Genomic DNA, 57,671 nt, shown 5'->3' with positions numbered 1-57,671 from the left:
CCGCGCTCGGCGCGGTGTGCGACCTGACGCCGCCGCCCGTCCTCGACGACTTCACCACCGACCGGGCGCGCGCCACGCTGGCGGACGTGGAACTGCTCGTCACCGGCTGGGGCTGCCCGCCCCTCGACGCGGCCGTCCTGGACGCGGCGCCGCGGCTGCGCGCCGTCGTCCACACCGCGGGGACGATCCGCGGTCATGTCACCGAGGCCTGCTGGGAACGGGGCATCGAGGTGTCCTCGGCCGCCGCCGCCAACGCCCTGCCGGTCGCGGAGTACACCGTCGCGATGATCCTGCTCACCGGCAAGCGGGTGCTGGAACGGGCCCGCGACCTCCGTGCCACCCGCCGCCGCGACGACTGGCTGCGTACCGCCGCCGACGTGGGCAACTACGGCCGTACGGTGGGCATTCTGTCCGCCTCCCTGATCGGCCGGCGCGTCATCGAACTGCTGCGCCCGTACGACCTGCGGGTACTGCTGCACGACCCCTATGTCTCCGACGACGAGGCGGCGGCGCTCGGGGTCCGGCCGGTCGGGCTCCGTGAACTGTTCGAGCGCAGCGACACGGTGAGTGTCCACACTCCGCTGCTGCCCGCCACCACCGGACTCGTCAGCCGCGAACTGCTCACCTCGATGCGGCCGGACAGCGTGTTCATCAACACCTCGCGCGGCGCCGTCGTCGACCAGGACGCGCTCACCGACGTCCTGCGCGAGGACCGGATCCGGGCGGTCCTCGACGTCACCGATCCCGACATCCTGCCGCCCGGACATCCGCTCTGGGAGTGCGAGAACGCGACCATCACCCCGCATCTCGCGGGCTCCCAGGGCAATGAGTTCAGGCGGCTGACCGATCTGGCGGTCGGCGAGGCCGCCCGCTGGGCCGGGGGCGACGGCTTCGCTCATCCCGTACGACGCGAAAGGCTGGCCTTCCTCGCATGACCTCATCCACCGAACGCCCCGCTCCGGGACACCCCGCGCTCGGGCATCCGGCGCTCGAACTCCCTCCGGAGGACCGGACGCTGAGCCCGCACACCGGCTACACCCGGGCACACTGGGAGGCCGCAGCCGACGGCCTGCTGCGCGCCGCCTGGCGGTGGTCCACCCCCGGCCGTGCCCTGCTCGACCTGCCGGGACGGCCGTCCGGCTCGGGGGTGCGCTCGGACGGCCTGGAGGGTTACGCCCGTACGTTCCTCGCCGCCGCCTTCCGGGTGGCGGGCGCGGGCGGCGCGGACCCGCACGGCTGGCTCGACCGGTACGCGGACGGGCTCGCGGCCGGCACCCGTACGCCGGGACGGGACGACACCGAGTCCTGGCCGCTGATCCTCGACCACCACGTACAGGGCCAGCCCATGGTCGAGTCCGCGTCCGTCGCCATCGGACTGCGGCTGACCAGGCCCTGGCTCTGGGACCGGCTGGACCCAGGGGTGCGGGACCGCACCGAGGAGTGGCTGCGGGGCGCGCTGCGGCACACCCCGGCGCCCAACAACTGGTACCTGTTCCCCTACTCCGTGGCCGGTTTCCTGGAATCAGTGGGCCGCGGCGACGCCGAGACGGCACGTGCGCGGGAGCGGGCGCTGGATCTGCTGGAGGGGTGGTACCGCGGCCAGGGCTGGTACGCCGACGGCGACAGCCGCGCCTTCGACCACTACAACGGCTGGGCTCTGCACCTCTATCCGGTACTCGACGCCCACCTGGCCGGCGGCGAAGAGACCGGTGGCAAAGAGGCCAGTGGCGAAGAGACCGGTCGTGAAGGACTGCCAACGCCCTACGGGGGGCGGCTGCGTGAGTATCTGGACGGGTTCTCGCTGCTGTTCGGGGGTGACGGAGCGCCGATCCACTTCGGCCGCTCGCTGAACTACCGTTTCGCGGCGGGCGCGGCGGTCGCGCTGGGCGCCGTCACCGGACACACCCCGCTCACGCCGGGCGTCTCGCGGCGGCTGGTGAACGGGGCGCTGCGCTACTTCCTCGACCGGGGCGCGACCGGCACGGACGGGCTGCTGAGCCTCGGCTGGCACGGCCCGCACGACGCGACGCTCCAGCACTACTCCGGTCCCGCCTCGCCATACTGGGCCTCCAAGGCCTTCGTCTCGCTGCTCGCCCCCGAGGACCATCCGCTGTGGACGGCCACCGAGGAACCCGCGCCCAGCGAGGGTCCCGACCGGGTGCTCGCCCTGCCCGCGCCGGGGCTGCTCGTGCAGTCCACCCGGGCGGACGGGATCGTACGGCTGCACAATCACGGCAGCGACCACATCCGCCCCCACGAGGGCGAGTCGGGCGTGCGGGACGACCCGCACTACAGCCGGCAGGCCTACTCCACCCGCACCGGTCCCACGGCGGTCGCGAACGTGGCGGACAATCACCTGGCGGTGGAGATCGCGGGGAAGGCCAGTGGCCGTCGCCGGATCCACCCGCTGGGCGCCGGACAGGGTGACGGCTGGGGCTGGGCGGCCTCCTGGCACCGGCCGGTCTTCCCCTCGGGCGCGCCCATGGTGCCGGGGCTGCGGGTCGAAAGCGTCACCGTGGTCCGGGGCAGGTACGAGTTGCGGGTGCACCGCGTGCTCGGCGCGCCCGCCGGGGCGCGCGTACGGCAGACGGGCTGGGCGACCGGCCCCGAGGAGAGTGTGCGCTCGGCTCTGCACGGCCTCCACGGCTGGGGCTCAGGGAGCGCTGGGGACTCCGGGGACTCCGGCGACTCCGGCGACTCGGGGGACTCGGGCGAGGAGCTACGGGCGCCGCAGGGTACGGCGTACACCCGCTGGGCGCTCGTCCCCCGGCTCTCCGGCGAGGCGGAGGGCACCGCGCTCTTCGCGGCTCTCGCCACGCTCACCGCCGAGCCCGGGAGCGCCCCGCTGTCGGGGGCGGTGAGCGAGGTGAGCGTGGACGGGGACACCGTCGAGGTGACTTGGGCGGACGACGGGTCGAGGACCCGTATCGCCTTCGAACCATTGGCGGTCGGCCACGGCTAGAAGAGGCGCGGAGTCAGAGAAGCGTGCCCTCCTGGGCTCGGCTCCCTGGCCGGGGCGGCCAGGCGGTCGCGGCGCGCAGCCATGCCTCCAGGGCGAGGGTGTTCTCCATCGCCGGCAGGCAGCTGCGGGCCGCGAGAGCGCTCAGGACCGTACGGCGCAGGATGCCCGGGTCGATCAGGCCCAGGCGGGCCAGCAGCGGTGAGTCGAGGAGTTCCGTCAACTCCGCCCGGTCGCGGTCGAGGCCGGAGTGCGGTTCGACGGTGACATCGTCCTTCGTACGCCGTCCGAGCAGCTCGTCGGGGACGATGCCGCGCATGGCCGCCGCTCTCAGCGGCTTGTGCGCGAACGGGCTGGTGCGTTCGTACGCGCGCACCGCCAGGCACGCTTCCAGTACCCGGTCGTCGAAGTACGGGTGGTGAACGGGAGTTCCGGCCTCCTCGGCGACACGGGCCAGATCGCGGCTCGCCATGGCGGCGGCGCGGATGGCGGCGAGCGTGCCGTGCCGGCCGCGGGTCGGCTCCGCCGGTACCGCCGTGGCGGCGGCCCCGGTCAGCAGGCGGCGTACGGTCGCGGTGGCGTCCGGGGTGACCCACTCGGGCAGGGACGGACGAAGCTGCCAGCCGAGGCCGGGCACCCGGTCCAGGGGTGAGTGCGGGGCCAGGTCCTTCGCCGTGTCGGCCAGCCAACGGCCGTACGAGCGGCGGTCGGTGACGGCCCGAGCCGTGGCGGCCGGGCGCCAGCGCAGCCGGGCGGCCGTGGCGCGGAGCTGCGGCCATGCCACGGACGGCCGGGACCGCAGCGCGTCGTGCAGATAGCCGTACGCCGCGAGCAGTACCTGGTCGCCGCCCTCGCCGGACAGATGGAGCCGGGAGCCCGCCGCGGCGAGTTCACGGGACGAGTGCCGGATCCGCGCCCGGTTCCGGATGCCGGACGTCGGTTCGTCCATGCCTTCACCGGCCCGGGACAGGCCGGTGAACCAGGCGGGCAGGCTCTCGGGGTCCACCGCGCGGTGCACGGTGCCGGGGCCCAGATGAGCGACGGCTCGGCGTGCCCAGTCCGCGTCGTCGTGTACGGAGTCCAGTCCTGAGGGGGTCACGGCGAGGACGCGCGCGGGGCCGCTGTCCGCGAGAAAGCACAAGAGGGCGGAGTCCATGCCTTCGGACAGATCCGCGCTGATCGTGCCGCCGCCTCGGGTACGCAGGGCGACCGCGTCCGAGAGAGCGCGCGCCAGCGCGGGCGCCCCCTCGGCCACGGTCAGCTCTCCCTCCGGCGCGAACCACCACTGCCGTGCGCGGGCGATCGCGTCGTGGCCCAGTTCGAGCCAGTGTCCCGGCGGCAGCGCCTCGACGCCCCGCCAGACGGAAAGCCCGTCCAAGGGGTGCGGCACCTCGACCGGGATCAGGCGCAGCGCCAGTACGTCCTCGTTCAGACCGGCGCCCACGACCGGGCCGAGGACATCGGAGCGGTCGGCGGCCACCACGGTGCCGCCGAGACGCGCGTGGAAGACCCTGCGCATCCCCGACGCCGTTCCCCGTACGCGTACTTGGCCGTGCAGAGAGGCCAGGAGGTGGTAACTGCCCGCCCAGGTACGGGCGGCGGTGTCCAGATCGCTCAGTGAGGCCAGTCCTTCGGCGGCTCCGCGCAGCGCGGGCGTGTCGGCCGAGCAGGTGCCGATCACCGCCAGGCGTACGGGCCCGGCGGACACCACCGTCAACTCGTCGTCGTCCCAGCTCCCCACGAGCCAGGGGCGGCCCGAGGCATGCCGGACGACGCGCACCCCGTCCTCACCTCGGTCACCGCCGTCCGCACCGGGCCCCGCACCGTGCCTCGTACCGGCACCGGAACGGCCGCCGTCGAAGGCGGCTGCCGCCGCGGTGCCGCTCTCGCAGTCGGCCAGGACCACGAACCAGCCCGCGGGACGACCACCGCTCTCTGCCCCCGTCATTCGCCGCCTTCCCCCGTTGTTCCCGCATTTCTTCCGCTTTCCTCCGCGCCGGCTCTCTCGCGCACGAACCTCCCAGTCGAATGCACCGCCGAACAGAACGGCCCATGGAACCGGCCCGCGCACACGCGACCTCTTCACCGCTGCGACGTCAGGTCACCGACGCGTCGTCCGACGCCTCACCCAGGTGTAGCCGGACCGCCGTTGTTCGGTCTCGGGGCGCCGGTGCTGAACAAACGGATACTGAACAAACGAGCGCTGGTCCGGGCGTCGAATCAGGCGCGACCGAGCGCCGATCAGGGGGAGGTGCTGGCGGGTGCCCCGTGGGGAACGGCCGTTGGAATCCGGAGACAGTCCGCTGCTCGCGTTCGCCGCCGAGTTGCGGAGACTGCGGCAGAAGTGCGGCAATCCGACGTACCGGGAACTCGCCGCGCGCGCCCACTATTCGATCGCGACCCTGTCCGGGGCGGCGGCCGGGCACCGGCTGCCGACGCTGGCGGTGACGCTGGCCTATGTGGCGGCCTGCGACGGGGACACGGCCGAGTGGGAACGTACCTGGTACGAGGTGTCCCAGTCGCTGGACAGCGGGACGGGTACGGGCGACGACGTCGCGGGCGCGGAGAGCGAGGCCCCGTACGTGGGGCTGGCCGCCTTCCAGGCCGACGACGCCGACCGGTTCTTCGGCCGGGAACGGCTGGTCGAGGAGCTGGCCGAGCGGCTGTCCGGCCGGCGGTTCCTGACCGTCGTGGGCGCCTCGGGGTCAGGCAAGTCGTCGCTGCTGCGGGCCGGGCTGCTGCCCCGGCTGCGTGCCGGGAACGGCGAACGCGGAGGCGTGGCCGTGGTGTTCACCCCGGGGCCGCATCCTTTGGAGGAGTGCGCGATCCAGCTGTCCGCGCTGTGGCCCGAGGGTTCTCTGCCCGACCTGTCGGCCGATCTCTCGGCCGGTCCGGAGGGCCTGCATCGCACCGTGCGGCGTGTGCTGGCCGCGCGCGGCGCGTCCGACGACGCCGAAGTCGTGCTGGTGGTGGACCAGTTCGAGGAAGTGTTCACACAGGGGGTGGGCCCCGGTGAGGCCACCGCCTTCGTCGCGGCGCTGGCCGCCGCCACCCGGGCGCCGAACAGCCGCTGCCGGGTGGTCATCGGGGTCCGCGCCGACTTCTACGCCCACTGCACCCGCCACGCGGAGCTGGTGGACGCGATGCGCGACGGGCAGGTGGTGGTCGGCCCGATGGACCTGGACGATCTGCGCCGCGCCGTCGTACAGCCTGCCGTACGGGCGGGGCTCACCGTGGAAGGCTCCCTGCTGGCCACGCTGATCGCGCACGCCCATGGCCAGGCCGGCGTGCTGCCCCTGTTGTCGCACGCCCTGCGGGAGACCTGGCGCCGCCGTCGCGGCAACGCGCTGACGCTGGAGGCGTTCCGGGCGACCGGCGGTATCGAGGGGGCGCTGGCGCGTACGGCGGAGTCCTTCCACGACAAGCTCAGCCCGGCCCAGCGCGGGACGGCCCGGCAGATCTTCCCGCGTCTGGCCGCGCTGGGGGACGGCACGGAGGACACCCGGCGCCGGATACCGCTGAGCGAGCTGGACCACGAGGAGGCGGACACCCGCGCCGTGCTGGAGGCCGCGGTCCGCGCCCGGCTGGTCTCACTGGACAGGGACCGGCTGGAGATCACGCACGAGGCGCTGATCCGCTGCTGGCCGCGCCTGCGCGACTGGCTGACCGAGGACCGGGACACGCTGCGCCTGCACCGGCAGCTCACCGACGCGACCCACGCCTGGGAGTCGGTGCACCGGGATCCCGGTGCTCTGTACCGGGGGACCCGGCTGACGACGGCCCGCGATCTGACCGGTCTCACCTCCCGGGAGCGGGCGTTCCTCGACGCGAGCCTGGCCGCCGAGAGCGCCGAGGCCGGCCGGCTGCGGCGCCGGGCGCGGCGGACGCGTCACCTCATGGGGCTGCTGGTCGTCCTGTTGGTGACGGCGGTGACGGCGGCCCTGTTCGCCTTTCGTACGGAGGCCGAGATGGCCCGGCAGCGGAACGCGGCCGTGTCCCGGCAGGCCGCCGCCGAGGCGGTCTCGCTCCGTCACACACGTCCTGCTCTGGCCGCTCAACTCAGCCTGGCCGCACACCGGTTACTGCCCGCGCGCGACACGCGTGACGCCGTGCTCAGCACCATGGCGGTGCAGTTGTCCGGGCACAGCCAGGCGGTGAGTTCGCTGGCGTTCCGGCCGGACGGGCGGGTGCTGGCGACCGGCAGCTTCGACTATTCCGTACGGCTGTGGGACGTGGCCGATCCGCTCCGGCCGGCCGCCCTGGCCACGGTCGCCGGCCATCCGGACACGGTCACCGCCGTCGCCTTCAGCCCGGACGGGCGGCTGCTGGCCACCGGCGGGCGCGACCGGAAGGTGCGGCTGTGGGACGCCCACGATCCGCGCCACCCGGCCCTGGTCAAGACCTTGACGGGGCACGAGGACATCGTGTTCTCCCTGGCGTTCGCCCCCGACGGGCGCACGCTCGCCTCCGGCAGCTACGACCACACCGTACGGCTGTGGAACGTCACGGCCCCGGCCTCGGCCGCCCCGCTGTCCGTCCTGCGCGCTCACACGCTCAACGTCAAACCGGTGGCGTTCAGTCCGGACGGCGGACTGCTGGCGTCCGGCAGCGACGACCGCACCATCCGGCTGTGGGACGTCCGCGATCCGCGCCGCCCGGCCGTCCGGGCCGTGCTCACCGGCCACCGGGACTTCGTGGACGCGGTGGCGTTCAGTCCCGACGGCGGGCTGCTGGCCTCCGGCAGCGACGACCGCACCATCCGGCTGTGGGATCTCCGCGATCCGCGGCACCCGGTCACCAGGAACGTGCTCACCGGATCCGCCGACGTGGTCTCGGCCCTGTCCTTCAGTTCGGACGGGCGGCTGCTCGCGTCGGGGAGTTACGACCGTACGGCCAGGGTGTGGGATCTGGCCGACACCCGCCGGCCGCGCCTGAGGTCCGTCCTCACCGGTCATCTCGGCGCCGTGAACGCGCTCGTGTTCCGGCCGGGCAAGCACCCGGGCGGGCACTGGATCGCGACCGGCAGCGCCGACCACACCACCCAGATCTGGCAGACGGACACGGCCGCTTCGATGCGGCTGGCCTGCGAACGGGCCGATCCGGTGATCACGGCCCGGGAGTGGAGCCGCTACTTCCCCCGACTGACGTACCGGCCGCCGTGCCCGGGGAGGGACGGCGCGTGAAGCTCCGCCGCACTGTCAAGCCGCGAGCCGCGGGGCTTCCGGTATGTGGCCGAGGGTGACCAGATGACGAGACGGTGTTGCACAGCGCGACGGTGAGGCGTTGCATCACGCCGTGCGATCCGAACAAGAGTCGACCGACGTCCCCACGCCCACCGCCCCCGAGACCACCGCGCCCGCGCCCGCCGCGCCGGACTCCGCCGACCGCGCGGCCCGACGCGCCGTCACGGTCTTTCCCGTACTGGTCCTCGTCGCGGGCGCCCTCGGGCTCGTGATCCCGGACACCTTCGCGGGCTGGACGGTCTCGGTGCCGTACCTCCTGGGCATCGTGATGTTCTGCATGGGCCTGACCATGACCCCGAAGGACTTCCAGGGTGTCGCCAAACGGCCGTGGGCGGTCGGGCTCGGTCTGGTCGCGCACTACGTGATCATGCCGGGGCTGGGCTGGCTGATCGCCAACGCGCTTGATCTGCCGCCGCAGCTGGCGGCGGGGGTGATCCTGGTCGGCTGCGCACCGAGTGGCACGGCCTCGAACGTGGTCACGTATCTGGCGCGCGGTGATGTGGCGCTGTCGGTCTCGGTCGCCACTGTCTCGACGGTCCTCGCGCCACTCGTGACTCCGCCGCTGACGCTGCTGCTGGCGGGCGAGTTCCTGCCGGTCGACGCGGGTTCGATGGTCTCCGACATCCTGAAGACCGTACTGCTCCCGGTCCTCGCCGGGCTGGCGGTCCGGCTGCTGGCGGGGCGCCACGTCGACCGCGTCCTGGGGGCGCTGCCCTGGTTGTCGGCCCTCACCATCGCGGTGATCGTCGCCGTCGTGGTGGCGGGCAGTGCGGCCGCGATCAAGTCGGCCGCCCTGCTCGTGTTCGTGGCCGTGGTGCTGCACAACGGCCTGGGTCTGGCGCTCGGTTACGGCGCCGGGAAGCTGGCCCGGCTCGGGCCGCCGGCGAGCCGGGCGATGGCCTTCGAGGTCGGCATGCAGAACTCCGGGCTCGCCGCCTCGCTGGCCACCGCCCACTTCAGCCCGCTGGCCGCGCTGCCGGCCGCCGTGTTCTCGGTGTGGCACAACGTGTCGGGTGCGCTGGTCGCCGCGTGGATGGCGTACCGGGCGAGGAAGGCCGAGGCCGCGGAAGCCCCGGGGCTGTCCTCCTGACGCTCCGGTACACCGCGCCGGACCGTGAAGTGCCCCGTGCACCGGCTCGTTCGTCTCATCAGGTCGTGGGGAAGCCCGCGGACGCCAGCCACGTGGTGAGTTCGCGCTGTGCCGCCGCGCGCAGCTCCGGCGTCGGGGCCGCGGCACCGTCGGCGACCAGGGCGTAGTGGAGCGCCCCGGCACCGTCCGACGCCGCCGGGGCGGACAGCAGGAGCCGCCGCGCGTCGGTGGTGCCGGGTTCGGTGGCCGACGCGATGGGGTGGTCGGCGTTCTGCCCCTGCGCCGCGTACTGCGGCAGGCCCGTGGTGGTGCCGAGGTCCGAGACGACCGTGGTCGATCCCGGGGTGAAACCGCTCGGCAGGTGCAGCTGTGTCGGCGCCCGGGTGGCGCCCTCGGAGCGCCACACCAGCATGCCGTACCGGCCGGAGCCGACCAGTCGCGCGGTGTTGGGCATGCCGGTGGGGATCTGGTTCCAGCTCAGGGTGGTGGCACCGTCACGGGAGCGGTCCTCGTAGGTGAAGGCGAGCGTACGGCCGGCCACCGCGCCCGGGTAGAGGCGGTCGAGCAGCCGGGCGTCCTGGCGCAGAACGGCAGCCCCGGAGGCATCGAGTTCGACGGCGGACAGGTCCTCGTCGTTCCAGGCGTCGGCCTCTTCGAGGATCTTGTCCGGGTTGCCGTTCATCGCCTCGTGGTGGCGTCCGCTGTAGATGTCCCACTGCCACTGGGTGGCCGAGAGTACGGGACCGGAGCGGGCGGCCCCGGTCCACCATGTCGCGCCCGGCAGGCGGGAGTCGAGCGCCTGGTACATGGCCTTGACGACCGTGGGCGCCTTGTCGGCGGTGGTGCCGTTCAGCGGGTGGCCGAACTCGCTGACGATCCCGTCGGTGCCCAGCGCCGAGGCGCGGTCGCGGACCGTACCGAAGTCGGTGGAGTACTGGCCGTCCTTCGCCTTGCCCCACATGAAGATGCCGGAGATGGCCTTCTGGTCGTAGAAGTGGGTGTTGAAGACATAGCGCCCGCCGACACGGCCCGCGTCGAGGAGGCCGCCCTCCTGCTTGGCCAGGTCCAGGTTGGCGTTCCAGAACATGTTGGGCTCGGCGAACACCGGCTTGTCGCGCCAGCCCGCCGCGTCCATCCGGGCCCGGAACTTCTCGTAGAACGGCCAGAGCATGTCCCGTTCCCAGGTCCGGCTGTTCTGCCCGCTGGTGTACTCGCCCGCGTACGGCTCGTTGTACGGGTCGAAGCCGACGACTCCGGCGAACTGGTCCGCGTCGAGGTTCCGCGCGAGGTACGTCATCGTCTTCTGCGCGGTGTCGAGGAAGGCGTCCTGGACGGGGACGGAGACCGTGCCCGCGTCGGTGGGCACGGTCAGCACGCGGTTGTGCCAGAAGTCCCGGGAGGCGTTCTTGACGGCCTGGTTCTGGGTGATGTTCTGGCCCCACAGGACGCAGATGCCACAGGACTCGTCCGGGTATCCGCCCGCTTCGACGGCCCACCGGGGCGCGCCGTCACCGGTGTACCAGCTGTCCTCGTCGAACAGGTGGCGGGAGTAGAGGTCCTGGTGGAAGTCGGGGAAGACGCGGAGCCCGGCGTCGAGGAGCGCGCCGATCTGTTCGGTGGCGGCGCGCAGGTACGTGGTGTCGGTCTTGCCCGGTTCGGGTTCGGCGTGGGCCCAGGACAGGAGGAAGCGCACGGCGTTCCCGCCGGTCAGGGAGCGCAGGGCGGTGGCGGAGGCGCGGGCGTCCGCCGTACTGGCGAAGGGCAGGCCGCCGTTCTCCTCCAGCTTGGTCTCGCCGGAGACGTTGAATCCGCGCAGGACGACTTCCCGCCCGTGGCCGTCGGTGAACCGGCCGCCGTCCACGGTGACTTCGGTCGCTGCCGTGCCGTCGAACCACAGAGGGGCACGGTCCGACGCCTCGGCCGGGGGACCGCTGAAGCCGGCCGACGCCAGGAGGAGGAAGACCGTGCCCAGCAGCGCTCCTCGCCGTGCCGACCGCCGCATGCCCCATGTCGTCATGGACACAACATTGCGCTCGCTACTGACGGGTAGTCAATAGCTCCCACCACCCGAACTCGTCCATCTCTAATCCGCCCAACTCCCCACCCCCCAGGGGCCATTGACTTCCGATGGGGCCTCAGTAGCGTGGGGGCGCGCAGCATGTCGCACAACGTTCGACCTACCGGACAGCCATGGGTGACGGGACACGCCTCGGGTCGCGAGACCCCTCGACATGCGGAGATCTGCCATGCCCGGACCATTCGACAGACGACACTTCCTCGGCACGGCCGCCGGTGGGGCCGCTGCCACCGCGCTCGTGGCGGCGGGCGGACCCAACGCACCGGCCGCCGCCGCCCGTTCATCGGACGCGGCCGCGCACACGCCCTCACACTCCGCGCCGTCGGACAGCGGCGGACACCGGGCGCCGGGCGTGGTCCAGCCGTTCCCCCTCGGGGCGGTGACCCTGCTCGCGAGCGCCTTCAAGGACAACCAGTCACGCAACTCGGCGTATCTGCGGTTCGTCGACCTCGACCGGCTGCTGCACACCTTCCGGCTGAACGTCGGGCTGCCGAGCAGCGCTCAGCCCTGCGGCGGCTGGGAGGCCCCGGCCGTCGAACTGCGCGGTCACAGCACGGGGCACCTTCTCTCGGGCCTCGCCCTCAGCTATGCCAACACCGGTGAACGCGCGCTGCGCGACAAGGGCGAACAGTTCGTCACCGCCCTCGCCGAGTGCCAGGCCAGAGCAGTGCGCGCGGGGTTCGGCCAGGGCTATCTCTCGGCGTTCCCGGAGAGCTTCTTCGACCGCCTCGAAGCCGGGACCGGGGTCTGGGCGCCGTACTACACGATTCACAAGATCATGGCGGGGCTCGTGGACCAGCACCGGCTGGCGGGCAGCTCCCGGGCGCTCGATGTCGTCCTCGCCCAGGCCGCGTGGGTGGACCGGCGTACGGCGCGGCTGTCGAGCGCCCAGATGCAGCGGGTACTGGAGACCGAATTCGGCGGTATGAACGACGTGTTCGCCGACCTGCACGCGGTGACCGGCGACGCGAAGTGGCTCCAGGTGGCCGAGCGCTTCACCCACGCCCGCGTCTTCGATCCGCTGGCGCGCAACGAGGACCGGCTGGCCGGGCTGCACGCCAACACGCAGATCCCCAAGGCCGTCGGCGCGATGCGACTGTGGGAGGAGGGTCTGCCCGACCGCTACCGCGACATCGCCGAGAACTTCTGGCGCATCGTCACCGAACACCACACGTATGTCATCGGCGGGAACAGCAACGGTGAGGCGTTCCACGAGCCGGACGCCATCGCCGCGCAGCTCAGCGACAACTGCTGCGAGAACTGCAACAGTTACAACATGCTGAAGCTGACACGGCTTCTGCACTTCCACGCACCCGAGCGCACGGAACTGCTCGACCACTACGAGCGGACGCTGTTCAACCAGATGCTCGGCGAGCAGGACCCCGACTCCGCGCACGGCTTCAACATCTACTACACCGGCCTCGCCCCGGGCTCGTTCAAGCGGCAGCCGTCCTTCATGGGCACGGACCCGCAGATGTACTCCACGGACTACGACAACTTCTCCTGCGACCACGGCTCCGGCATGGAGACCCACGCGAAGTTCGCGGACACCGTCTACACACACGACGAGGAGCGCCTGCTCGTCAACCTCTTCATCCCGTCCGAGCTGGCGTGGCAGGAGAAGGGCATCACCTGGCGGCAGACCACCGGCTTCCCCGACCAGGCGGGCACCGTACTGACCGTGGTCTCCGGCCAGGCGGCCCACCGGCTCCAGATCCGTATCCCCGCCTGGACCTCCGGCGCCTCGGTGCGGCTCAACGGGCTTACGGTGCAGGGCAGTACGGCTCCGGGCAGCTGGTTCACCCTCGAGAGGACCTGGCGCGCCGGTGACCGTCTGGACGTGTCCCTGCCGATGCGTGTGACGATCGAGCCGACCCCCGACGACCCCGATGTCCAGGCCGTGCTCTACGGACCCGTCGTACTGGCCGGCGCGTACGGGAGCCGGCCCACCCAGTCGATGCCCCGGCTGGACACGGCGTCGGTGCGCAAGCGGGCCGACGCACCGATGCGGTTCACCGCGAGCGCGGACGCCACGGAGGTCACCCTCCTGCCGATCGCCCGCGTCCACCACCAGCGCTACCACGTCTACTGGCTCACGGGCACGCCTCCTCCCCCGCCCCCGGCGTTCGCCGCCTGGTACCGCTTCGACGAGAGCACGGGCGACACCGTGCTGGACGCGACCGGCAACGGGAAGACGGCCCGGCTGGCGGGCGGCGCCACCCGGTCGGCGGGCCACACCGCCGGGGCGGTGGCGCTGAACGGGACCGACGGCCATGTCGTCGTCGCGGACAACGTCCTCGCGGGCGCCTCCGCGTACTCCGTGGCGACCTGGGTCAGGCTCGACGGCACGCCGGCGACCTGGAGCCGGATCTTCGACTTCGGGACGGGTGTGACCGCCAACCTGTTCCTCACCCCGCGCGCCGACTCCGGGTCCCTGCGGTTCGCCGTCACCGCGGGCGGCGGCGGGGCCGAACAGCGCGTCGAGGCCGCCGCGCTGCCCATCAACGTGTGGACGCATGTCGCCGTGACGTACGGGAACGGTACGGCGGTCCTGTACGTCAACGGCCGGGAGGCGGGCCGCAACAGCGCGGTCACCGTCGAGCCGCGGCACTTCGGCAACACGCTGCGGTCCGCGTGGATCGGCAGGTCGCAGTACCCGGACCCGTATCTCAAGGGCGCGGTCGACGACTTCCGCGTCTACGGGAAGACGCTGTCGGCCGCCGAGATCACGGCACTGGCCGGGGCCTGAGGGACACCGCCCCGCCATGTCCGGTGGATCGCCGGTGGCCGGCCGGCGATCCACCCGCGATGCCGTCAGTTCCGGCAGTAGGAGACCGGCGAGAGGTTCTCGACGAACCGGGCCGCGACATAGCCCGTCCGCCCGCCGCCGAGCCGGTACCAGAGGTCGTTGCCCTCCACGTTCTGACCCACGACCTTGCAGCGCAGAGTGACGATCGTTCCGGGCGGGAGGAGGCCCAGGGACGGGGAATTGGAGGTCGGCCTCTCACGGATGTGCAGCGCGGTCCGCGAGACGACCTTGCCCTTGGGGAGTGCCACGGTGTCTTCCGGCTGCGGCGCCTTCGCGACAGTGCCCGTGCCCGTGCCCGCGACGGTGGCGGAAGCACCGGCCGCGACAGCGGAATTGGCTGCCAGGATCCCGGAACCAGCGATCACGAGTACGGCGAGCGCCACCGTGGCCCGACGCTTGATGCGCGATGTGTACACAGTTCCCTCTTTCCCTTTTTGGGTGTTACCTCCTTATGGCACGGTGGGTGACGCGATAGCCAGACCGGAACTGAATTCTCACTCGGACGAGATCACCTCAGCTGACGGCGTACCAGTTCGTGCAGGTGTCCGCCGGTATCGGCGAGCAGTTCGTCCGGCGCGCCCTGCTGCACGACGCGGCCCTCCGACATCACGATCACGCGGTCGGCGTCCATGATCGTGGAAAGCCGGTGGGCGATCACCAGTCGGCTGGCGCTCAGCGCGCGGGTGCTCTCGATCACGATGCGCTGGGTCGCGTTGTCCAGGGCACTGGTGGCCTCGTCGAAGAACAGGACGCGCGGGCGGCGGATCAGGGCCTGGGCGATCATCAGCCGCTGTCGCTGTCCGCCGGAGATCGCGCCGCCGCCGGAGATCATGGTGTGCAGACCCATCGGCATGCGTTTGATGTCCTCGGCCAGCCCGGCCATCTCGGCTGCTTCCCAGGCCTCTTCCTGGGAGAACGGCTCGGCGCCGCGGATGCAGTCCAGGATCGAGCCGGTGAGCGGCGACGCGTTCTGCAGGACGACCCCGCACTGCCGGCGCACGGCCGCCTGGTCGAGTGCGGACAGGTCCTGGCCGTCGTACAGCACACTGCCGGAGACCGGCTTGTCGAATCCGATCAGGAGGCGGAGCAGCGTCGACTTGCCACAGCCGCTGGGGCCGACGACCGCCACGAATTCGCCCGGCTGTATCCGCAGAGAGACATCGTCCAGGATCAGCGGACCCTCGTCGGCGTAGCGGAAGGTGAGGTTCCTGGCCTCGATCCCACCGGACAGGACACCGGGCTGCGCGCTGGTGGAGCGGACTTCCGGTGCTTCGTCCAGGACCGGTTTGATCTGTTCGAACATCGGGAGGGCGGCGGCGGCCGAGACGAACGCGCCGGTCAGCTGGGTGACGGAGGTCAGCAGCATCGTGACGGCGGTGTTGAAGGTGAGGAACGCGCCGGCCGACATGCTGTCCCGGGCCGGGCCCGCCAGCAGCATGAACATGATGAGCGAACAGAGCGGCAGATAGACGGCGTCGAGAACCGTCGTCAGATTCTTGATCCGGCCGGCCCGCTGCTGGAGTTCCCGGGAACGGGCGAACTCGCCCGCCCAGGCCGCGTACGCGAAGCTCTCCGCCGCCGCGACCCGCAGCTTGGGCAGCCCTCGCAGAGTCTGGAACGCCTGGTTGTTGAGCTTGTTGCCGAGCTCCACCAGCCGTCGCTGCCAGCGCACCTGCCACAGCCCCATCCCGAGGAACACGGCCCCGATGACGATCAGCATGGCGATGGCCGCCAGTGCCAGCGGCACACTGAACCAGAGCAGCAGAACGAGGTTCATCGCGCCGACCGTGCCCGCCTGTACGGCTACCGGGCCGATGCCGGAGAGCACTCGGCGGATGGTGCTGATCCCCATCGCCGCGCTGGCCAGCTCGCCGGTGGAGCGCTCGGTGAAGAACTTCGTAGGCAGCCGCAACAGCCGGTCCCACACGGCCGGTTGGAGTGTGCTCTCGATCCGGCCCTCCATCCGCAGCAGGGTGAGGTTCTGCATCAGCATGAAGGCCGCCGTGACGACACTGGTGATGATGACGGCCAGCGAGACCTGGACGATGAGGCTCTTCTCGGCGTTCGGTACGTAGACACCGAGCACCTGACCGGTCGCGATCGGGACCAGCGCGCCGAGGCCGACCGTCACCAGTCCGCTGATCGCCAGATTACGCAGGTCCGTTCGGCTGCCGCGCAGGCTGAAGAGCATCAACCGCCCCATGGTCATGGGCCGGTCGGGCAGCGGCCGGTAGAACATCACGGCACGGGGTTCGAGTTCCTCGGCGTTCTGCGGGCCGATGCGCATCCGCAGGCCCGAGACCGGGTTCACCGCCTCGTACCGGCCACGGCGCCACAACAGTGCCACCGGCGCCTGCGATTTGGCCCAGTGCCCCACGAGGGGGCCGGTGTCCGTGCGCCACCAGTCCCCGGCGAGTCTGACCGAACGGGTACGGATCCGGGCGCCGACGGCAATGCGTTCGACCGGGCCGACGCGGTCGTTGACCGGACCGCCCCTCGGTGGCCGGGAGAGGGTGATCCCGCCGGCTCGGGCGACCACCTCGCAGATGGCGAAGGCCGTGTCGTCGCTGTTCTCGGGCGTACCGGCGGCGCTCCGCCCGGACTTGGCGGGCCTGCCCATGGAGGCGATCAGCGCCTGGTCCGCGCGGGCACGGACCGTTTCGCCCGCCCGGATACCGGCCGCCGTGCGGTCGGCGTGGGCGAGTTCCAGCTGTTCGATCCAGTGGTCCACCCCGGACAGCAGCCGGTACTGCTGGTTGACCATCCGCTGCCACATCGCGGGGTCGACCAGCAGGTCGCCCGCCGCCTCGGCGCTGTACGAGGCGCCGTACCGCACACTGCCCGGAGGGACCGGCATCCACAGGATGTCGTCGTCGGCCATGGCCTCGTCGCCGCCGGGGCGGCCGTCCAACGGCGCTTCGAACAGGACGCCCAGGCCACGCGCGGTGCCGAGGGCGAACGCCTGCTCCAGTTGCGTCGCCGCCCAGCTCGCGCCGGTGTCCGTGCCCGGGTCCACGTAGGCGCCCGTGCCCGGGTCCACGTATCCACCCGCGTATCCGCCCGTGTACCCGTACCCGTACGCGTCCGCTCCACCCGCGCCTCCGTACGACTGGTCGTACTCGGAGTGGTACAGCTCCCTGAGCGGGATGCGGCGCAGTGCGCAGTCCTGCGAGGGCTTGCCGAGCAGGGTGTGCTGAGGGCCCTCGACCGGGCCGAGCAGCAGGGTGCCCGCTTCGAGGCGGCCGAGGAAATGCCAGTGCCCCTGCTGGGCGGCGTCGACGGCGAACAGGTCCAGGGCCCCGCCGGCGACGAGCCACAGCACCTGCGGTCCCTCCAGCGGCACACTGCCCAGGCCGGTGTGGTCGACCGGTGCGCCGAGTCCGCCCAGCGCGTGGATCACCGCGTCGGTCCCGCCGGGACCGCCGGCTGACGGACCGACGTTCGGGTCGGTGGACGGCTGAACTGATGACACCTCAGTGCTCCTTGACGAGCTCGGAGTACGGTCCACCGGCGGCGACCAAGTCTTCGTGCCGGCCCCGCTCCACGATCGAACCGTGGTCGAGCACCACGATCTCGTCGCTGTCGCGCACCGTGCTCAGCCGGTGGGCGATCACCACACACGCACAGCCGCGCCGCCGCAGATTGTCGATGACGAGCCGCTCGGTCTGCGCGTCCAGGGCGCTCGTCACCTCGTCGAGGACCAGAATGCTGGGCCGCCGGACCAGCGCCCTGGCGATCTCCAGCCGCTGCCGCTGCCCGCCGGAGAAGTTGCGGCCGTCCTGCTCCACGCGGCTGTGGATGCCGTCGGGGCGCCGTACGATCACGTCGTCGTAGAGGGCGGCGTCCTGGAGGGCGGCGACCACGGCGTCGTCCGGTATGGACGGGTCCCACAGGGCCACGTTGTCACGGACCGTCCCCTCGAAGAGGAAGACGTCCTGGTCGACGAAGGAGACCGACGCGGCCAGCGCGCCCCGGGAGATGTCCTCCAGGCGCTGCCCGTCGATACGGATCGTCCCCTCCCAGGGCCGGTAGAGGCCGGAAATCAGCCTGGATACCGTGGACTTGCCGCTGCCGGAGCCGCCGACGAGCGCGACCTGCTGCCCGGGACCGACGGTCAGCGAGAAGCCCTTGAGCAGCGGCGGGTCCAACGGGCTGTAGCCGAAGGTGATTTCCTCCAGGCGCACATGGCCGGTGAGGCGGCGTGTGCTCCCGTCCGGCGCGGCGCGACGGGTGTACAGCTCGTCGGCCGGGAAGCTCTCGACGTCCTTCAGCCGGGCCACGTCGGCGGCGAAGTCCTGGACCCGGCCCGCCACTCCGTTCAACCGGGTGATCGGCGCGGTGAAGCGCGTCACGAGCGCCTGGAAGGCGACGAGCAGACCGATCGACAGGTGGCCCTCCACCGCGCGCAGCCCGCCGATCCACAGGATCAGCGCGCTGTTGAGCGTGGCGAGGGTGGGCGCGACCACGGCGAGGGCCGCCGTCGGTACGCCGAGGCGCTGCTGCTCCTCCAGCGTGGTGGCGTGCTGGCCGGCCCAGCGGCGGAAGTATCCGTTCTCGCCACCGGTGGCCTTCATGGTCTCGATCAGCTGGAGGCCGGTGTACGAGGTGTTCGTCAGCCGGGCGGTGTCCGCGCGCAGCTTCTGCGTGTGGGTGGCGCGGAGCCGGATGACGATCCGCATGGCGACCACGTTGAGCAGGGCGATCAGCACACCGACGACGGTCAGTTGAGGGTCGTACGTCCACAGCAGCACGGCGTAGAGGATCACCACGATCCCGTCCACCCCGGCGGCGGCGAGGTCCCGGGCCAGTGTCTCGGCCACGGCGTCGTTGGACTGGAGGCGCTGGACCAGATCGGCGGGGCTTCGCTGGGCGAAGAACGTGACGGGCAGCCGCAGCAGATGGCGCAGGAACCGGGCGCTGCTCAGTGTGGACGAAATGATGCGCCCACGCAGCAGGTTGGCCTGTTGGAGACCGGTCAGTGTCGCGGTGAGCACCACCATCGCGGCCATCGCCGCGAACAGCGGGCCCAGCAGCGACGTCTGCTTGCCGATCAGGAACATGTCGATGTACGTACGGCTCAGCGCGGGCACCACGGCGCCGACGGCGACCAGCAGCAGGCTGGCGAGCAGCGCGGCCAGCAGGGTGCCCGTCGTGCCGCGCATCCTCGCCGGTACGGCGCCCAGGACGCCTCGTTTGCGGCCGCCTGTGCGGAAGGTGTCCGACGGCTCGAAGACGAGTACGACTCCGGTGAAACTGGTGTCGAAGTCCTCCGCCGTCACGAAGCGTCGGCCTTTGCCGGGGTCGTTGATGTAGAAGCCCCGGCGGCCCAGCTTGCGTCCCATGCCGTCGTAGACGACATAGTGGTTGAACTCCCAGAAGAGGATGGCCGGTGCCCGCACCCCGGCGAGGGCCTCCGCCTCCATCTGCATGCCCTTGGCCTGGAGACCGTAACTGCGGGCGGCCTTCAGGAGGTTGCTGGCCCGGGAGCCGTCGCGCGAGACGCCGCACGTGATGCGCAGCTCTTCGAGCGGCACATGCCGCCCGTAGTGGGCGAGCACCATGGCGAGCGAGGCGGCGCCGCACTCCACGGCCTCCATCTGGAGGATGGTGGGGGTACGCACGGCCTTCCGCTTCGGGGCCTCGGGCGTCTTCGGGGGCTTCCCGGCGCGCGCGGAGCCGGGGCGGCGCCGGCCGTGCCCGGGGGGTGCGAGCCGCTGCTCCGGCGGCGCTGGTCGGTCGTGCGGCGCGGGTTCGTGCGGTGCCGGTTCGTGCGGTGCGGTCACGGAAGCAGCCAATCGATCGGACGCTGCTCGGCCAGGTGGACGGTGCCACTGGCGAGGGTCATGGAGTCGACCGCGTACGGCGGACCGGCCGAGGACGACCAGGAGAAGCCGGACTTGGTGCGCGACGAGGCATCCAGCCGCACGAGGACCGGGACGGGCTGGCCGTTCTTCGAGAACTGCTCGCCCAACTGGCTGTTCCCCAGGAAGCCGCCGATCTGCTGAGCCGTCTGACCGGTCCGGCCGACCGACTGCACCCGGCCGCGCAGCACCCCGTACTGCTTGGTCGGCGCCGACTGGACGGTGAGGTCCACCGAGGCTCCGACCGGGACCGAGGATCCGTTGTCGGCCGGCAGGTACAGCATCGCCATCAGCGGATCGTCCGGGCTCTCGATCCGCTCCACTGCCGCCACATCCGCACCGGTGGTGACCACGGAGCCGATCGTGGCGACCAGGGTGGTCACCCGGCCGGCGGCGACGGCGCGGATCACGGTGGATCCCTGCGCGGTCCGGACCTTGAGAAGAGGTTTGTCGGCGGGGACCTGCTGGCCCTCTTCGACGAGTACGTCGGTGACCTGGCCCGCGACGGGGCTCTGCAGGACGTAACTGCCCTGCGCGTGAGTGAGGATGCCCGCCGCGCCGACGGTGGACGACAAGGAGCCGGTCACCGCCCAGACGGTGCCGCCGAGCATCACGGCGACCGTGACGGCCAGGACGAGCCAGCCCTGGGGCCGGGCGAAGCGGACCGGCAGGTCGATTTCCTCGGGCGACTGCAGCTTGGTAAGCGCCTGTTGGCGGAACTGCACGACACTCTTTCCTTCCGGGCCCGGGACGTGCCCCTGAACAGAGACAGGACCTGAGCGGGCGTATGCCCCGGAACCTGGGGCGGATCCGGGGCATACGAATCGGTCTGTCGGCGGGGGGGAGTGCCGACGGGCCGTAGTCACCACGTATGGCGGTGCCGCTCAGCGGCACATGAGTGACTCAGAGACCGGCGACCGTGCCCGTCGCGAGGCCGGTGACGCCACCGACGGTGTTGGTGACGGTGCCCACGACGCCCGAGACGGGGGCGACGGAGTCAGCGGTGGCGACGACCGTGCCGACGAGACCGTCAACGAGGCCACCGGACACGTTGTCCAGGTCGTTGTCGGAGATTTCCTGGGTCTCAACCTGGGGGGTGAAGGACATGATGTGGGCTTCCCTTCGCGCTGATATCTCGGAATCACCGCAATGGCCGGACGCTTCATCGGGTCTCCGTTACCGGAATCCCTCGGCGTGGCCGCTGCGATGCGAAGGATCAAAGCACGCGAGCGCGTCGCGTCGCCAATCACAAGGCTCCCCGGACATGACGTATCGCGGGCTACGAATGACCAGGCGCACACATGCGTCCATGTATTGGTGGCAGCATCTTCACAGGTTCGCAGGACTGAATATCCGCTGGCTGGGCCCCCTTTCGGCCGCGAACACGACATTCCGCGCCAATGGACCGCCAGCCTGCCGAGGCGCGGAGGCCCCCGGGAGAGGATGTGCCGCCCGCGTAACCGGTGTGCAGATTCACGAGAGGCGACGCTTTTCCACCGGGTCACGCCCCCTCGCATCCGCGCATGCGCGGTGGGTAATTCACCGGGCCCTTCCCGGCGTTATGACGGACCGGCCTTCGGCAGTAAGGACGTATCACCGCACGACAGGGTTGAGCGGTATCGGACGAGGAATGGAGAATTTCCCGCCGACGTCGCGAACGTCCCGTGGTTCACCGGCTGACGGGGAGGACTACGGGCACGCGAGGACGAGGGCAACGGGCCGGGTGCGGACGCCGATCGGCCGGCAACCTTTGTCGCGGCGGCGGCCACTGAGAGGTGTCATCCCCTCGATGAAGGACGTGCCGGATGTTCGATCCCCGCAGTGCCCTCGATCCCCCCTCGTCAGCGGCGCCCGCCCCGCGTCGCCGGTCGCGCACCGGACGCCGTACGGCGACGTTCCTGGCCGCGGCCGTGACGGCTGCCGGTCTCGGCGCGCTGCCGCCGGTGTCGGGCGCGAACGCCGTGCCCAACCCGGCGCATCAGGCCGCCGCCACCACACGTACGGTCGCCGCCGACGGCTCCGCGCAGTACAGGACCGTGCAGGCGGCGGTCAACGCCTCCGCCGCCGGTGACACGGTGTCGGTCGCCAAGGGCACGTACAGGGAAGTCGTCAACGTCCCGGTGAGCAAGAAGGGGCTGACGATCGCGGGCACCACCGGGAACGCCGAGGACGTCGTGATCACCTACGACAACGCGGCCGGCACGAAGAAGCCCGACGGAACCACCTACGGCACATCGGGCAGCGCCACCGCCACCTTCTCCGCCAACGACCTCACCGTCACCGGTGTGACCATCCAGAACACCTGGCTCAGGGCCGACCACCCCGACATCACCGACACCCAGGCCGTGGCCGTCAACGCGCAGGGCGACCGTCAGATCTTCCGCAACGACCGGTTCATCGCCCACCAGGACACGGTTCTCAACTGGGCGCCGTCAGCGACCGGACAGTACCGCCAGTACTTCCGCAACTCCTTCATCAGCGGTGACGTCGACTTCGTCTTCGGCAACGCCACCGCCGTCTACGACCGGGTCAACATCACCCTGCGCGACCGCGGCGCGGCGGCCGGCGGCAACAACGGCTACCTCGCGGCGCCCAACACCAACTCGGCCAAGAAGTACGGCTTCCTCATCACCGGCAGCAGCGTCAACAGCTCGGCGGCGGCCAACACCTTCTCCCTCGGCCGCCCCTGGCACCCCACCGCCGACGCCGTCGGCCAGCTGGTGATCCGAGAGACCGTGCTCCCGGCCGCGATAAAGACGGCCGCCCCGTGGGCCGACTTCGGGAGCTTCCCCTGGAAGTCGGCGCGCTTCGGCGAGTACGCGAACACCGGAGCCGGGGCGACGGTCAACGCCAACCGCCCGCAGCTCACGGCCGCCCAGGCCGCGGACCACACCGCCGCCAAGTACCTGGCCGGCACGGACGGCTGGAACCCGGCGGGCTGAGACACCCGGTGGACTGAGGCGGTGGGGCCGCCCGGCAGGGCGCCGGACTCACCTCTCGGGCGGACAGGTCCTAATCGGCCGAGGCCTCGGCAGTCCGGCAGTCCGGGTGGCCCCAGCCCTGTGGGTTCTTCGAGATCGGCTCACCGGCTTCGTACGACTTGCCGCAGCGGCACCGGCCCGGGAACTTGGCGGTGATGCTGCCCCTGCTCCGGGCCTGCTTCGCCTGTCGCGGCAGGCCCGTCCCCTCCTTCGCCCGCCCTGTTCCGCCTCCGCGCGACGACCCGCCGCCACGCGAGGGCATCGGGCTCTGCGGCACCGGGGCCTCGGATCCTTGTGACGTACCCGCGGCCCGCTGACTGACGGCGACCTGGCTGGCGGCTCCGTCGGCGAACGCGTTCAGGGGGTCCCCGTCGACCTGGTGCGCCGGTACGTACATGAACTCCACCGAGCGGCCGGCCAGCAGGGCTTCGATGCGTACGACCAGGTCCAGATTGGCGACGGGCTTGCCCGAAGAAGTCTTCCAGCCCTTCTTCTTCCAGCCGGGCAGCCAGGTGGTGACGGCCTTCATCGCGTACTGGGAGTCCATCCGCACCTGCATCGGCACGGCCGGGTCGGTGGCGGCCAACAGGCGCTCCAGAGCGGTGAGTTCCGCGACGTTGTTCGTCGCGGTGCCCAGCGGACCGGCCTCCCAGCGACCAGGCTCCTCTCCCCCGCTCTCGGCGATGACCCAGGCCCAGGCGGCCGGCCCGGGATTACCTTTCGACGCCCCGTCACACGCGGCGGTGATGCGATCAACCATGCGTCGATGATGCCAGGCCCGGCGGGCGCGGCAGCCCACCGTCACCACATCCGGGCATGAAAGGTTTCAACAAGCCTGACGGGAAGCTAAGCCCAGGCCAACTCCCCAGTCAATAGTGGTAGTTCCAAATGTTCCGAGCGGTGCGAGGCCTCGCGGGAACTCTTGACAGGTCACACCAGCCTCCCTAATTTCACGCCAGTGAAACGATTCATCATCGAGTCGTAACGGAGCCGCATTGTGATCAGCAGAAGACGACTGCTCGGAACCTCCGCCACCGCCCTGGGAACGGCGCTGGTCGCCGGTCCACTGCCGGCCGCCCGTGCCGCCGGGTCCGGGCCGGGCGCTGCGACGGCCACACGCGTCACCGGCCCGACCGTCGAGTACGTCCGGCACCCGCTCGGCCTCGACACCCCGCACCCCAGGCTGAGCTGGCCTCTCGTGTCCGACCGGCCCGGCCGGACGCAGAGCGCCTACCAGATCCGCGTCGCCACCGCCCCGCGGCTTCTGGCCAGGCCCGATGTCTGGGACAGCGGCAAGGTCACCTCGTCCGAGTCGGTCCTCGTCCCGTACGCGGGACCGGCGCTCACCGCGCGTACGCGCTACTCCTGGTCGGTGCGCGTCTGGGACGACGACGGCAAGGTCTCCGCGTGGAGCGCTCCGTCCTGGTGGGAGACCGGGCTCATGGACGCCTCCGACTGGTCCGCACACTGGATCGCCGCTCCGTCCTCCGTCGTCGGCGCCCCCGCCCTGGACGGCGCTTCGTGGATCTGGTTCCCCGAGGGCGATCCGGCGAGCAGCGCCCCCGCCGCGACGCGGTGGTTCCGCGGCGGTGCCGACGTTCCGGCGGCGGTCACCCGGGCCCGCCTGGTCGTGGCCGCCGACGACGGCTGCACGGCGTATGTGAACGGCACCCAGGTCGCGCACACCGACGCGGTCGGACCCGCGGAGAACTGGAAACGCCCCCTTGTCATCGACGTGACCGGCCTGCTCCGCCCCGGCGCCAACGCGATCGCCGTCTCCGCCGCCAACGCTGCCGTGGGGCCGGCCGGTCTGCTGGCCCTGCTGGAACTGACGACCGCCGACGGGGTGCGTACCCTCGCCACCGACGGCAGTTGGCGGACCACCGACCGGGAGCCCGTAGGCGACTGGCGGTCCGCCGGTTACGACGACAGTCCGTGGTCACCGGCCAAGGTGCTCGCCGCGTGGGGCTCGGGCCCCTGGGGCGCCGTGCGGGCCTCGTACTCCCCCGCCGCGCAGCTGCGTCACGAGTTCCGGCTGAAGCGCAAGGCCGTCGCGCGGGCCCGGCTGTACTCCACGGCCCTCGGTCTGTACGAGGCACACCTCAACGGCGAGCGTGTCGGCGAGGACCGGCTCGCCCCCGGCTGGACGGACTACCACAAGCGGGTCCAGTACCAGACGTACGACGTGACCCGGCTGCTCATACCGGGGGCCAACGCGCTCGGCGTCACGGTCGCGGCCGGCTGGTACGCCGGCAACATCGCGTGGTTCGGCCCGCATCAGTACGGTGAACGCCCCGCGCTGCTGGCCCAGTTGGAGGTCACGTACACCGACGGGACGACCGAGCGGGTGCTGTCGGACACCGACTGGCACGCCGCGACCGGTCCGGTCACCGGCGCCGATCTGGTGGTGGGCGAGGAGTACGACGCCCGCCTGGAGACCGACGGCTGGACGCGCGCCGGGTTCGACACCGCCGACTGGGCCCAGGCGGAGGCGGTCGACGGCGTCACCGCCGCGGTCGTGGCGGAGGTCGGCGGCCCCTCACGGGTGGAGAGAGAGCTGTCCGCCCGGAAGATGACGGAACCGAAGCCCGGCGTCTTCGTCTTCGACCTCGGCCAGAACATGGTCGGCGCGGTGCGGCTGACCGTATCGGGCACCGCCGGTACCACCGTACGGCTGCGTCACGCCGAGGTGCTCAACCCCGACGGCACGCTCTACACCGACAATCTGCGCACGGCCCGCGCGACCGACACGTACACCCTCAGGGGCGGTGGCGCGGAGACGTACGAGCCGCGCTTCACCTTTCACGGATTCCGCTATGTCGAGGTGACGGGTTTTCCGGGCCGGCCGTCCCTGGACGCGGTCGTGGGACGGGTCATCCATACCTCGGCTCCGTTCACGATGGACTTCAGGACCAACGTACCGATGCTCAACCAGCTGCACAGCAACATCACGTGGGGTCAGCGCGGCAACTTCCTGTCCATTCCCACCGACACTCCCGCGCGCGACGAGCGGCTCGGCTGGACCGGCGACATCAATGTCTTCGCCCCCACCGCCGCCTACACCATGGAGTCGGCGCGCTTCCTCACCAAGTGGCTGTGGGACGTCCGCGACGACCAGACCTCCGACGGCGCGTTCACCAATGTGGCGCCGGACCTCGGCCAGGTCGGTCAGGGCGTGGCGGGCTGGGGAGACGCCGGAGTCACCGTGCCCTGGGCGCTCTACCAGGCGTACGGGGATGTCAGGGTGCTGGAGCAGTCCTGGGCCTCCATGCTGAAGTGGCTCGACTACCTGAAGCGGCACAGCAACGGCCATCTGCGCCCCGCCGAAGGCTTCGGCGACTGGCTCAACGTCCAGGAGGAGACCCCCAAGGACGTCATCGGCACCGCCTACTTCGCGCACAGCGCCGATCTGGTCGCGAGGACGGCCGAGGTGCTGGGCAAGGATCCGGCGCCGTACGTCTCCCTGTTCCACGCGGTCCGGGACGCCTTCCGCGCCGCGTATGTCACCACGGGCGCACGGGTGAAGGGCGACACGCAGACCGGATACGTACTGGCCCTGTCCATGGACCTGCTGGCGGACGCGGACCGCGGGCCCGCCGCCGACCGCCTCGTCGAGCTCATCCGGGCCGAGGACTGGCATCTGTCGACGGGATTCCTCGGCACACCGCGGCTGCTGCCCGTACTCACCGCCACCGGTCACACCGATGTCGCCTACCGGCTGCTGCTTCAGCGGACCTTCCCCAGCTGGGGCTACCAGATCGACCGGGGCGCCACGACGATGTGGGAGCGCTGGGACTCCATCACACCGGACGGCGGGTTCCAGGACGCCGGGATGAACTCCTTCAACCACTACGCCTACGGCTCGGTGGGCGAATGGATGTACGCGAACATCACCGGCATCGCGCCGGGCGGCCCCGGCTTCCGGAAGATCGTCGTACGGCCCCGCCCCGGCGGTGGGGTGACGGAGGCCGAGGGCCGCTTCGATTCGCTCTACGGGCCGGTCACCACGCGCTGGAAGAAGGACTCCGGGGGATTCCGGCTCACCGTGTCCCTGCCGGCCAACACCACCGCGGAGGTGTGGGTCCCCGCCGGTGAAGCGGCGGACGGCACGGACATCGCCCACGGGACGGCCGAGTTCCTGCGCAGGGAGGACGGCTGCGCGGTCTTCGCCGTCCGCTCGGGGAGGTATCACTTCGCCGGCTGACACAGCCGGATCACGGTGGTGCCGACGGCGGTGTACGACACCGTGTTCGTGGTCCGCGTCCCGCTCCGCACGTGCGGAGGGCGGAACGCGGATATCCGGTGAAGAGTCCGCGTGACGCTCCTCTCACCCTTTATGTTCGGTTCAGGCGCGGCAGGCCGCGGAGTTCCGGATCACGGGTGAGGGGAAGTCGCGGTGCACGTGGGCAGGACGGTCGGTGGACGCTACCGGCTCACCCGAGGCCCTCTCCGAGGGGGAACGGGCGAAGTGTGGCTCGCCCGTGACATGGAGTGGGGGCGGGAGGTCGTACTCAAACGCGTGATCACGGACGCCGACGGCGACGCCGGCTTCGACGGACTGCGGACCGAGGCCCGCGCCCTGGCCCGGTTCAGCCACCCGCACGTGGTGACTCTCTACCACCCCGAACAGGTGGGCAGAGGGAAAAAGGCCACGTACTGGCTGGTGATGGAGTACGTGCCCGGGGGCAGCCTGGACGACCGGCCGCCGCTGTCCCCGGCACGCGCCGCACGTGTGGGCGCGCAGATCGCGGACGCGCTGGTCGCCCTGCACGCCGAGGGCATCGTGCACGGCGACATCAAGCCGGCCAACGTCGTCGTCACTCTGCCCGGCCTCGCCAAACTCGCCGACTTCGGCGCCGCGTACCGGGTCGGTGGCAAGGAGACGATCACTACCAACGGCGCCGTCAGCTACACCCCCGACTACGCGGCCCCGGAAGTCGTGCGGGGCCGGCCGGAACCGGCATCGGACGTCTTCTCCCTCGGGGCCATGCTGTGTGCCCTGGTGACCGGTGAGCCACCACGCCCCCGCCTCGCGGAGGCCACCGACTCGTACGAACCGTACGACCCGTACGACCCGTACATCGCGGCGCGGCACGCCGCACGGGGACATGTCGAATTCAACACGGACGACGCCGGCTTCGGGCCGCTGGTCGACATCCTTCCCGCGATGCTCGACCGGGACCCGCGGAACCGGCCGGACGCGGCCCGGGTCCGCGGGCAGTTGGAGGAGATCGCGGGACCCCAGGAGCCGCTGCAACCCGCCGGGACCGGCCAGGGCACCCCGTACGAACCCCTCGGGCACGACGAACGGCCAGGCCGCGGCACCCGGTTCGGTGACCGGGGCGGGTGGTGGAGCGGTCCGGTGGCTCTCCTGAGGTCCCTCGGATCCCGGCCCCTGCTTGCCGGGACGGTGGCGGTCGCCCTCGCTCTCGCCGTGGCCGTCCCGGTCGCCCTGCTCGTTTCGGACCACAAGAACACCGGGACGGACGATCCTCGGCCGCCGGGTTCGTCCACCGGACCACCGAAGGACGTGCTGTCCGTCATCGGCGATCACCGTGCGGCCGACCCCTGCGCCCTGGCCGAGCCGTCCGCCCTGGCGCGATTCGGCGACGCGCAACTCGACCGGGCCTACGGCAACTTCGACCGGTGCGACGTCATCGTGGACACGGGTACCGGGAGCCCTGTGGATGTCGAGGTCCACTTCGGCAACGGAGGGCGGTCGGAGCTGTCGGCCACCAGGAAGACCGTGGGGAGGGTCAGCGTGGTGGACGAGCCCGCCGAGAGCGACGCGTGCGGCCATACGCTGCTGCCGGCCGGCGACGACGACGTGAACATCACGGTGATCGCGCAACAGGACGAGGGCACGGCGCCTCTGTGCGCCATCGCCGAGACCGCCACCGACAGCGCGGTCGAAGCACTCAACCAGGGTGTGATCGACCGGCGTTCGCCTCCCCCGCCGGCCGGCTCGCTGGCGCACGAGGACGCGTGCACGCTGCTGGACGCGGACGCGCTCGAAATCGTCCCCGGCATCGACGCCAGGAATCCGGAGGTCGGCTTCGGCAATTGGGAGTGCGAGTGGGAGAGCACCACCAACGGCCTGTGGGTCGGCCTGCGGTTCGACCGCGGCCAGCCGCCGACGGCGGCCGACGGCACGCTCACCCGGATCAACGGCCGCAGCGCCGTGGTCCGGCCCGACGCGGAAGGCGAAAACACCTGCCTCGTCCGGGTGGTCCACCGGTCGTACGACGACCACGACGGCAACACGACCGTCGAGACGCTGAACCTGACGGTCGGCGGCGACCGTTCGAAGGCGCAGCTTCGCAGGATGGCGATGGAACTGGCGGGTGTGGCGACCGTCGAGGTCGAGTGAGGGCGCGGGCTGCCGGGTGGCGTCTGCCGGGTGCGCGGTGGTGGACGACGGTTCCGACCCCCGTACGGAACCGTCGTCCCGGCCTGTGACCCGCGGCCCGACGGCCGTCCGATCCGGGCCCCATTCTCGGGCTCCTGATCCGGGAGGGGTCCCGGGCGGGCCCAGGAGACTGACGGAAGACCGACAGACTCCCGCACGACGAGGCCGACAAGGAGGCCGATGAACAACCCCGCCAGCCTGGCCCGCGGCGTCGCCCCCGCCGGACCCGGCACACTCCACGCGCGCTCGGTCACCGGCGGCATCAGGGTCGGCCCACGACCGGGGCTGACCATCCGGTTCGGCCGGGGCGAACGCCCGGACACCGACCTGGCCGTGGGAGACGACGACCTGCGCGTCAGCCGCCAACACGGCGAACTGACCTACCGAGGACACCAGTGGTGGCTGCGCAACACGGGCCGGCAACTCGTCCGGCTCCCCCACGGCAGACTGATGCACAGCAGCTCCGAACCCATCCCCCTCGCCGCCGGCTACACCCCCCTCTTCGTCAAGGGCTCGGGCTTCCGGGAACACCTGGTCGAACTCTACGTAACAGGCCACGACCAGCCAGGACTCGTACCACGCCGTCAGGCCGCCACCCTCCCACCCAGGATCTGGCCCCTGGACGACGACGAACGCCTGCTCCTGATCGTCCTGGGCCAGCACTACCTCCTCTACGAAGACGGCCCCCGCCCCCTCTCCTACCGCCGGGCCGCCGCCCAACTCGCCTACCTCCGCCCCGACGCCAACTGGAGCGAACGCAGGATCGAGCACAAGATCAAGGACGTACGGCTGCGTCTCCAGAGCGCGGGCTTCCCGCACCCGCTCCTCCACGACAAGGCCACCGGCGCACCGAGCGACAACAACCTCCTGCACAACCTGCTCAGAGGCCTGGTCGAGTCCACCACTCTCGTCCCACCGGACCTGGAACTGATGGACGACTAAGACCGACCGGTGTGACCGGCCCGCTCGCGGGGCTGATGTGTTCCCGGAGTGTGACCGAAGGTGCGGCGGAAGACATCGATGAACGCGCTGGCGGACGACCAGCCGCACCTGTGCGCCACGGCGGTCACCGGGATGTTCTCGGCGAGCAGGACCAAGGCGTGGTACAGGCGCAGTTGGGTGCGCCACTGCGGGAAGGTCATGCCGAGATCGGCTTTGAAGAGGCGGGAGAGGGTGCGGTCGCCGGCGCCGACCTGCCTGCCCAGTGCGGCCAGGGTGCGGTCGTCGGCCGGATTCGTGCGCAGGATCTCGCACACTGCCTTCAGCTGAGGGGCCGTCGGGGTGGGCAGGTGCAGGGGCTGCTGGGGCGAGGCCCGCAACTGGTCGAGCAACACGGCACGCAGCCGCCCGCGTTCGGGGCTGCCGTCGTGCGGGGAGTGTGTGTAGACGAGGATCAGTTCGCGAAGGAGGGGCCCGACGGCCAGCACGGTCGGCTCGTCCAGGCCGAGCGGGTTGTCAGTCGCGGGCAGGCCGACCAGGTGCAGTTCGAGTTCGCCGTGGGCCTGGTGGGCGTGCACGGTGCCGGCCGGTACCCAGATGGCGCGCGTGCCCGGCGCGATCCACGAACCGGTGCTGGTCGTCACGGCCAGCACTCCCCGGCCCGCGTAGACGATCTGGTGGTCGTCGTGGCGGTGGGCGTCGATGGCGGCTCCGGACGCCAGCCACTGGGTGCGGGTGGGCGCCACGGATTCGTGGCGGATTTCTGACATTGGTTGGCACTTTATCGGAAGCACGACAGGCTGCGCGGCGATGACGATGGCGAGGTGCCAAGAAAAAAATCGATCATCATGCTGTCGGCCGGCCATGCCTGCGTGGACGTCTACCAGGGCTCGGTCGCGTCGCTCGTCCCGTTCTTCGTCGCCGAGCGCGCCTACGGCTACGCCGCGGTGTCGGGCATCGTGCTCGCCGCGTCTCTGCTGTCCTCGGTGGCCCAACCGGTGTTCGGCGTGCTCACCGACCGCTGGGCGATGCCCTGGCTCCTGCCGGTGAGTACGGTCCTGGGCGGACTGGGGATCGCCCTGAGCGGTCTGAGCGGTTGCTACGGTCTGACGCTGGCGTTCGTCGCGGTGTCCGGTGTCGGGGTCGCCGCCTACCATCCCGAGTCCGCCCGCATCGCGCGGCTCGTCAGCGGGGGCAGCCACGGCGCGATGGGCTGGTTCTCCCTCGGTGGCAACCTCGGCTTCGCCACCGCGCCCCTCATGGTCACCGCCGTCGTCGCTTCCGGCGGTCTGCGCCTGTCGCCGCTGCTCGTCGTGCCGGCCCTCGTCGGCAGCGTGCTGTGCCTGCCCGTCCTGCGCGCGCTGGAGAAGACAGGACACGGCGGCCCCGGCACCGCGGTCGCGACGGGCCAGGACGACAAGGTCTCGTTCGTGAAGCTGTCGCTGGCCGTGGTCTGCCGGTCCGTCGTGTTCACCGGTCTGAGCACCTTCATCTCGCTCTACGCCCAGCAGCGTCTGGGAGGCGGTACGACAGCGGGCACCACCGCGCTGTTCGTGCTCTACGCCGGCGGCGCGGTGGGCTCGGTGCTGGGCGGCAGCCTGGCCGATCGCTGGGACCGGGTCATCGTCGCCCGCTGGTCGTACCTCGTGACGGTCGCCGCCGTCGCGGGGATCGTGTTCGTACCCGGCCCGGCGATCTACGTGTTCGTGGCGCTGACCTCCGTAGGCCTGTACGTTCCCTTCTCGCTGCAGGTCACCCTCGGCCAGGACTACCTGCCCACGCGCGTCGGCACCGCCGGCGGGATCACCCTCGGGCTGACCGTCAGCATCGGCGGCCTGGCCAGCCCTCTCATCGGCAGCGTCGCCGACGCGACCTCCCTGCGTACCGCCCTGGCACCACTGATCCTGATGCCCGCGCTGAGCTGGCTGTTGTTCCGTACGCTGCCCGAACCCACGGCGCCGAAGCCCACGGTGGCGGCACGGCGGACCGGAGACGACACGGATGCCGAACTCTCACCGGAGCGGGATCACCGCTGACCAACCGCTCGACCCCTGAACTTTTCGGCCCGCCGGTTCTCCCGGCGGGCCGCAGTGCTGTCCGGGTGTGAAACCGCAGGTGGCGGTGGGTGCGGAGGATTTCTGACGCCCCGACAGACAGTCTGCATGAAGGCAGTAAGCAACTTACTGTTTACGAAAGATTGTAGACAACAGACTGAGTGGGGCTCTACGTTTCCTGTTCATCGGCAAGGCACTCGCAGCGATTTGCCAACGTCCACCGGCACTGAATCCCCCGGGGCCGGGATGCGTCCCTGACCTTCATCGAAAAAGTGAGCAGCTATGAAGAGAACGCGTACGGCCTGCGGGATGACGGCGATGACTCTCACGCTCGGAGCCTGCGGCATGAACAACGGCGGTGACGCCGCCGAGAGTGGCGGCGGTGGCCGGAGCATCGTGATCGATGAGCCCTTCGCCCCCGCGGCGGGCTGGGCCCTGGAGACGGACGACGCGTTCGTCCTGTCGAAGGCCGGCTGTCTGGAGACGCTCGTCTCCCGCGCCGACAGCGGCGAACTGGCCCCGATGCTTGCCACGTCCTGGAAGCAAACCACCCCCCGGACCTGGAAGTTCACGCTTCGAAGCGGCGCCACCTTCCAGAACGGCGATCCGTTCGACGCGAAGGCCGTGACCGCGGCTCTCCAGCACGCCCTCAAGGTGAAGGCGCCGTCGGCCGCCTTCGGCCCGGACGCGATAGCCGGTGTGAAAGCGCTGGACAAGGGGACGGTCGCCGTCACAACGGTCGCACCGGACCCGCTGGTGCCGGAGCGACTGGCCACACCCAACACGGGCATCCTCGCGCCCCAGGCCTACCAGAAGTCCCACATCGACCCCAAAGGAACCTGCACCGGTCCCTTCACCCTGGCCGAAGAGGTTCCCCAGCAGTCCGTCCGCATGAAGCGCAACGACTCGTACTGGGGCGGGCGCGCCAAACTCGCCTCCGCCGAGGTGCGCTTCATCGCCGACGGGGCGAAGCGGGCCACCCAGATCCAGACCGGTGAGGCCCAGCTCGTCAGGAAGCTGCCGGCCACCAGCACGCAGGACCTCAAGGGCAGCAGCGGGATACGCGTCGACACCGCGGAACTCTCCAGGACCACCAGCCTGATCCTCAACAACAAGAAGGCGCCCCTCGACAACGTGAAGGTGCGCCAGGCGATCCAGGCGGTGGTCGACACCAAGAAGATCAACCAGGCCGTCTACTTCGGCGCCGCGCGCCCCGCGGTGGGTCCTTTCGCCCCCACCGAGCCCTTCGCTCCCAGCGGCGCGCAGCCCGTGAAAGCCGATCCCGCCAAGGCCAGGGCACTGCTGGCCCAGGCCGGTGTCGAGCCATCGTCGATCAAGGTCCAGCTGCTCACGTACACCGAGGGCGCCAGCTTCGCCGACCTCGCGGCCGTCCTCCAGGACCAGCTCAAGTCCATCGGCATCAAGGTGACCATCAAGACCGCCGACTACGCCTCGCTGGAACCGGAGATGCTCTCCGGCGACTTCGACATGACGCTGCTGTCACGCAACCACCTCGGCGACATGCCCGACCCCCTCGGGTTCCTGGCCGCCGACTACAGCTGCAAAGGCAGCTTCAACGTCTCGCACTTCTGCGACCCGCGGGTGGACGCCCTCATCCACAAGGCCGGAACCACCACCGACCGGGGGAAGCGCTACGCCATCGAGTCGGAGGCCGCCTCCGTCCTCCAGTCCCATGCCGTGAACGTCTTCCTCGTTCACGACACGGAATCCGTCGCACGCAGCAGCCGGGTGACGGGCTACTCCATCGACCCGTACTACACCCTGACCGCCAACCTCGACGTCGCCCCGAAGTGACCTCACCACAGACAGCCTCAGCACAGACACAGAAGGAGCCCATCGTGATCGACTTCCGGCCCAAGTACATCACCTTCGACTGCTACGGCACCCTCACCCACTTCCAGATGTCCGCCGTCACCCGCGGGCTGTACGCGGACCGCGTCACCGAGGACCGGATGGAGGACTTCCTCGACGACTTCGAGGCGTACCGGATCGACGAGGTCATCGGCGCCTACCAGCCCTACCCCGAGGTCATCAAGAACGCTCTGCAGCGCGCGACCGCCCTGTGGAAGCTGGAGTACCGCGACAGCGACGGCGACACCATAGTCGCCTCGGTCCCGACCTGGGGTCCGCACCCGGACGTCCCGGACGCGCTGGCCAAGCTCGCCGAGGCATACCCGCTCGTCATCCTCTCCAACGCGGCGAACAGCCAGATCGGCGGCAACGTCGAGAAGCTCGGCGCGCCCTTCCACGCCGTGTACACGGCCGAGCAGGCCCAGGCGTACAAGCCGCGCCTCCAGGCGTTCGAGTACATGCTCGGAGAGCTGGGCTGCGGTCCCGGCGACGTACTGCACGTGTCGTCCAGCCTGCGCTACGACCTCATCCCCGCCCACGACCTGCGGATCACCAACAAGGTCTACATCAACCGCGGTTACGAGCCGAGCACCCCGTACTACGGCTACAGCGAGATCCCGTCCCTGACCGAGCTGCCCGGACTGCTCGGCCTCTGACGCCGCCATAAGGCTGTCCCGAACCCCCGGCCGACCCTCGCCCGCGCAGCAGCGCGACGAGAGGAAGAAGAACTCCGTGAAGCCCATTCCTTACTGGCTGGACACCGCTCCGTCAGCCCCCGACCGTACGGCCCTCGCGCTGGACGGACGTACGGACGTGGCGATCGTAGGTGCCGGACTGACCGGCCTGTCCGCCGCGGTGCACCTGGCCCGCAGGGGCGCCCAGGTCACCGTGCTGGAGCAGGACACCGTCGGCTGGGGGGCCTCGGGACGCAATGGCGGGATGGCCACCACCGGGTTGGCCATCGGTTTCCTGACCGCCGTCGCCCGCTACGGCCTCCCCACCGCCAAGGCCTCCTTCCTCGCCTACAACGACGCCATCGACACCGTGGAGAAGCTGATCACCGAGGAGGGCATCGACTGCGACTTCGAGCGGAACGGCAAGCTCAACCTCGCCTGCCGGCCCTCCCACTACGAACGTCTGGCGCGCACGCACGAGGCACTGCGCGACCTCATCGGCTACGAGACGAAGCTGATCCCCAAGGAGGACATCCGTTCGGAGATCGGATCCGACTACTACTACGGAGGCATGGCCGACCCTCAGGGGGCCGGACTGCACGTGGGGAAGTTCGTGCGCGGACTCGCGGACGCCGCCGAGCGGCTGGGCGTGCGGATCCTGGAGAAGGCGCCCGTGACGAAGGTCCGCCGGATCAGCGGACAGCTGCACGACGTGACGACACCGGTCGGTACGCTCCGCGCCGACCAGGTGCTGTTCGCCAGCGGCGCGTACACCGGGTCGTCGTTCCGCTGGCTGCGCAATCGCATCGTCCCGGTCGGCAGCTTCATCATCGTCACCGAACCGCTCGACCAGGACGTCGTCGACCAGTTGATGCCGACGCGCAGGATGGCGTCCGACACCAAGAACATCCTGTACTACTTCCGCATCACACCGGACAACCGGCTCCTCTTCGGTGGTCGCGCCCGGTTCGCGATGTCCAGCCCGGAGTCCGATCTCAAGAGCGGACGGATCCTGCGCAAGGGGATGCTCTCCGTCTTCCCGCAGCTCGAGGACGCGCGCATCGACTACTGCTGGGGCGGCCTGGTGGACCTCAGCATGGACCAGATGGTGCATGCCGGAGAGCACGAAGGCCTCTTCTACTCCGCCTGCTACTCGGGCCACGGGGTCCAGATGGCCACACACATGGGCAGCCGGATGGCGGACGTCATGGACGGCAAGCCCGAGGCGAACATCTGGCGCGGGATGAACTTCCCACGCGTCCCCGGGCACTTCGGACCTCCGTGGTTCCTGCCGTTCGCCGGCGCGTACTACCGCGCGCTGGACGCCATCAAATAGCCGTTGACGGCTGGATCAAGGAGGTGAGGAAATGCTCAGATTCGCCCTGCGACGGGCCGTGGTCATGATCGCCACGCTGTTCGGCGTGTCCGTGCTCACGTTCCTCATACCGTATCTGAGCGGTGGTGACCCGGTCCGCACGATCCTGCGCTCGCAGGTGTCGGACCGGGCGGTCGACCCCGCCGCCGTCGAGGCGATGAAAGCCGAACTGGGGCTCGACCAGTCGCTTCTCGCCCAGTACCTGAGCTGGCTCGGCCGAGCGGTACGGGGTGACTTCGGGTTCTCCTTCACCAGCAGGACGCCCGTCGAACAGCTCCTCGGCGGTGCGCTCGGCGTCTCCCTCACCCTCGCCGTCGTCGCCCTGGGCACCGCGATCCTCATCGCGGTGCCCCTGGGGACACTGGCCGCGACCAGGCCCGGCAAGAAGATCGACACGAGCCTGACCTTTCTGACCCAGGGCTTCGTCGCCGTACCGGAGTACTGGCTCGCACCAGTGCTGGTCCTCGTCTTCTCCCGCTACCTGGGCTGGCTGCCCTCGGCGGGGTGGAACTCACCGGAGTCCCTGATCCTCCCGGCGCTCACCCTGATGCTCCGGCCGCTGGCCTACTTCGCCCGGGTGACCAGGGCCTCGATGATCGACGTCCTGGAGGCGCCGTACATCACCGCCGCCCGCGGCCGGGGGCTCAGCTCCGGCAGGACCCTCGTCCGGCACGGCCTGCGGAACGGGCTGCTGCCCGTACTGACCCTGGCCTCGCTGTGGTTCGCCGGGCTGCTGGGGGGCTCGGTCGTCGTCGAGGTGATGTTCGCCATCCCCGGGATGGGACAGCTCGTGTACAAGGCCGTCGTCAACCAGGACGTGCCCGTCATCCAGGGCGGACTGCTGTGCCTGGTGGCCCTGGCGATCGTGGTCAGCACCCTGACCGACCTGCTCAGCGAAGTGATCAACCCGACCGCGGGGGCCCGTCATGGCACTCACTGAACCAGCGCCGGACCTCAGGCCCCGTGACAAGCCTCCGACGACCTCGGCGGTGCGCAGAGCGGCGTCGTCGTCCTCGGCCACCGTACGGGACTGGCCCTGGACCGTACGCGCCGGAGCCGCCGTCTTCGTCGTCATGGTGGCGGTCCTGGCCCTGACCCCGTGGATCGCGCCGTACGACCCGGCCGCGCAGGACCTCGCCCAGCGGCTCGCCGGCCCGAGCGGGCAACACTGGCTCGGCACCGACCAGTTGGGCCGGGACGTATTGAGCAGGCTGATGTACGGGGGACGGTTCTCCGTCTCGATCGCCGCCGTCACGCTGCTGCTCTCCGTCGTCGTCGGCACGCTGATCGGCGCGTTCAGCGCCAGGGTGGGCGGCATGGTCGACGAGTTCCTGATGCGCGTCGTCGATCTGCTCATCTCCATCCCCGACGTCGTGGTCGCCCTCTTCCTCATCGCTGTCTTCGGAACCGGCTACGGCACCCTGATCTCGGCGCTCACCATCGTGGGGTGGACCCCCTTCGCCCGCCTCATGAGGGGGCTGGCGCTGGAGATCAACAGCCGCGACTTCATCGAGGCGGCCGAGGCACTGGGGTGCTCCCGGTCCTTCATCATCGTCCGGCACGTCATCCCGAACGCCATGCGGCCGTTGACAGCGCTCAGCTTCCTGCGGTTCGGCCACAAGCTGATCACCGTGGGCGGGCTGTCGTTCATCGGACTCGGAGTACAGCCGCCCGACTCCGACTGGGGCGCCATGCTCCTTGACGCCCAGCCCTACATGGAGCAAGTGCCGCTCCTGGTGATGGTGCCGGGACTGGCGATCTTCCTCACCGCACTGAGCGTCTCCCTGATCGGTCAGGGGGTGGAGCCACGGGACAACAAGCAGTGATGGGGCGCCAATCAGGCAGACGAAGGAAGAAGCGGTCCGATGACCATGAGCGATCCGACGGTCAAGCACACATCATCCATGACTCCGGTCTCCCGCAAGACCCTCACCTCGCTGGTGACCGAACAACTCCGTGACGGAATCCATCGGGGCACTTTCCTGCCGGGCAGCCAGCTCCACGAGGCGGAACTCGCCGAACGGCTGGGCGTCAGCAGGGGACCGATCCGCGAGAGCCTGCAACGGCTCATCCAAGAAGGGCTGTTGGCGAGCCAGCCGCACCGAGGCGTCTTCGTCCCGGTGCTCACGGAGGAGGACATCATCGATGTCTTCTTCGCCCGGGAGGCGGTGGAGGCCGCGGCCTTCCGCCGCGTCATCACCCAGCCTCCCTCCCCGGAACTGCTGGACGCGCTCCGCAGGACACTCGACGAGATGACTTCGGCCGCGGCGGACGACGACTGGTCCACCGTCGGCGAGCTCGACGTGCGCTTCCACCGGTTGGTGGTCGACGCCGTCGGCAGCCACCGCCTCAGCCGGATGTTCAGCACCCTGATCTCCGAGACCAGGCTGTGTCTCCACATGATGGCCGGGGCCGATCCCGCCCACCACGATCTGGTGCCGGAACACCATGAACTGGCCCGGCTGATCGCGGGGGCCGAACTGGACACCGCGCTCGCCACCCTGCATCAGCACTTCGCCGAAGCCGTGGTGACTCTGCGGCGCCGGCTCCATAACTCCGTACATGGAGAGGAGAACGGACATGCGCCGACACAGCGACGGCACAACTGAACGGGGTGACACCGTTCTGCGGGTCCAGGGCCTGCACGTGGAGTTCAACGACGCCGCGCACACCCACGCCGTCGACGGCCTCGACCTGACGGTCGGGCGCGGGGAGATCGTCGCGCTCGTCGGGGAGTCGGGTTCGGGCAAGAGCGTGACAGCGCGTTCCGTGATGGGGCTGCTCCCCTCCGAAGCGCGGGTCACCGCCGGCTCGATCGTGCTCGAAGGACAGGAACTGGTGGGGCTGCCACCGCGCGGCATGGACCGGATGCGCGGGAACCAGGTGGCGATGCTGTTCCAGCAGCCGAAGGCGATGCTCGATCCCACGGCCACGGTACGTGACCAGGTCGCCGAACCGCTCTGGCTGCACCGCGGGCTCAGCCGCCGGCAGGCGAGGAAACAGGTCGTCGGGCTGTTGCGGGATGTCGGGATCCCCGAGCCCGAGCGCCGGGCACGTGGCTACGCGTACCAGCTCTCCGGCGGCATGTGCCAGCGCGTCATGATCGCCGCCGCTCTCAGCGGCGGGCCGGGGCTGCTCATCGCCGACGAACCCACGACCGCGCTGGATGTCACCGTCCAGGCGCAGATACTGCGGCTGCTCCGGCAGAAACAGCGGGATTCGGGTCTGTCCGTCCTGCTCATCACGCACGACCTGGGCATCGTCGCCTCGATCGCCGACCGGGTGGCCGTCATGTACGCGGGCCGCATCGTCGAGGACGGGACGACGAGGGACATCTTCGCCGATCCGCAACACCCCTACACGCAAGCCCTGTTGCGGGCCTCGCTGCTCCGGTCCGAGCAGGGGAGCCTCTACTCCATACCGGGCAGCGCGACCCAGTCCCGGGCGCTCGACCACGGGTGCAGATTCCGCCCGCGCTGCTCGGTCGCCGAAGGCCTGGGAATCGCCAAGAACTGCGAGGACAACGAACCGACCCTGCACGCCTGCGGCGCCGGGCACCGGTCCCGATGTTGGGTTCCCGTACGCGAGGAGGTCAGCGCGTGACGTCGACACCCCCCGCTCTCGTCAGCGTGGAGAACCTGGTCAAGACCTACCCGACGGGCGCGCGTTCGCTCACGGGACGGCGGCAGAAGGTGCTGTCCGTCGACAGCGTGTCCTTCCGTGTCGAAGTCGGTGAAGTCCTCGGGCTCGTGGGCGAATCGGGGTGCGGCAAGAGCACGCTGGCCAGAGCCGTCCTCGGGCTGACCCGGATCGACGCGGGACGTGTGCTCTTCGACGGCGCCGAGGTCTCCGGGCGCAAGGGCGCGGACCGAAAGGCCCTGCGGCGTTCGATGCAGCTCGTCTTCCAGGACCCGTACGCGGCACTCGACCCCCGGATGCGGCTCGGCACCAGTCTCGAAGTGCCCCTGATACAACACGGCGTGGGCACCCGCGAGGAGCGGCGCGCCCGGATCCTGGACATGCTGCGGCAGGTGGGGCTCGACGAGTCCTTCCTCGACCGCCGGCCGGTGGAGTGCTCGGGCGGGCAGCTGCAACGCGTGGTGGTGGCGCGGGCCCTGCTGCTGGAGCCCCGTTTCCTGATCTGCGACGAGCCGACCTCGGCGCTGGACGCCTCGATCCGTGCCCAGATCCTCAACCTGCTGATGGAGCTGAAGGAACGTCTCGGCCTCACGGTACTGATGATCTCGCACGACCTGCGCGTCGTCCGCCATGTGTGTGACCGGGTCGCCGTCATGTATCTCGGCCAGATCGTCGAAGTGGCGCCCCGTGAGCAGCTGTTCGAGCGGCCCTCCCATCCCTACACCCAGGCTCTGCTGGCCGCCTCGCTACCGGAGGAGCCGGGCGCCGAGACCACCTTCGGCACGCTTCGTGGCGAGCCGCCCAGCCCGGTGAACCCGCCCGACGGGTGCAGATTCCACCAGAGATGTCCCAAGGCTCGCGCACGCTGCGCGACCGAAGTGCCTCAGTCCCACCAGGCCGGTGCGGGTCACTCCGTCTCCTGCCACTACTGGGATCAATGACTGAGAAATGCTGAGAGACGAGGATGCAGCCATGCCCGCAGACAGGCCCGATACCGCGCACAAGGACGGCCACCACCACAACGAACACCGGCATGACGGCGATGGCGCGTCCGGACACGGGCACGGACATGATCACGGTCAGCCGGCCCCGGACAGCCACGACCACAAGGACAGCCACGGCCACGACCACGGCAAGGGGCACAGTCACGACAAGGACCACGGCCACGGTCACGGCGAGGGGCACGGCCACGACCACGGGGACGGACACAGCCACCCCGGCGGTCTGCGTGGCGCCCTCCTGGAGATCTTCCGTCCGCACAGCCACGACGCCGCCGACTCGACGGACGACGCGCTGGAGTCGTCCGCCGAGGGCATCCGCGCGCTGAAGGTCAGCCTGGTCGCGCTCATGGTGACCGCCCTGCTCCAGGTGGGGGTCTTCGCGATCTCGGGCTCGGTCGCGCTGCTCGCCGATACCATCCACAACTTCTCCGACGCGCTGACCGCACTGCCGCTGTGGTTCGCCTTCGCGCTGAGCGCCCGCGCCGCCTCCCGTCGCTACACCTACGGCTACGGGCGTTCCGAGGACCTGGCCGGCATCTTCATCGTCCTCATGATCGCCATCTCCGCGGTGGTCGCGGGCTGGGAGTCCGTCGACCGGCTGCTGAACCCCCGGGAGCTGGAGTCGGTCTGGATGGTCGCGATCGCGGGTGCCGTCGGTTTCGTCGGCAACGAACTCGTCGCCAAGTACCGGATCAGCGTGGGGCGCAGAATCGGCTCCGCCGCGCTGGTCGCCGACGGCCTGCACGCCCGCACCGACGGATTCACCTCCCTGGCGGTGGTGTTCGGCGCGCTGGGCGTCTGGCTCGGCTTCCCGCTGGCCGACCCGATCGTCGGTCTGCTCGTGACGGTCATGATCCTGATGGTGCTGCGCGGCGCGGTGCGTGACATCTTCCGCAGGCTGATGGACTCCGTCGATCCGGAGACCGTCACGGCCGCGGAGGAGACGATCAGCCAGGTGCCCGGAGTCATCGCGATCGAGGTGGTCCGGATGCGCTGGCTCGGCCACCGGCTGCGCGCCGAGGCGGCGATCGTCGTCGATTGCGAGAGTTCCGTCGTCGAGGGTCACGACATCGCCGAGGAGGTCCGCCACCGGCTGCTGCACGACATCGCCAAGCTGGAGGACGCGTCGGTCCACATCAGCCCGTGCAGTCATGACGACCGCGACTTCCACCAGGTGTCCGCCCATCACTTCACGAAGGTGACCTGATGACCGTCGCGCCCGGTGCCACCGCCACGGTGGCACCGGGATCGGCGCCGCCGGTCTGGCGGCAGGCCGCGGGCGCGTTCTGGTCCGGCGTCTGGCGCGACGGCGACTCCTCCTTCCCGGTGTACGACCCGGAGGACGGCGCCCTGCTCGGGTACGTGACCGACGCGAGCGCCGCGGACGTGGACGCGGCGGTCACCTCCGTGGCCGCGGCGGTGCACGAAGGGCCGGCCTGGCCGGCCTGGAGCCGGCGCGAGGCGCTGCGGACCGCTGCCTCCCTCATACGGGAACGCCGCGCGCTGTTCACCGAGGTGATCTCCCGGGAGGGCAGCAAGACCGTACGGGAAGCGGACGCCGAGGTGTCCCGGGCGGTGGAGACGCTGCGGCTCTCGGCGGAGCAGGCCGGACGGCTCACCGGCGAGACGCTGCCCTTCGAGGACACGCCCCGGGGCCAGGACCGGCTCGGCTGGTACACGCGCGAACCGGTCGGAGTGGTCGCCGCGATCACCCCGTTCAACGACCCGCTGAATCTGATCGCGCACAAGCTGGGGCCCGCCCTCGTCGCGGGCAACGGTGTCGTACTGAAACCGGCCGAGACGACGCCGTTCACTGCGCTGGCGTTCACGGCCGTCCTCCTGGACGCCGGGGTCCCCGCCGAACGCCTCGCGGTCGTCCCGGGAGCGGGCAGCACGGCGGGGCAGGCGCTGGTGAGCCACCCGCTCGTCGACCTGGTGTCCTTCACCGGAGGGCACCGGACGGGGAACGCGGTGGCGCGCGCCGCCGGGGCCAGGAAGACCCTGATGGAACTCGGCGGCAACAACTGCGTGATCGTCCTCGCGGACGCCGAGGTGTCCCGTGCCGCGCAGGCGGTCGTGGCAGGCGCGTTCGGCGTGGCCGGGCAGAACTGCCTGTCCGTCCAGCGGGTCTTCGTGACCGCGGAACTCGCCGAGCGGTTCACCGACGAGGTGGTGACCGCGACCCGGCTGCTGAGGGTGGGCAGCAAGAGGGATCCCCTGACGGATGTCGGCCCGCTGATCGAGGAACGGGAGGCGGTACGGGTGGCGGCGTGGGTCGAGGAGGCGCGGGAGCGCGGCGCCGAGATCCGAGCCGGTGGCCGTCGGGACGGCGCTTTCCACTGGCCGACGGTCCTCACCGGGGTGCCTGCCGACACTCGTCTGATGACCGATGAGGTCTTCGGTCCTGCCCTGGTCGTCAACGCGTTCGACTCCGTGGACGATGCGGTCCGCCAGGCCAACAGCACGGAGTTCGGCCTCCAGGCGGGTGTCTTCACGGGCAGCCTCGACGCGGCCCTCGGCCTCGCGGAGCGGCTCAGGGTCGGAGCGGTGATGATCAATGACAGCAGCGACTTCAGGATCGACGCCATGCCGTTCGGCGGGCCCAAGCGGTCGGGCGTCGGCAGGGAGGGAGTGCGCTACGCGGTGGAAGCCATGACGGAACCCAAGGTTGTCGCCATCCGCCGGTGTTGACGGCCTCCCCCGTGGCCCGTTCCGCCACATGAGCGGTGGCAAGCAGTGTATTGTAGACAATAAGCGAGCTGAGGTGTTGGCGTGCGCCGGCCCCTCGGAGGTGGATGTCGGGTGGGCGAGGGCCAGGACGGGTCCTCGCCCACCCGACGCCTCTGACCGTCCGACCAGGCGGATCATGCTCGCGAAGTCGACCATGACTGTTTGCCTAGATGGGGAGCCGTGACACAGGTGATTGAGGGACTCGTCCCGATCGCAAGCCGCACCACGTCGAGTCTGGTCATCGACCAGCTCCGGGAACGCATCGTGGACGGCACGTTCCGGCCGGGCAGCCAGATGGGGGAAGCACAGCTGGCGGCCACGTTCGGGATCAGCAGGGGCCCCGTTCGCGAGGCTCTCCAGCGGCTCATTCAGGAGGGGCTGCTCCTCAATGTGAAGAACCGCGGCGTGTTCGTCGTGGAGCTCGGCCCCGGGGACATGGTGGACGTCTTCCTCACCCGGCGTCTCATCGAGCACAAAGCGGCCTCGCTGCTGTGGAAGAGCAAGGACGAGCGGTATCTGACCCGCCTCGACGCTCTCGTCGACGAGCTGGCGGAGGTGGCGTCCTCCCAGGACCTGTCCGACGTCGTGGCCCAAGACCTCGCCTTCCACGAGGTGTTGGTGGAATCCGCCGAAAGTCCCCGGCTGTCCCGGATGTTCGCGACGCTCGTCGCGGAGACCCGCATCTGCCTGTCGGGCATGGCGGAAGCCGCCCCGATGGAGGCCTCCCTGGCCCAGGAGCACCGTAAGCTCATGGGCCTTCTCCGCGCGGGCTCCGAGCGGCGGCTTCTCGCGGCAGTGGACAGCCATCTCAACGCGGCGCTGAGCTATTTCACCGACAGGGTCTGAACACCTCAGCCGAAGCAGGGGCTTGGAGGCCCGGACCGACCGGTCGGGGTGCGTCGGTGATCCACGCCCCGGTTATGGTCGTCCCATGGCAACGCCCGACTTCATCCGCACGATCCGCGCCTCCGCGGGCCACCAACTGCTGCTCCTGCCCGGAGTGAGCGCCGTCGTACTCGACGACGACAGCAGAGTGCTCCTCGCCCGCCGCGCCGACAGCGGCGCCTGGGCGCTGATCGGAGGTATTCCCGAGCCCGGAGAACAGCCCGCCGCGGCCGCCGTGCGCGAGGTGCACGAGGAGACCGCCGTGCACTGCTCGGTGGAGCGCGTCGTACTCGTCCAGGCGCTGGAGCCGGTTCAGTTCCCCAACAAGGACCGCTGCCAGTTCATGGACATCGCCTTCCTCTGCCGCGCGACCGGTGGCGAGGCGCGGGTCAACGACGACGAGTCCGTGGACGTGGGCTGGTTCTCCCTGGACGCGTTGCCCGAGCTCAGCGAGTTCTCCCTGCTGCGGATCAAGCAGGCCCTCTCCGACGAGCCCACCTGGTTCGAGCCCGTCACGGGCGAGGCCCGGAGTTAGAGAAACTGTCCGGAGGTCTGGCCCCGGCCCCGGACCTGACCAGCCCGGGACCTAACCGGCCTCTGTCGCCGCGCCGGCCTCCGCAGCCGTGCGCCGACGGTCACGTACGGAACGGACCGTCACCCAGCCAAGACCAGCGACGGCGACCGCCGCCAGCAGTCCCTCGGGCAGCGTGCCGAGACGGGTGGCGGGGGTCATCGAGGAGCGCAGCGGCACCTTCGCGACGAGCGCGTCCGGCGTGAACATCCCGGTCTGCTGGGTGATCTTCCCGTCCGGCTGGATGACCGCGCTGACGCCGCTGGTGACCGGGACGACTACGGTCCGGCTGTGTTCGACGGCCCGGACACGCGACATCGCGAGCTGCTGGTACGTCATCTCGCTGCGGTCGAAGGTGGCGTTGTTGCTGGGTACGGAGATGAGCTGGGCGCCATGGGTGACGGTGTCCCGCACGGCCCAGTCGAATGCCGCCTCGTAACAGGTGGCGAGCCCGACCTTGGTTCCCGCGAGGTCGAAGACGCCGGGCTTGGTGCCGCGTCCGAAGTCACGGCGCACCATGTCGGCGTAGCCGGGGCTGATCGTCCGTACGACCGAGCGCAGCGGGAGGAACTCGCCGAAGGGCTGGATCTGCCGCTTGTCGTAGGTGACCGTCGGGCCGCGCTTCGGGTCCCACAGGATCTGGGTGTTGCGCAGCGGTCCGGTGTCCGGGGTGACGACGGCGCCGACGGAGATCGGCACACCGACCGCCTTGGCGGCCTGATCGATGATCTGGCGCGCGTCGGAGTTGCGGTACGGATCGATGTCGGAGGAGTTCTCCGGCCACAGGACGAAATCGGGCCGCGGCTCCTTGCCGGCCTTCACGTCGGCGGCCAGCCGCAGGGTCCTGCGGACGTGGTTGTCGAGAACCGCTCGGCGTTGGGCGTTGAACTCGAGACCGGCCTGCGGCACATTGCCCTGTACGGCGGCGACGGTCGCGGTGCCGTCCTCGGCCGAGTCGCTCACCAGCGGCAGGGCGGCCAGCGCCACCGCGACGGGGGCGAAGACGGTGAGCGCGGCGGTGGCCGCCGCCCGGCGCGGCACCGTTCCGGTCCTGCGGTACGCGAGAACCTGCCGCAGCGCCTCGTACAGCCCGAAGCCGCACAGGACGACGCCGAAGCCGAGCACCGGTGTGCCGCCGAGCGCCGCCAGCGGGAGGAAGACGCTGTCCGCCTGGCCGAAGGCGATCTTGCCCCAGGGGAAGCCGCCGAACGGCACCCGGGCACGGACGGCCTCGCCGAGGATCCAGACGGCCGCGGCCCAGACCGGCCACAGGGGCAGCCGTGTCACGGCCGCGACACCGAGGCCGGTGAAACCGACGAACAGCGCCTCGATCGCGACCAGGGCGAGCCAGGGACCCGGGCCGACCTCCGCCCCCGTCCAGAACAGGAGCGGCAGCAGAAAGCCCAGGCCCGCGAGGTAACCGAGGCCGAGTCCCGCACGCGCCCGTCGGCCGTACAGGCTCCAGGCCAGCAGGGCGAAGCCGGGCAGGGCCAGCCACCACAGGGTGCGGGGCGGGAAGCTCGCGTAGAGCAGGAGGCCGGACAGCACGGCCCCGCCCGGCCTGGCGAACCGTCGCAGCAGCTTCCGGCCACCGCCGGGGGCCGGGGCGGGCGGAGGGGTCTCGACGGTGGTGATCGTGGCGCTCACCCGGCGGAGTCTACGGTGGGCCGCTGTGCGCCGGGGAACGCGGCTCGGCGCACGCGGTCCGACGCATCGGCGAGGCGGGCGCCGGAGCAGGTCCGGGTCGGGGCGCCCGTGGATACCGGATGGGCCGGATGGGCCGGTCGGGTGATTGCGCGGGCCGAACCGGCGTGTCCGCACGGAGGCAGGCGGCTCTTGTGCTTCGGCGTTCAGGCCTTCGCGGCGCCGGGCTCGGGGAGCAGGTTCATGCGGTGCCGGATGATCCTCACAGCCGACTCCGCGTCGTCCACCGTCACCGTGAACACCATGCCGTCGCCCAGTCTGAGGACCAGGGCCTCGCCCCTGCGGACCACCACCGCCGTGCCCTTCTCGGGGCGCCAGCGGTAGCCCCAGCCGCCCCACTGGCGTGGGGTGACCCGGGGTACGAAGTCGGCCTCCACCACCTGCGCGAGCTGGATGCGGCGGCGCGGCACACCCATGTGGCCACAGCGCACTTCCAGGCAGTCCCCCTCCACTCTGACCGCCACGTGGACGAAGGCCAGGGTGCCGAAGAGGATCAGCAGGCCCGCCGCCACACAGCCGATGACGGACATCCACAGGGCGGCGTTTCCGGAGGCCCAGTTGGAGTCGACGGCCAGCTCCACACCGAGCGCGACGAATGCGGCGCCGGCGGTCGCGAGCAGCCACTGCACACGGTTGGTGGCGCGGCCGGACCAGGTTTCGGGCAAGGGCTCAGCGGAGTGGCCCTCATGTCGGGGGTGCTCCCTCATGCCAAGCAGCGTACTCAGATTCCGTTCCGGGGACAGTGCTCCGGTCACCGGAGGGAGCGGTACGGCCACGAGGGCCCGCGTGCGGTCCCGGTGGGAAGTCCGCGGGCTTCCGCGTCAGGGGCGACGGGCCGCCGCGCGGGGCCGACGGCCTCAGTGCACCTGGCTGACAGCCGCGAGCAGCCGTCCTTCGGCATAGGCGAGCGCGACCCCCGGAAGGCTGGACTCGCGGCCGCTGAGCAGCACCGTGAGCTGTGGGCCCGACGAGACGCCTGAGACGCCCGAGACGTCTGAGGCAAAAGAGATTCCCGAGGCCCCTGAGCCGCCGGCGACTCCCGGGACGCCAGAGATCGCCGGGACGGCCTCTCCGGCCGGAATCGCCGTGACGCCCGGCGCGAGCGGGTGCCCGATACGGCGCATGGCCTGCGCGGCGACCGCACCCGCCGAACCGTGCAGGACGACGGGCGGCAGGCCGGGCTGCTGGAGGGCGGCCCGGATGCGGTCGGCGACCAGTTCGTAGTGGGTGCAGCCGAGCACGACGGCCCTCGCGTCACGTGGTGTCAGCGCCGCCGCCGTGGCCACCGCGTGGTCGATCGCGGCTTCGTCGGCGTTCTGGACGGCGTCCGCGAGACCGGGGCACGGCACCTCGGTAACGGCGACGGCCGAGGCGAATTCCCTGATCAGACCCCGCTGGTACGGGCTGCCGGTGGTGGCCGGGGTGGCCCAGATCGCGACGGGCCAGCCACCGGCCGCCGCCGGCTTGATCGCCGGGACCGTACCGATGACCGGCAGGTCCGGCTCCAGCTCGGCACGGAGCGCGGGCAGGGCGTGTACGGACGCGGTGTTGCAGGCGACGATCAGCGCGTCGGGACGGTGCTCGGCGGCTGCCCGCGCGACGACGAGCGCGCGCTCGGTGACGTCTCGTGGAGTACGGGGTCCCCAGGGCATCCCGTCGGGGTCCGAGGAGAGCACCAGGTCGGCGTCGGGGCGCAGTCCGCGTACCGCGCGAGCCGCCGCGAGCAGGCCGATGCCGGAGTCCATGAGCGCGATCTTCACCCGGTCACCATAGTCGACGCCCCTTGCGGTCGCTGAAATGTGGGGCAGACTGCGGCGAATGACCGCCATTGCCTGGATCGCCGTGGGTTCGCTGGCCGCGTGGGGCTGGCTGTTGCTGGGCCGGGGGTTCTTCTGGCGTACGGACCAGCGGCTGCCCGCGCTCCCCACCCATGAGGACCGGATGTACGAGGATCACGCGCACGAGGAGTTCGAGAGGCCCGGACGCCGCCCGCGCGAGGCCGACGACCGGGACCGGAACCGAGACCCGGGCTCGGCCCCGGACTCGAACCCGGTCTCGGATCACGACGATCCCGTGCAGTGGCCCTCCGTCGCCCTCGTCGTCCCCGCGCGGGACGAGGCGGCGGTGCTGCCCGAGAGCCTGCCGTCCCTGCTGACGCAGGTGTATCCCGGCGAGGCGGAGATCTTCCTCGTGGACGATGGCAGCACGGACGGTACGGGCGCGCTGGCCCGTGAACTGTCCGCACAGTACGGCGGGTTGCCGCTGACCGTCACAACACCCGGCGAACCGGAGCCCGGCTGGACCGGAAAGCTGTGGGCCCTGCGGCACGGCATGGCGCTGGCCCGCGCCCACGACCCCGAGTATCTGCTGCTCACGGACGCCGATATCGCCCATGAGCCGGACAGTCTGCGGGAGTTGGTCACCGCCGCCAGGACGCACCGGCTCGATCTGGTCTCGCAGATGGCGCGACTGCGGGTCACGAGCGGGTGGGAGAGGCTCGTCGTCCCGGCGTTCGTGTACTTCTTCGCGCAGCTCTACCCGTTCCGCTGGGTCAACCGTCCCGGCGCGCGGACGGCGGCCGCGGCCGGCGGCTGCGTGCTGCTGCGTACGGAGGCCGCCGAGCGCGCGCGGGTGCCGGAGGCGATCCATCAGGCCGTCATCGACGACGTGTCACTGGCACGGGCGGTACGGCGCGGCGGGGGCCGGATCTGGCTGGGGCTGGCGGAGCGGGTGGACAGCGTACGGCCCTATCCGCGGCTGGCCGATCTGTGGCGGATGGTCTCGCGCAGCGCCTACGCGCAGCTCCGCCACAATCCGCTGCTGCTCCTGGGGACGGTGGCGGGACTCGCGGTGATCTACCTGGCGCCGCCCGTCGCGCTCTGCGTCGGGGTGTTCGGCGGGGACCCGGCGGCGGGGTGGCTGGGGTTCGCCGCGTGGGCGGTGATGGCCGGGACGTACGTGCCGATGCTGCGCTATTACCGGCAGTCGCTGTGGCCGGCTCTGTTGCTGCCGTTCACGGCGACGCTCTACCTGCTGATGACGGTCGACTCCGCGGTGCGGCACTACCGGGGCCGGGGCGCGGCCTGGAAGGGACGTACGTACGCCCGTCCCAGGGCCGCGCCGGAACGGTGACAGCGACCCAGCTCCCGTTACCCCCTCGGAGCGGGGCGCGCGGGAGCCTCGGTACGGTTCATTTTCTGCCGGGCGTCCAGTTCATGCCCCAGCCATAGGCGTAATCGACGGTGCGCTGCGGACTGACCCCGCGATCCGGGACGAGAAAGCGCGCTTCGCGCTGGACGACGAGGTCGGAACCGGTATTGGTGATCAGCGCCAGCGAGCAGACCGTGGACGCCACCGTGCATTCACCGAGCGAGAAGTCGATCGCGGCGCCGTGCTGCGGCTGGAGCGTGACCGTCGCGTCGAGATCCGCGAAACTGCGGGCGCCTTCATAGATCGTGACGAAGATGACGACACGGCGCAGCCGGTCCTTGTGGTCGAGGTTGATGGTGAGATTCTCGCCTCTGGAGACCGCGCCGGTACGGTCGTCGCCGTCGAGCTGGATGTACGGCGGCTGGTTGAGCGCACCGAAGGCATTGCCGAGCGACTGGACCACGCCCTTGCGGCCGTCCGCCAGTTCGTAGAGCGCGCACAGGTCGAGATCGAGTTCGCCCTGGTTGCCGACGACCCGGCCGAGTTTGGCGCCCCAGCCCTTGAGCTGGTTGCGTACCTGCCAGTTGAGGTTCACGCGCATCGTCCCGGAGGTTCCGCCCTGCTTGGCGAGGGAGACGGACGGGGCGTCCTTGGTCAGCGTCACCTTGCTGAGCCGTACCGGAGCGGCGGCGGGGGCCGGAGGCCCGGCAGGGGCCGCGAGCGGCGGAGCGGGAGCGGGCGGCGCGGCGGGCTGGGCCGGCGCGGCAGGAGACGGCGCGGCAGGCGGGGACGGCCGGACCGGAGCCGGGGCCGGTGCTGCGGGGGCGGCCTGCTGCGGCGGTTCGTCGACCGAGATCCCGAAGTCCCTTGCCAGGCCCGCGAGTCCACTGTCGTACCCCTGGCCCACCGCCCGGAACTTCCAGTTCCCCTGACGCCGGTACAGCTCGCCGAGTACGAACGCCGTCTCGATCGTGGCGTCCTGGCTGTCGTACCGCGCGATCTCGCCGCCGTCCGCCATGTCCAGGACCCGTACGTGGAGTCCCGGCACCCGGCCGAAGCTGCCGCCGTCGGCCGAGGCGGCCAGGACGATCCGCTCGACGCCGGGCTCGACCCGCGCGAGGTCGACCGTCAGCGTGTCCGTGACACCGTCGCCGCCGGTCCTCTTGCCTTCGTGGCGTACGGCTCCCGACGCGTGCTGCGGCTGGTTGTAGAAGACGAAGTCCGCGTCCGAGCGCACCTTTCCGGACACGAGCAGCAGCGCCGAGGCGTCGACGTCCGGCACCCCCGGCCCTGAGCTCCATCCCAATTCGACGCGGACAGCCGGCGCCGGCACGAGAAGATTGGCTCCTTTAAGCATGGACATGCTCGCCCCCATCGCGACTCGAAGTGCCCCAGGATTCCGTCCCGCCAACCTAATCGCAGGACCGCGGTCGGGCGCTCCCGAGACCCGCCGGTAACCCCTCCCAAGCTTGCCCTTTACACGATCCGAACCTCCTCGGGCGACCGTTTTTCCCAAGTTCGCTCGCATTGGGGATCCGAAGTAACCCACAGGACCCGAAACAACCCCCTTATCGGACTCCCCAACGGGAGCCCTTCGGCAGAGGGCTCCTGTGTGGAAACTAGAAGCTGCGGATCAAGCCGCCCCTCCACCCTGATGGGCGGCAGGGCGATCTCCTCCGGCGGAATCGGCGTGCCGGGCGTGCCGGGCGTGCCAGCCAACAGTTCCATGCCCTCGGCCCAGACACCTCGCTCGCTCCAACGGCGCCAGGTGCTCGCCACTGTCGGCCACGGGCCGTACTGCTCGCCGATCTCACGCCAGGAACAGCGGCTGACTGCCTTGTGCAGCAGGGCCTCCAGCATCAGCCGCGGGGGCCGCGTCGGCCGTCCCGCAGAGGGGCCCGTAAATACGGGCTCCGCCTTCGCCCAGGTTTCATCCGTCAGCGTCGGTACGATGCCGCCGTTGGCCCGGAACCACTGGGCCACCTGATCATCCTTACTCTTGCGCGACGGAACGTTGCCGAGGAGCGTCACACGAATGTCAAGCAAGTCCAGGACTTCCGCCTGCTCGACGGGAGTCATGTCGTGCAGCCGCTCCTGGGCGATCTCGGCGAGCGTCTGAAGATCCCGGGCGCGCTGTGCCGACGCCTCGCTCTCCTGTTGCCAAGCCTTGACGTCGGTAAGCAGTTGCTCGGTGTGCTCGCGCTCCTTCTCCAGTTGTTCGATGGCCTGGCTGATCGCTTTGGCCACGCCGCCCGACTTGTGGGCGGCAGCGAGGACAGTTGCCTGTATGGCAGCGTCCTGCCCAGCCAGTTGGTCTTCCAGCTCGGCAATGCGGTCGGCATGGTTGGTCCCTGATGCGGCCGCCATGCTGGCCCAGTCATCTGCCATCGTGGCCAGCCGCTCAGGTGACGACAGCAGCGCGCAGACCTCTGTCCATATGCGCTTCTCGATCGCGCCAGCATCGATTTGTGAGCAGTCCGACTTCCGCACCTTCGCCTTGGGCTCGTGCTTGCCCGAGCAACGGTATACCCGGTCCGTGCCGCTGTCGCGGGTGTTGCCGGTGAAGTGCGCGGTGCATTGGCCGAAGAGTCGGGTCGACAGCGGATGCGTGGCATCATCGGCTCGGTGTCCTCGGGCCTGTCGCTTCAGCGCGGCATTGAGCAGTCGCACCTCGTCCTCGGTGAAGGCTCGGGGGATTTTGACCTCGATGGTGCTGCCGTACAGTGGGTTGCCGTCGGCGTCCAGCTTGGTGCCCCGTTCCCGTCCGGCCGTCGCGGGGTTCCGGAAGATGCGGACGCCCCTTTGCACGGGTGGGCTGGTGAGGATGCGGTACAGCGTCTCGCCGCACCATCCCTCGCCGGTCGGGAAGTCGTAACCGAGGGCATCGAGCCGCCTCGCGGCGTTGTTGCGGCTGTTGTGCTCCTTGACGATGAATTGCCAGCCCATGCGAAGGGCGGCATGGCTCAACTTCTCGCTGTCCACGTCGCCGTCAGTGTCAAGCGTGAGGTGGCTCTCGCCCTTGACTCCCTTGTTCACGATGCGCCAGCCGAATGGTGGTCGGCCGCCGAAGTGGCCGCCGTCCTCGGCTTTCTCCTGGATCCCGCCCTGTGTGCGGTCGCGGATGGTGATCCGCTCGTCTTCGGCGCGGTCTGCGGCCTTGCGCATGCGCGAGCGGCCCTCGTCTGAGGTGTTGTCGTAGTCGCCCTTGGTGACGGCGACGAAGACGCCAAGGTCTTGCAGCTCCCACACCCAGGGCCAGAAGGCCCTGTCCGCGCGCCCGATGGCCCGTTCCTCGTACACGGTGACGAGATCGAAGGGGCGCGGCGTTTGCCTCGCCAACTTCATGAGCTGGCCGAGGTCCGGGCGCTGGGTGTGATCAAGGCTGCCGCTGTAGCCCTCGTCGGCGAAGACGTCGACCAGCGCCCACTCCTTCTTGGCGATGTGCTTGACGACCCGCTTCCCCGTGTAGGCGATGCCGTAGCCCTTTAGTTGTTCCTCGGTCGAGACCCGGAGGTAGGCGACCGCTCGCAGCTGTCTAGGGCCCGCTGTCTGAAGAACAGCGTCAATCGCCGTCAGCAGCCGTTGTTTCTCGTCTGTGAGAGCTTGGTTCACGTCAGTCCTTCCGACTGGCCAGCCCCCGGGGCGTTCCAGCGTCGTCGGGGTCACCTGTGCTTGGAGTCTAGGCCGATAGGCTGTCAGAGCGGGGTGTGAACAGGAGGGCCAGCAACCTGTGATATGCCCCGTCGTCCTGTTCGGCTTCAGGTTCCCAGCGAAGGTGGATCTGGGGGTTCGGATCGCTGGCGAAGTGTTGCTTGAGCCAGTCGCTGGCCTCTTCGCGCCGTATCATTGCTCCGTCATGTGATTCGCACATTGTCGGGTCTCTTCGCCTCACTCGCTTCTGCAACTCTGAGGCCCCCGCGCGATATCACGCGGCATAGGGGTATCCCGAGATGGATGGACACAACAACCCGCACGACGCCACCGCCAAGTGATTGGTGCGAGTTGCTTCAATGATTCGGAGAATCGCCGGTTTGGCTAACCGGCGATCGTGGTCTATGTTGCGCGCCGCATCGGATGAATCCGACGGCTTCTCCGATCCTGCCGCGGTCAGGAAGGCAATCGGTATGAGCGCAGGGCTGGGGTCGTGCCGTCCGTAACGAGCACCAGCAGTCCGTCATCAGTGATTCGGTCAAGATTCCGCGCCACGACACGTTCAGGGCTCAATGGTGCGGGCCGCGTGCCGAGTGTGGCTCCAGGGTGCTCCGCAACATGTGCGAGGACGACCCGGACGTGGTGATAGTCGCGTTGCAGCAGGTCCTCGCCGAACAGGCCGACCGCGCAGACGCAAACGCGCAGCCCGGTGGACACTGAGCGAAGAGAGCCGGGGCGGTCAGTCGAACGGATCGGAATGCGCGCATTGGCAGGAGAGGCTCCATTTCGGTTACCCGATGGGGCGCTTATCGACCACGTGCTTCCTGGGTGTTGTACGTTCACATGGTCCCGGAGAACGTTCCAGTCCTGTGGGGCTCATCCTCGTCTGCCGTGGGCGAATTCACGCCGGGCGGGCAACGGGCGAGTAGAGCTACCTGCTGCAGTTCTGGCCTGTGGCGTAGGAACGGCGCCGAGGGGCAACGGACTCGACTCGGCATACGCGTACCAGGGAAAGAAACGAAGGGGCCGGATTATCCCCGGGCGCGCGGGGCCGGACGGGAGGGAGTGCCGTAGGACACGGTGTACGCGGGGCGGACGGCAACAGCGTCCTCATCCGCGGGAAGCTCGCCGGTTCGGCGCGCGGGGCGGACCGATCGATGTGGTCCTCGCCCACCCGGAGTTGCGGTTCATCCCCGGGCGCGCGGGGCGGACCCTTCCTGAACTGGCCTTCTCGGCCGGCTTTGCTCTTTGTTGACCCGGATGGGTTGGGTGAGTAGGAGTCCGCAGCCGAAGGCTGCGGAGGGGCAGGTTTGTTTCCGCCCGGGACTTCGAGCGTGTGAAGAAGATGTGCGAGATTGAGGCGGGCCACGGAGTTGCTCGAAGATGCCACGAACCTCAGAAACCACCTCATCCCACATACGTCCCACAAAATCGCTGACGCATCGTCAGGAAGTCGTGAACGTCCAGGTCAGAGCACCCGCTGGGTCATGAACCAAGCACCTTCTAAGCACCTAGTAGGGCCTGGTCAGGTTCGCTCGCTGGTGGCGTGTCCGTTTGATCGCTTGTTCCGTTGACCTGTTGTGATGGGTGTGGAGCTGGCCGCGGTCCGGTGTGATCTGGAGGAGTTCGCGGCGGAGATGTTCGAGCCGTTCGCGCGGGCGGATCAACGCCGGTGGGGAGCGGTCTATCTGCGCGAACTACTGTTGGAGGTGCGGCGCAAGTCGGTCGAGCCGATGGCCGCCCGCCTGGGCGAGGACGGCAACCAGCAGGCTCTGGCGAACTTCATCACCACCAGTTCAGGGGTCGCGGCGCATGTCCGTGCCCGCCTCGCCTGGCGGATGCAGCACGTGATCAAACCGACCGCGCTGATCCTCGATGACACCGGCTTCCTCAAGGACGGGGACGCGTCGGCGTGTGTGGCCCGGCAGTACACCGGCACCGCGGGCAAGGTCACCAACTGCCAGGCCGGGGTGTCCCTGCACCTGGCCTGTGACAGTGCCTCGGTGGCGGTCGACTGGCGCCTGTTCCTGCCCGAGAGCTGGGATCCCGCCTCACCCAGGGCCAACGCGGCCAAGGTCGCCCGCCGCGCCCTGTGCGGCATCCCCGGAGAGATCGGGCACGTGGAGAAGTGGCAGCTGGCCCTGGACATGATCGACGAGACCAGATCGTGGGGCATCGATGTCCCCCTCGCCATCGCCGACGGCGGTTACGGCGATACCGCGCTCTTCCGACTGGGCCTGGAAGAACGCGGCCTCGAGTACGTCGTGGGCATCTCCACCACGACGACCGCCCAGCCGGAAGCGGCGCAGATGCACATCCCGCCTTATGGCGGTCGTGGACCTCGCCCCCGGCCCGCCTACCCCGAGCCGGCGCAGGCGGTGAAGAACCTGGTCATCGCGGCCGGCAAGCAGGCCGCCCGGCCGGTGCAGTGGCGGGAAGGCTCCCGGCCGGGCAGCGGCCGCAGCGGCGTCAAGCGCATGTACTCAACGGTTCGTGGCCCTGCGGATCCGTCCCGCCGGATGCGAGATCCGCAAGAACACCGACGGCCCGGAACTGCCGGTGCGCTGGCTGCTGGCCGAATGGCCCGCCACCGAGCCCGAACCGGTGCAGTTCTGGCTGTCCAACCTGCCCGCCGACACCCCGCTGGCCACCCTCGTACGCACCGCGAAACTGCGCTGGCGCATCGAGCACGACTACCGCGAGATGAAGCAGGCCCTGGGCCTCGCCCACTTCGAGGGCCGCACCTGGAGAGGCTGGCACCACCACGTCACCCTCGTCTCCGTCGCCCACGCCTTCTGCACCCTGCAGCGACTGACCCGGTCCCCGAAAGGAACGGCGCCGGCCTGAGCCTCTACCAGGTCACCCGCGAACCGCAGTTACTCCTCGCGGTCTGGACCGGCGCCTGCCCCACCGCGACATGCCAGAACCGATACCCACCTGACCAAGCACTACTAGGGCGTGTGTGATGTCGTGATCAATCTTGTCGTTCTGGATCCGTCAGGAGGGTGGATCCGGTAAGAACAAGGATTGTGACGCGCAGGCAACTCACCGATGATCAATGGAAGTTGATCGAGCCGTATGTGCCGATCGGCGAGTACGGCCCGTATCCCGAGCGGCTGCGGGATCAGTTCGAGGGGGTGATCTGGCGGTTTCGGTCCGGTGCCCAGTGGCGTGAGATGCCGGGCGAATTCGGGCCCTGGCCGACCGTCTATGGACGCTTTCGGGTCTGGCGGAACGCTGGTGTCTTCAGCGCGCTTCTGACGGGTCTGATCGCCGAGGCCGCCTGCCAGGGGAAGTCGGACTTGACCCTGGTCAGCGTGGACTCCACCACCGTCCGCGGCCACCACGACGCCGCCGGGATGCGTATCGGCAAGGAGATCATGAATGCTTTGGAGGAGGCCGCCGCCGAGGAGGAAGAAGCCCGGCAAAAGGGGGCGGCAGGACGGGACAGAACGGGCAGGGCGATGAATGTGCTCCCGGGCGGGACGAGCGGCGCCGCGTCCGGCGACGGCGTGGGATCCGTCTGAAGGAAGCCCTGCTCGGCAGGTCTCGTGGCGGGCTGACCAGCAAGATTCACCTCGCCGCCGACCGAAAACGCCGACCGCTGTCGTTCGTCCTGACCGCCGGGCAAGCCGCGGACAGCCCGCAGTTCATCCCCGTACTGAAGAAGATCCGCGTCCGCCTGCCGGTCGGCCGGCCCCGCACCCGGCCGGGCGCCGTCGCTGCGGACAAGGCCTACTCCTCCCGCGCCAGCCGTTCTTACCTGCGGAAACGCAATATCACAGCGGTCATCCCGGAGAAGAAGGACCAGGCCGCCAACCGAAAGAAGAAAGGCAGCCGGGGCGGCAGGCCGGTCAGCCACGACGCAGACCTCTACAAGGAACGAAACACCGTCGAGCGCTTGATGTGCGCCACGAGGCGCCTTGTTGTATCCCCGGCTCAGCCGGGAGGAATTGGAGGGATATTCCTGGGCCTGATGGCTCACCTGGATCCGAAA

Annotated in this window: 37 protein-coding genes and 2 pseudogenes (1 of these 39 running past the window's edge); 25 read left to right on the top strand and 14 right to left on the bottom strand. The window is 70.2% G+C overall.

All coding sequences use genetic code 11. The annotated features are described in order from the left end of the window. Together ACIQD6_RS28385 and ACIQD6_RS28380 are read left to right on the top strand one after the other, a co-directional pair. On the top strand, nucleotides 1-935 hold the 3' portion of the coding sequence (locus ACIQD6_RS28385) for a hydroxyacid dehydrogenase (RefSeq protein WP_401887627.1). The gene continues 94 nt to the left of window position 1, outside the view; only the last 935 of its 1,029 coding nucleotides appear in the window; the start codon falls outside the window, past its left edge; its stop codon occupies nucleotides 933-935. Beyond that, nucleotides 932-2,962: a DUF2264 domain-containing protein gene (locus ACIQD6_RS28380; RefSeq protein WP_401887624.1), complete on the top strand. Its 2,031-nt coding sequence runs from the start codon at nucleotides 932-934 to the stop codon at nucleotides 2,960-2,962. Before ACIQD6_RS28385 ends, ACIQD6_RS28380 begins: the two co-directional genes overlap by 4 nt. 13 nt (nucleotides 2,963-2,975) lie before the next feature. Here ACIQD6_RS28380 and ACIQD6_RS28375 read toward each other — a convergent pair whose 3' ends face one another. Further along, nucleotides 2,976-4,907, bottom strand: a complete 1,932-nt coding sequence (locus ACIQD6_RS28375; protein WP_401887621.1) for an asparagine synthase-related protein — start codon at nucleotides 4,905-4,907, stop codon at nucleotides 2,976-2,978. Between the two features lie 334 nt (nucleotides 4,908-5,241). Here ACIQD6_RS28375 and ACIQD6_RS28370 point away from each other — a divergent pair, with 334 nt between their 5' ends. Both ACIQD6_RS28370 and ACIQD6_RS28365 read left to right on the top strand, forming a co-directional pair. Further along, nucleotides 5,242-8,142, top strand: a complete 2,901-nt coding sequence (locus tag ACIQD6_RS28370) for an XRE family transcriptional regulator (RefSeq protein WP_401887619.1) — start codon at nucleotides 5,242-5,244, stop codon at nucleotides 8,140-8,142. A gap of 112 nt (nucleotides 8,143-8,254) precedes the next feature. Then, nucleotides 8,255-9,292 (top strand): bile acid:sodium symporter family protein, encoded by a 1,038-nt coding sequence (locus ACIQD6_RS28365; RefSeq protein WP_401887617.1) that lies wholly within the window; start codon nucleotides 8,255-8,257, stop codon nucleotides 9,290-9,292. 58 nt (nucleotides 9,293-9,350) lie between these two features. Here the strand turns inward: ACIQD6_RS28365 and ACIQD6_RS28360 are convergent, their stop codons facing one another. Next, nucleotides 9,351-11,309, bottom strand: a complete 1,959-nt coding sequence (locus tag ACIQD6_RS28360) for a cellulase family glycosylhydrolase (protein WP_401887614.1) — start codon at nucleotides 11,307-11,309, stop codon at nucleotides 9,351-9,353. Nucleotides 11,310-11,538: 229 nt separating this feature from the next. Here ACIQD6_RS28360 and ACIQD6_RS28355 point away from each other — a divergent pair, with 229 nt between their 5' ends. Next, nucleotides 11,539-14,118 (top strand): beta-L-arabinofuranosidase domain-containing protein, encoded by a 2,580-nt coding sequence (locus ACIQD6_RS28355; RefSeq protein ID WP_401887611.1) that lies wholly within the window; start codon nucleotides 11,539-11,541, stop codon nucleotides 14,116-14,118. A 65-nt stretch (nucleotides 14,119-14,183) separates the two neighbouring features. On the opposite strand, the gene ACIQD6_RS28350 is transcribed toward ACIQD6_RS28355, so the two are convergent. From ACIQD6_RS28350 to ACIQD6_RS28330, 5 genes are all read right to left on the bottom strand, one after another. Continuing rightward, complete coding sequence (locus ACIQD6_RS28350; protein WP_401887609.1) at nucleotides 14,184-14,594, bottom strand: SH3 domain-containing protein; 411 nt, start codon at nucleotides 14,592-14,594, stop codon at nucleotides 14,184-14,186. A 92-nt stretch (nucleotides 14,595-14,686) separates the two neighbouring features. Then, on the bottom strand, nucleotides 14,687-17,650 hold the full coding sequence (locus ACIQD6_RS28345; protein WP_401887607.1) for an NHLP bacteriocin export ABC transporter permease/ATPase subunit: 2,964 nt from the start codon (nucleotides 17,648-17,650) through the stop codon (nucleotides 14,687-14,689). A gap of 1 nt (nucleotide 17,651) precedes the next feature. Further along, nucleotides 17,652-19,961 carry an NHLP family bacteriocin export ABC transporter peptidase/permease/ATPase subunit gene (locus ACIQD6_RS28340; protein ID WP_401887605.1) on the bottom strand — a complete coding sequence of 770 codons (2,310 nt, stop codon included), beginning with the start codon at nucleotides 19,959-19,961 and terminating at the stop codon, nucleotides 17,652-17,654. After that, the gene (locus tag ACIQD6_RS28335) at nucleotides 19,958-20,764 is read right to left on the bottom strand and encodes an HlyD family efflux transporter periplasmic adaptor subunit (RefSeq protein ID WP_401887603.1); all 807 of its coding nucleotides are present in this window, start codon (nucleotides 20,762-20,764) and stop codon (nucleotides 19,958-19,960) included. Before ACIQD6_RS28335 ends, ACIQD6_RS28340 begins: the two co-directional genes overlap by 4 nt. Nucleotides 20,765-20,942: 178 nt before the next feature. Beyond that, nucleotides 20,943-21,146, bottom strand: a complete 204-nt coding sequence (locus ACIQD6_RS28330; RefSeq protein ID WP_401887601.1) for a type A2 lantipeptide — start codon at nucleotides 21,144-21,146, stop codon at nucleotides 20,943-20,945. Nucleotides 21,147-21,844: 698 nt separating this feature from the next. On the opposite strand from ACIQD6_RS28330, the gene ACIQD6_RS28325 reads away from it, so the two are divergent. Beyond that, nucleotides 21,845-22,981, top strand: a complete 1,137-nt coding sequence (locus ACIQD6_RS28325) for a pectinesterase family protein (RefSeq protein WP_401887600.1) — start codon at nucleotides 21,845-21,847, stop codon at nucleotides 22,979-22,981. Nucleotides 22,982-23,051: 70 nt separating this feature from the next. Here ACIQD6_RS28325 and ACIQD6_RS28320 read toward each other — a convergent pair whose 3' ends face one another. Then, complete coding sequence (locus ACIQD6_RS28320; RefSeq protein ID WP_401887597.1) at nucleotides 23,052-23,780, bottom strand: ribonuclease H; 729 nt, start codon at nucleotides 23,778-23,780, stop codon at nucleotides 23,052-23,054. A gap of 237 nt (nucleotides 23,781-24,017) precedes the next feature. On the opposite strand from ACIQD6_RS28320, the gene ACIQD6_RS28315 reads away from it, so the two are divergent. The 3 genes from ACIQD6_RS28315 to ACIQD6_RS28305 all read left to right on the top strand — a co-directional run bounded on the left by ACIQD6_RS28315 (nucleotide 24,018) and on the right by ACIQD6_RS28305 (nucleotide 30,371). Beyond that, a complete protein-coding gene (locus ACIQD6_RS28315) occupies nucleotides 24,018-27,224 on the top strand; it encodes an alpha-L-rhamnosidase (RefSeq protein ID WP_401887596.1) in 3,207 nt (1,068 codons plus the stop codon). A gap of 192 nt (nucleotides 27,225-27,416) precedes the next feature. After that, nucleotides 27,417-29,390 (top strand): serine/threonine-protein kinase, encoded by a 1,974-nt coding sequence (locus ACIQD6_RS28310; RefSeq protein WP_401887594.1) that lies wholly within the window; start codon nucleotides 27,417-27,419, stop codon nucleotides 29,388-29,390. Nucleotides 29,391-29,609: 219 nt separating this feature from the next. Further along, nucleotides 29,610-30,371 (top strand): FHA domain-containing protein, encoded by a 762-nt coding sequence (locus ACIQD6_RS28305; RefSeq protein WP_401887593.1) that lies wholly within the window; start codon nucleotides 29,610-29,612, stop codon nucleotides 30,369-30,371. Here ACIQD6_RS28305 and ACIQD6_RS28300 read toward each other — a convergent pair. Next, nucleotides 30,368-31,138: an AraC family transcriptional regulator gene (locus ACIQD6_RS28300; RefSeq protein WP_401887590.1), complete on the bottom strand. Its 771-nt coding sequence runs from the start codon at nucleotides 31,136-31,138 to the stop codon at nucleotides 30,368-30,370. The genes ACIQD6_RS28305 and ACIQD6_RS28300 overlap by 4 nt on opposite strands. 54 nt (nucleotides 31,139-31,192) lie before the next feature. Here ACIQD6_RS28300 and ACIQD6_RS28295 point away from each other — a divergent pair, with 54 nt between their 5' ends. From ACIQD6_RS28295 to ACIQD6_RS28235, 13 genes are all read left to right on the top strand, one after another. Beyond that, nucleotides 31,193-32,404, top strand: coding sequence for an MFS transporter (locus ACIQD6_RS28295; RefSeq protein ID WP_401887589.1), 1,212 nt, complete (start codon nucleotides 31,193-31,195; stop codon nucleotides 32,402-32,404). 300 nt (nucleotides 32,405-32,704) lie between these two features. Beyond that, on the top strand, nucleotides 32,705-34,237 hold the full coding sequence (locus ACIQD6_RS28290) for an ABC transporter substrate-binding protein (RefSeq protein WP_401887586.1): 1,533 nt from the start codon (nucleotides 32,705-32,707) through the stop codon (nucleotides 34,235-34,237). A gap of 44 nt (nucleotides 34,238-34,281) precedes the next feature. Beyond that, the gene (locus tag ACIQD6_RS28285; protein ID WP_401887584.1) at nucleotides 34,282-34,950 is read left to right on the top strand and encodes a haloacid dehalogenase type II; all 669 of its coding nucleotides are present in this window, start codon (nucleotides 34,282-34,284) and stop codon (nucleotides 34,948-34,950) included. A gap of 76 nt (nucleotides 34,951-35,026) precedes the next feature. Next, nucleotides 35,027-36,304: an NAD(P)/FAD-dependent oxidoreductase gene (locus tag ACIQD6_RS28280; RefSeq protein ID WP_401887581.1), complete on the top strand. Its 1,278-nt coding sequence runs from the start codon at nucleotides 35,027-35,029 to the stop codon at nucleotides 36,302-36,304. A gap of 31 nt (nucleotides 36,305-36,335) precedes the next feature. Next, nucleotides 36,336-37,283 carry an ABC transporter permease gene (locus ACIQD6_RS28275; RefSeq protein ID WP_401887578.1) on the top strand — a complete coding sequence of 316 codons (948 nt, stop codon included), beginning with the start codon at nucleotides 36,336-36,338 and terminating at the stop codon, nucleotides 37,281-37,283. Further along, the gene (locus ACIQD6_RS28270) at nucleotides 37,270-38,169 is read left to right on the top strand and encodes an ABC transporter permease (protein ID WP_401887575.1); all 900 of its coding nucleotides are present in this window, start codon (nucleotides 37,270-37,272) and stop codon (nucleotides 38,167-38,169) included. Before ACIQD6_RS28275 ends, ACIQD6_RS28270 begins: the two co-directional genes overlap by 14 nt. 39 nt (nucleotides 38,170-38,208) lie before the next feature. Beyond that, nucleotides 38,209-38,952, top strand: a complete 744-nt coding sequence (locus ACIQD6_RS28265) for a GntR family transcriptional regulator (protein ID WP_401887573.1) — start codon at nucleotides 38,209-38,211, stop codon at nucleotides 38,950-38,952. Next, entirely contained in the window at nucleotides 38,924-39,946 is a 1,023-nt protein-coding gene (locus tag ACIQD6_RS28260) for an ABC transporter ATP-binding protein (RefSeq protein ID WP_401887570.1), read from the top strand. Before ACIQD6_RS28265 ends, ACIQD6_RS28260 begins: the two co-directional genes overlap by 29 nt. After that, nucleotides 39,943-40,923 carry an ABC transporter ATP-binding protein gene (locus ACIQD6_RS28255; RefSeq protein ID WP_401887567.1) on the top strand — a complete coding sequence of 327 codons (981 nt, stop codon included), beginning with the start codon at nucleotides 39,943-39,945 and terminating at the stop codon, nucleotides 40,921-40,923. The genes ACIQD6_RS28260 and ACIQD6_RS28255 overlap by 4 nt, the downstream gene beginning before the upstream one ends. Nucleotides 40,924-40,954: 31 nt before the next feature. Continuing rightward, on the top strand, nucleotides 40,955-42,190 hold the full coding sequence (locus ACIQD6_RS28250) for a cation diffusion facilitator family transporter (protein WP_401887564.1): 1,236 nt from the start codon (nucleotides 40,955-40,957) through the stop codon (nucleotides 42,188-42,190). Beyond that, nucleotides 42,190-43,674 (top strand): aldehyde dehydrogenase family protein, encoded by a 1,485-nt coding sequence (locus tag ACIQD6_RS28245; protein WP_401887561.1) that lies wholly within the window; start codon nucleotides 42,190-42,192, stop codon nucleotides 43,672-43,674. The genes ACIQD6_RS28250 and ACIQD6_RS28245 overlap by 1 nt, the downstream gene beginning before the upstream one ends. Before the next feature lie 219 nt (nucleotides 43,675-43,893). Continuing rightward, nucleotides 43,894-44,559, top strand: a complete 666-nt coding sequence (locus ACIQD6_RS28240; protein WP_401887558.1) for a GntR family transcriptional regulator — start codon at nucleotides 43,894-43,896, stop codon at nucleotides 44,557-44,559. Between the two features lie 85 nt (nucleotides 44,560-44,644). Then, complete coding sequence (locus tag ACIQD6_RS28235; RefSeq protein WP_401887555.1) at nucleotides 44,645-45,133, top strand: NUDIX hydrolase; 489 nt, start codon at nucleotides 44,645-44,647, stop codon at nucleotides 45,131-45,133. A 51-nt stretch (nucleotides 45,134-45,184) separates the two neighbouring features. On the opposite strand, the gene lnt is transcribed toward ACIQD6_RS28235, so the two are convergent. The 3 genes from lnt to ACIQD6_RS28220 all read right to left on the bottom strand — a co-directional run bounded on the left by lnt (nucleotide 45,185) and on the right by ACIQD6_RS28220 (nucleotide 48,633). Next, nucleotides 45,185-46,816, bottom strand: coding sequence for an apolipoprotein N-acyltransferase (gene lnt / locus ACIQD6_RS28230; RefSeq protein ID WP_401887552.1), 1,632 nt, complete (start codon nucleotides 46,814-46,816; stop codon nucleotides 45,185-45,187). 203 nt (nucleotides 46,817-47,019) lie between these two features. After that, on the bottom strand, nucleotides 47,020-47,580 hold the full coding sequence (locus ACIQD6_RS28225) for a hypothetical protein (protein WP_401887549.1): 561 nt from the start codon (nucleotides 47,578-47,580) through the stop codon (nucleotides 47,020-47,022). A gap of 150 nt (nucleotides 47,581-47,730) precedes the next feature. Then, the gene (locus ACIQD6_RS28220) at nucleotides 47,731-48,633 is read right to left on the bottom strand and encodes a glutamate racemase (protein WP_401887546.1); all 903 of its coding nucleotides are present in this window, start codon (nucleotides 48,631-48,633) and stop codon (nucleotides 47,731-47,733) included. Between the two features lie 58 nt (nucleotides 48,634-48,691). Here ACIQD6_RS28220 and ACIQD6_RS28215 point away from each other — a divergent pair, with 58 nt between their 5' ends. Then, nucleotides 48,692-50,005, top strand: a complete 1,314-nt coding sequence (locus ACIQD6_RS28215; protein ID WP_401887544.1) for a glycosyltransferase — start codon at nucleotides 48,692-48,694, stop codon at nucleotides 50,003-50,005. A gap of 58 nt (nucleotides 50,006-50,063) precedes the next feature. Here the strand turns inward: ACIQD6_RS28215 and ACIQD6_RS28210 are convergent, their stop codons facing one another. Together ACIQD6_RS28210 and ACIQD6_RS28205 are read right to left on the bottom strand one after the other, a co-directional pair. Further along, the gene (locus ACIQD6_RS28210; RefSeq protein ID WP_401887541.1) at nucleotides 50,064-51,398 is read right to left on the bottom strand and encodes a TerD family protein; all 1,335 of its coding nucleotides are present in this window, start codon (nucleotides 51,396-51,398) and stop codon (nucleotides 50,064-50,066) included. Between the two features lie 101 nt (nucleotides 51,399-51,499). Further along, nucleotides 51,500-53,635, bottom strand: a complete 2,136-nt coding sequence (locus ACIQD6_RS28205; protein ID WP_401887539.1) for a recombinase family protein — start codon at nucleotides 53,633-53,635, stop codon at nucleotides 51,500-51,502. 1,622 nt (nucleotides 53,636-55,257) lie between these two features. Between ACIQD6_RS28205 and ACIQD6_RS28200 the strand changes: the two are divergent. Both ACIQD6_RS28200 and ACIQD6_RS28195 read left to right on the top strand, forming a co-directional pair. Beyond that, nucleotides 55,258-56,521: pseudogene (locus tag ACIQD6_RS28200) on the top strand (IS701 family transposase). Between the two features lie 182 nt (nucleotides 56,522-56,703). Further along, a pseudogene (locus ACIQD6_RS28195) lies at nucleotides 56,704-57,581 on the top strand (IS5 family transposase); the annotation flags it as partial. Between the last annotated feature and the right edge of the window lie 90 nt (nucleotides 57,582-57,671).

This window comes from Streptomyces sp. NPDC088400, assembly GCF_044753355.1.
GTDB lineage: Bacteria > Actinomycetota > Actinomycetes > Streptomycetales > Streptomycetaceae > Streptomyces.
Note: the sequence above shows the minus strand (reverse complement) of the source record. Positions and strands in the feature narration are given on the sequence as shown.

Excerpts from the sequence above, each read along its gene's own strand:
- ACIQD6_RS28260 (WP_401887570.1), top strand. The coding sequence starts at position 38,924 with ATGCGCCGACACAGCGACGGCACAACTGAACGGGGTGACACCGTTCTG.
- ACIQD6_RS28250 (WP_401887564.1), top strand. The coding sequence starts at position 40,955 with ATGCCCGCAGACAGGCCCGATACCGCGCACAAGGACGGCCACCACCAC.
- ACIQD6_RS28330 (WP_401887601.1), bottom strand. The coding sequence starts at position 21,146 with ATGTCCTTCACCCCCCAGGTTGAGACCCAGGAAATCTCCGACAACGAC.
- ACIQD6_RS28305 (WP_401887593.1), top strand. The coding sequence starts at position 29,610 with ATGAACAACCCCGCCAGCCTGGCCCGCGGCGTCGCCCCCGCCGGACCC.
- ACIQD6_RS28245 (WP_401887561.1), top strand. The coding sequence starts at position 42,190 with ATGACCGTCGCGCCCGGTGCCACCGCCACGGTGGCACCGGGATCGGCG.
- ACIQD6_RS28320 (WP_401887597.1), bottom strand. The coding sequence starts at position 23,780 with ATGGTTGATCGCATCACCGCCGCGTGTGACGGGGCGTCGAAAGGTAAT.
- ACIQD6_RS28360 (WP_401887614.1), bottom strand. The coding sequence starts at position 11,309 with ATGACGACATGGGGCATGCGGCGGTCGGCACGGCGAGGAGCGCTGCTG.
- ACIQD6_RS28265 (WP_401887573.1), top strand. The coding sequence starts at position 38,209 with ATGACCATGAGCGATCCGACGGTCAAGCACACATCATCCATGACTCCG.
- ACIQD6_RS28325 (WP_401887600.1), top strand. The coding sequence starts at position 21,845 with ATGTTCGATCCCCGCAGTGCCCTCGATCCCCCCTCGTCAGCGGCGCCC.
- ACIQD6_RS28380 (WP_401887624.1), top strand. The coding sequence starts at position 932 with ATGACCTCATCCACCGAACGCCCCGCTCCGGGACACCCCGCGCTCGGG.
- ACIQD6_RS28225 (WP_401887549.1), bottom strand. The coding sequence starts at position 47,580 with ATGAGGGAGCACCCCCGACATGAGGGCCACTCCGCTGAGCCCTTGCCC.
- ACIQD6_RS28355 (WP_401887611.1), top strand. The coding sequence starts at position 11,539 with ATGCCCGGACCATTCGACAGACGACACTTCCTCGGCACGGCCGCCGGT.
- ACIQD6_RS28235 (WP_401887555.1), top strand. The coding sequence starts at position 44,645 with ATGGCAACGCCCGACTTCATCCGCACGATCCGCGCCTCCGCGGGCCAC.
- ACIQD6_RS28375 (WP_401887621.1), bottom strand. The coding sequence starts at position 4,907 with ATGACGGGGGCAGAGAGCGGTGGTCGTCCCGCGGGCTGGTTCGTGGTC.
- ACIQD6_RS28300 (WP_401887590.1), bottom strand. The coding sequence starts at position 31,138 with ATGTCAGAAATCCGCCACGAATCCGTGGCGCCCACCCGCACCCAGTGG.
- ACIQD6_RS28215 (WP_401887544.1), top strand. The coding sequence starts at position 48,692 with ATGACCGCCATTGCCTGGATCGCCGTGGGTTCGCTGGCCGCGTGGGGC.
- ACIQD6_RS28275 (WP_401887578.1), top strand. The coding sequence starts at position 36,336 with ATGCTCAGATTCGCCCTGCGACGGGCCGTGGTCATGATCGCCACGCTG.
- ACIQD6_RS28290 (WP_401887586.1), top strand. The coding sequence starts at position 32,705 with ATGAAGAGAACGCGTACGGCCTGCGGGATGACGGCGATGACTCTCACG.
- ACIQD6_RS28270 (WP_401887575.1), top strand. The coding sequence starts at position 37,270 with ATGGCACTCACTGAACCAGCGCCGGACCTCAGGCCCCGTGACAAGCCT.
- ACIQD6_RS28210 (WP_401887541.1), bottom strand. The coding sequence starts at position 51,398 with ATGGGGGCGAGCATGTCCATGCTTAAAGGAGCCAATCTTCTCGTGCCG.